At 44.1% G+C, this 57,671-nt stretch carries 48 protein-coding genes, 1 pseudogene and 1 CRISPR repeat array (2 of these 50 cut by a window edge); of the genes and pseudogenes, 26 read left to right on the top strand and 23 right to left on the bottom strand.

The features are described from left to right. The 13 genes from KO531_RS13660 to KO531_RS13600 all read right to left on the bottom strand — a co-directional run. Positions 1 to 260, bottom strand: partial view of an efflux RND transporter periplasmic adaptor subunit gene (locus KO531_RS13660; RefSeq protein WP_219251438.1) — the start only. It extends 790 nt beyond the left edge of the window; 260 of the gene's 1,050 nt are visible here — the first part of the coding sequence; its start codon is at positions 258 to 260; its stop codon lies beyond the left edge, outside the window. Positions 261 to 286: 26 nt separating this feature from the next. Continuing rightward, positions 287 to 928 (bottom strand): DUF4198 domain-containing protein, encoded by a 642-nt coding sequence (locus tag KO531_RS13655; RefSeq protein ID WP_219251437.1) that lies wholly within the window; start codon positions 926 to 928, stop codon positions 287 to 289. A 39-nt stretch (positions 929 to 967) separates the two neighbouring features. Beyond that, positions 968 to 3,154: a TonB-dependent siderophore receptor gene (locus KO531_RS13650; protein ID WP_219251436.1), complete on the bottom strand. Its 2,187-nt coding sequence runs from the start codon at positions 3,152 to 3,154 to the stop codon at positions 968 to 970. A gap of 402 nt (positions 3,155 to 3,556) precedes the next feature. Further along, complete coding sequence (locus KO531_RS13645; RefSeq protein ID WP_219251435.1) at positions 3,557 to 4,804, bottom strand: glutamate-5-semialdehyde dehydrogenase; 1,248 nt, start codon at positions 4,802 to 4,804, stop codon at positions 3,557 to 3,559. A gap of 48 nt (positions 4,805 to 4,852) precedes the next feature. Then, positions 4,853 to 5,953, bottom strand: a complete 1,101-nt coding sequence (gene proB / locus KO531_RS13640) for a glutamate 5-kinase (RefSeq protein WP_105250714.1) — start codon at positions 5,951 to 5,953, stop codon at positions 4,853 to 4,855. 11 nt (positions 5,954 to 5,964) lie between these two features. Next, the gene (putP, locus tag KO531_RS13635; protein WP_219251434.1) at positions 5,965 to 7,461 is read right to left on the bottom strand and encodes a sodium/proline symporter PutP; all 1,497 of its coding nucleotides are present in this window, start codon (positions 7,459 to 7,461) and stop codon (positions 5,965 to 5,967) included. Positions 7,462 to 7,464: 3 nt separating this feature from the next. Continuing rightward, positions 7,465 to 7,641, bottom strand: a complete 177-nt coding sequence (locus KO531_RS13630; RefSeq protein ID WP_168826181.1) for a hypothetical protein — start codon at positions 7,639 to 7,641, stop codon at positions 7,465 to 7,467. Between the two features lie 163 nt (positions 7,642 to 7,804). Further along, positions 7,805 to 9,877 (bottom strand): FUSC family protein, encoded by a 2,073-nt coding sequence (locus tag KO531_RS13625; RefSeq protein ID WP_219251433.1) that lies wholly within the window; start codon positions 9,875 to 9,877, stop codon positions 7,805 to 7,807. Positions 9,878 to 9,882: 5 nt separating this feature from the next. Next, positions 9,883 to 10,746 carry an HlyD family secretion protein gene (locus tag KO531_RS13620; RefSeq protein WP_219251432.1) on the bottom strand — a complete coding sequence of 288 codons (864 nt, stop codon included), beginning with the start codon at positions 10,744 to 10,746 and terminating at the stop codon, positions 9,883 to 9,885. 6 nt (positions 10,747 to 10,752) lie between these two features. Further along, the gene (locus KO531_RS13615; RefSeq protein WP_105250710.1) at positions 10,753 to 10,953 is read right to left on the bottom strand and encodes a DUF1656 domain-containing protein; all 201 of its coding nucleotides are present in this window, start codon (positions 10,951 to 10,953) and stop codon (positions 10,753 to 10,755) included. A gap of 181 nt (positions 10,954 to 11,134) precedes the next feature. Next, the gene (gene gorA / locus KO531_RS13610) at positions 11,135 to 12,490 is read right to left on the bottom strand and encodes a glutathione-disulfide reductase (RefSeq protein WP_219251431.1); all 1,356 of its coding nucleotides are present in this window, start codon (positions 12,488 to 12,490) and stop codon (positions 11,135 to 11,137) included. Between the two features lie 146 nt (positions 12,491 to 12,636). Beyond that, positions 12,637 to 13,203 carry a hypothetical protein gene (locus KO531_RS13605; protein WP_219251430.1) on the bottom strand — a complete coding sequence of 189 codons (567 nt, stop codon included), beginning with the start codon at positions 13,201 to 13,203 and terminating at the stop codon, positions 12,637 to 12,639. Positions 13,204 to 13,355: 152 nt separating this feature from the next. Continuing rightward, positions 13,356 to 14,147: a hypothetical protein gene (locus tag KO531_RS13600; RefSeq protein ID WP_219251429.1), complete on the bottom strand. Its 792-nt coding sequence runs from the start codon at positions 14,145 to 14,147 to the stop codon at positions 13,356 to 13,358. A gap of 269 nt (positions 14,148 to 14,416) precedes the next feature. On the opposite strand from KO531_RS13600, the gene prlC reads away from it, so the two are divergent. Then, positions 14,417 to 16,456: an oligopeptidase A gene (gene prlC, locus KO531_RS13595; RefSeq protein ID WP_219251428.1), complete on the top strand. Its 2,040-nt coding sequence runs from the start codon at positions 14,417 to 14,419 to the stop codon at positions 16,454 to 16,456. A gap of 175 nt (positions 16,457 to 16,631) precedes the next feature. Continuing rightward, positions 16,632 to 17,162 (top strand): thioesterase family protein, encoded by a 531-nt coding sequence (locus KO531_RS13590; RefSeq protein WP_011791203.1) that lies wholly within the window; start codon positions 16,632 to 16,634, stop codon positions 17,160 to 17,162. A gap of 24 nt (positions 17,163 to 17,186) precedes the next feature. On the opposite strand, the gene KO531_RS13585 is transcribed toward KO531_RS13590, so the two are convergent. After that, a complete protein-coding gene (locus KO531_RS13585) occupies positions 17,187 to 17,834 on the bottom strand; it encodes a glutathione S-transferase family protein (RefSeq protein ID WP_131524442.1) in 648 nt (215 codons plus the stop codon). A 206-nt stretch (positions 17,835 to 18,040) separates the two neighbouring features. Between KO531_RS13585 and KO531_RS13580 the strand changes: the two genes are divergently transcribed. The 5 genes from KO531_RS13580 to KO531_RS13560 all read left to right on the top strand — a co-directional run bounded on the left by KO531_RS13580 (position 18,041) and on the right by KO531_RS13560 (position 24,600). Then, complete coding sequence (locus KO531_RS13580) at positions 18,041 to 18,730, top strand: DNA-3-methyladenine glycosylase I (protein ID WP_219251427.1); 690 nt, start codon at positions 18,041 to 18,043, stop codon at positions 18,728 to 18,730. Between the two features lie 814 nt (positions 18,731 to 19,544). Then, complete coding sequence (locus tag KO531_RS13575; RefSeq protein WP_105250703.1) at positions 19,545 to 20,690, top strand: efflux RND transporter periplasmic adaptor subunit; 1,146 nt, start codon at positions 19,545 to 19,547, stop codon at positions 20,688 to 20,690. A gap of 9 nt (positions 20,691 to 20,699) precedes the next feature. Then, positions 20,700 to 23,834, top strand: coding sequence for an efflux RND transporter permease subunit (locus tag KO531_RS13570; protein ID WP_113940203.1), 3,135 nt, complete (start codon positions 20,700 to 20,702; stop codon positions 23,832 to 23,834). A 141-nt stretch (positions 23,835 to 23,975) separates the two neighbouring features. After that, entirely contained in the window at positions 23,976 to 24,239 is a 264-nt protein-coding gene (locus KO531_RS13565) for a hypothetical protein (RefSeq protein ID WP_168826198.1), read from the top strand. A gap of 37 nt (positions 24,240 to 24,276) precedes the next feature. Then, positions 24,277 to 24,600, top strand: coding sequence for a hypothetical protein (locus tag KO531_RS13560; RefSeq protein WP_131524445.1), 324 nt, complete (start codon positions 24,277 to 24,279; stop codon positions 24,598 to 24,600). Between the two features lie 56 nt (positions 24,601 to 24,656). Here the strand turns inward: KO531_RS13560 and KO531_RS13555 are convergent, their stop codons facing one another. Further along, positions 24,657 to 26,279, bottom strand: a complete 1,623-nt coding sequence (locus tag KO531_RS13555) for an AbgT family transporter (protein WP_251068955.1) — start codon at positions 26,277 to 26,279, stop codon at positions 24,657 to 24,659. Between the two features lie 559 nt (positions 26,280 to 26,838). Between KO531_RS13555 and KO531_RS13550 the strand changes: the two genes are divergently transcribed. Genes KO531_RS13550 through KO531_RS13540 form a run of 3 tightly spaced genes read left to right on the top strand, consistent with a single transcriptional unit; the run spans position 26,839 to position 29,247 of the window. Then, complete coding sequence (locus tag KO531_RS13550; protein WP_219251426.1) at positions 26,839 to 27,405, top strand: LemA family protein; 567 nt, start codon at positions 26,839 to 26,841, stop codon at positions 27,403 to 27,405. A 49-nt stretch (positions 27,406 to 27,454) separates the two neighbouring features. After that, complete coding sequence (locus tag KO531_RS13545; RefSeq protein ID WP_219251425.1) at positions 27,455 to 28,492, top strand: DUF3137 domain-containing protein; 1,038 nt, start codon at positions 27,455 to 27,457, stop codon at positions 28,490 to 28,492. Continuing rightward, complete coding sequence (locus KO531_RS13540) at positions 28,492 to 29,247, top strand: lytic transglycosylase domain-containing protein (RefSeq protein ID WP_219251424.1); 756 nt, start codon at positions 28,492 to 28,494, stop codon at positions 29,245 to 29,247. Before KO531_RS13545 ends, KO531_RS13540 begins: the two co-directional genes overlap by 1 nt. Positions 29,248 to 29,316: 69 nt before the next feature. Here KO531_RS13540 and rlmJ read toward each other — a convergent pair whose 3' ends face one another. After that, the gene (gene rlmJ, locus KO531_RS13535) at positions 29,317 to 30,162 is read right to left on the bottom strand and encodes a 23S rRNA (adenine(2030)-N(6))-methyltransferase RlmJ (RefSeq protein WP_219251423.1); all 846 of its coding nucleotides are present in this window, start codon (positions 30,160 to 30,162) and stop codon (positions 29,317 to 29,319) included. A gap of 93 nt (positions 30,163 to 30,255) precedes the next feature. Continuing rightward, positions 30,256 to 32,520: a bifunctional diguanylate cyclase/phosphodiesterase gene (locus tag KO531_RS13530; RefSeq protein WP_219251422.1), complete on the bottom strand. Its 2,265-nt coding sequence runs from the start codon at positions 32,518 to 32,520 to the stop codon at positions 30,256 to 30,258. A gap of 266 nt (positions 32,521 to 32,786) precedes the next feature. On the opposite strand from KO531_RS13530, the gene KO531_RS13525 reads away from it, so the two are divergent. From KO531_RS13525 to KO531_RS13510, 4 genes are all read left to right on the top strand, one after another. Beyond that, complete coding sequence (locus KO531_RS13525; RefSeq protein ID WP_131524452.1) at positions 32,787 to 33,533, top strand: class I SAM-dependent methyltransferase; 747 nt, start codon at positions 32,787 to 32,789, stop codon at positions 33,531 to 33,533. 319 nt (positions 33,534 to 33,852) lie between these two features. Continuing rightward, positions 33,853 to 34,398, top strand: coding sequence for a TnsA endonuclease N-terminal domain-containing protein (locus KO531_RS13520; protein WP_251068953.1), 546 nt, complete (start codon positions 33,853 to 33,855; stop codon positions 34,396 to 34,398). Continuing rightward, positions 34,398 to 36,251, top strand: a complete 1,854-nt coding sequence (locus KO531_RS13515; protein ID WP_219251421.1) for a Mu transposase C-terminal domain-containing protein — start codon at positions 34,398 to 34,400, stop codon at positions 36,249 to 36,251. Before KO531_RS13520 ends, KO531_RS13515 begins: the two co-directional genes overlap by 1 nt. Then, the gene (locus KO531_RS13510; RefSeq protein ID WP_088212920.1) at positions 36,248 to 37,270 is read left to right on the top strand and encodes a TniB family NTP-binding protein; all 1,023 of its coding nucleotides are present in this window, start codon (positions 36,248 to 36,250) and stop codon (positions 37,268 to 37,270) included. Before KO531_RS13515 ends, KO531_RS13510 begins: the two co-directional genes overlap by 4 nt. Here KO531_RS13510 and KO531_RS13505 read toward each other — a convergent pair. After that, on the bottom strand, positions 37,252 to 38,664 hold the full coding sequence (locus KO531_RS13505; RefSeq protein ID WP_219251420.1) for a DEAD/DEAH box helicase family protein: 1,413 nt from the start codon (positions 38,662 to 38,664) through the stop codon (positions 37,252 to 37,254). The two genes, KO531_RS13510 and KO531_RS13505, sit on opposite strands and share 19 nt — an antisense overlap. Before the next feature lie 2 nt (positions 38,665 to 38,666). Next, positions 38,667 to 39,188: a hypothetical protein gene (locus KO531_RS13500; protein WP_219251419.1), complete on the bottom strand. Its 522-nt coding sequence runs from the start codon at positions 39,186 to 39,188 to the stop codon at positions 38,667 to 38,669. A gap of 220 nt (positions 39,189 to 39,408) precedes the next feature. Here KO531_RS13500 and KO531_RS13495 point away from each other — a divergent pair, with 220 nt between their 5' ends. The 7 genes and pseudogenes from KO531_RS13495 to KO531_RS13470 all read left to right on the top strand — a co-directional run bounded on the left by KO531_RS13495 (position 39,409) and on the right by KO531_RS13470 (position 46,062). Then, a complete protein-coding gene (locus KO531_RS13495) occupies positions 39,409 to 39,720 on the top strand; it encodes a helix-turn-helix transcriptional regulator (protein ID WP_088213000.1) in 312 nt (103 codons plus the stop codon). A gap of 264 nt (positions 39,721 to 39,984) precedes the next feature. Next, positions 39,985 to 40,287: a hypothetical protein gene (locus KO531_RS13490; RefSeq protein ID WP_219251418.1), complete on the top strand. Its 303-nt coding sequence runs from the start codon at positions 39,985 to 39,987 to the stop codon at positions 40,285 to 40,287. Positions 40,288 to 40,632: 345 nt separating this feature from the next. Then, positions 40,633 to 41,310 carry a hypothetical protein gene (locus tag KO531_RS13485; protein ID WP_088213001.1) on the top strand — a complete coding sequence of 226 codons (678 nt, stop codon included), beginning with the start codon at positions 40,633 to 40,635 and terminating at the stop codon, positions 41,308 to 41,310. Positions 41,311 to 41,378: 68 nt separating this feature from the next. Further along, a complete protein-coding gene (locus KO531_RS13480; RefSeq protein ID WP_219251417.1) occupies positions 41,379 to 41,747 on the top strand; it encodes a hypothetical protein in 369 nt (122 codons plus the stop codon). 179 nt (positions 41,748 to 41,926) lie between these two features. Continuing rightward, on the top strand, positions 41,927 to 44,896 hold the full coding sequence (locus KO531_RS13475) for a DEAD/DEAH box helicase family protein (protein ID WP_088213003.1): 2,970 nt from the start codon (positions 41,927 to 41,929) through the stop codon (positions 44,894 to 44,896). Positions 44,897 to 44,982: 86 nt separating this feature from the next. Continuing rightward, a pseudogene (locus tag KO531_RS22430) lies at positions 44,983 to 45,265 on the top strand (DUF4113 domain-containing protein); the annotation flags it as partial. 245 nt (positions 45,266 to 45,510) lie between these two features. Beyond that, positions 45,511 to 46,062, top strand: coding sequence for a sce7726 family protein (locus KO531_RS13470; RefSeq protein WP_140418348.1), 552 nt, complete (start codon positions 45,511 to 45,513; stop codon positions 46,060 to 46,062). Positions 46,063 to 46,121: 59 nt separating this feature from the next. Here the strand turns inward: KO531_RS13470 and KO531_RS13465 are convergent, their stop codons facing one another. The 3 genes from KO531_RS13465 to KO531_RS13455 are packed head-to-tail and all read right to left on the bottom strand — an operon-like array spanning position 46,122 to position 48,701. Beyond that, positions 46,122 to 47,177, bottom strand: a complete 1,056-nt coding sequence (locus tag KO531_RS13465) for a beta family protein (RefSeq protein ID WP_088213004.1) — start codon at positions 47,175 to 47,177, stop codon at positions 46,122 to 46,124. Further along, positions 47,170 to 48,021 (bottom strand): ImmA/IrrE family metallo-endopeptidase, encoded by an 852-nt coding sequence (locus KO531_RS13460; protein WP_088213005.1) that lies wholly within the window; start codon positions 48,019 to 48,021, stop codon positions 47,170 to 47,172. The genes KO531_RS13465 and KO531_RS13460 overlap by 8 nt, the downstream gene beginning before the upstream one ends. Further along, positions 48,018 to 48,701, bottom strand: coding sequence for a GNAT family N-acetyltransferase (locus KO531_RS13455; protein ID WP_088213006.1), 684 nt, complete (start codon positions 48,699 to 48,701; stop codon positions 48,018 to 48,020). The genes KO531_RS13460 and KO531_RS13455 overlap by 4 nt, the downstream gene beginning before the upstream one ends. Before the next feature lie 481 nt (positions 48,702 to 49,182). Between KO531_RS13455 and KO531_RS13450 the strand changes: the two genes are divergently transcribed. Genes KO531_RS13450 through cas6f form a run of 4 tightly spaced genes read left to right on the top strand, consistent with a single transcriptional unit; the run spans position 49,183 to position 54,186 of the window. Then, on the top strand, positions 49,183 to 50,415 hold the full coding sequence (locus KO531_RS13450; RefSeq protein WP_088213007.1) for a TniQ family protein: 1,233 nt from the start codon (positions 49,183 to 49,185) through the stop codon (positions 50,413 to 50,415). Then, positions 50,409 to 52,514 carry a type I-F CRISPR-associated protein Csy2 gene (locus KO531_RS13445; protein ID WP_219251416.1) on the top strand — a complete coding sequence of 702 codons (2,106 nt, stop codon included), beginning with the start codon at positions 50,409 to 50,411 and terminating at the stop codon, positions 52,512 to 52,514. The genes KO531_RS13450 and KO531_RS13445 overlap by 7 nt, the downstream gene beginning before the upstream one ends. Before the next feature lie 9 nt (positions 52,515 to 52,523). Next, positions 52,524 to 53,573, top strand: coding sequence for a type I-F CRISPR-associated protein Csy3 (gene csy3 / locus KO531_RS13440; RefSeq protein ID WP_219251415.1), 1,050 nt, complete (start codon positions 52,524 to 52,526; stop codon positions 53,571 to 53,573). Position 53,574: 1 nt separating this feature from the next. Beyond that, positions 53,575 to 54,186 (top strand): type I-F CRISPR-associated endoribonuclease Cas6/Csy4, encoded by a 612-nt coding sequence (gene cas6f, locus KO531_RS13435; protein WP_219251414.1) that lies wholly within the window; start codon positions 53,575 to 53,577, stop codon positions 54,184 to 54,186. Positions 54,187 to 54,316: 130 nt separating this feature from the next. Continuing rightward, positions 54,317 to 54,521: a CRISPR direct-repeat array (repeat unit 24 nt; unit sequence GTGACCTGCCGAATAGGCAGCTGA). Positions 54,522 to 54,906: 385 nt separating this feature from the next. On the opposite strand, the gene KO531_RS13430 is transcribed toward cas6f, so the two are convergent. Continuing rightward, entirely contained in the window at positions 54,907 to 56,862 is a 1,956-nt protein-coding gene (locus KO531_RS13430; RefSeq protein WP_219251413.1) for a hypothetical protein, read from the bottom strand. A 648-nt stretch (positions 56,863 to 57,510) separates the two neighbouring features. Here KO531_RS13430 and ltrA point away from each other — a divergent pair. Continuing rightward, a protein-coding gene (gene ltrA / locus KO531_RS13425; RefSeq protein ID WP_219251412.1) for a group II intron reverse transcriptase/maturase crosses the window boundary here: on the top strand, positions 57,511 to 57,671 show its beginning. It continues 1,189 nt past the right edge of the window; 161 of the gene's 1,350 nt are visible here — the first part of the coding sequence; the start codon lies at positions 57,511 to 57,513; the stop codon falls past the right edge of the window.

Here is a 57,671-nt window from a genome sequence, read left to right as displayed (position 1 = left end):
AATTGGTGTATGGCTAAGGTGTCATCGAGTGCGAGTAGAGGCTGGCCAGCGCGGACTTGCGAGCCCGCATCGACCAGTACTTTGGCAACTAAGCCATCGGTACGTGCAGATAAGCGGGCTACCCGTGCGGATTTAATGGAGCCACTGAGTGGCAAAAGTTCATTGGTACTGCCTGTTTGGGGTAAGGCGACTGTTACAGGTGCTGTGCTTGCGTGGACTGCAGAACACAGCATGTATAAACCTATCATTAAATAACGCACGTTAACTCCATCTCACTATAAGATTATTACTGAGTGATAAAACTCGTGGTGGTGATGTGTAAAACGCTATCAACCTCGTTGCCTGCGAGTGTTTGTTTACCTTCTGTGGTGTGATTACTGACGAGTAAGTAGCGGCCCGCATCTGGGGTATCGAGGGCGAATTTACCTTGGGCATCGGTGGTAAAAGACTTGCTCCAAAAACCGGGGCGATACACTTGCACTGGATGATTAACCAGTGGTGCGCCTTTATAGCTAAGCACAAACTCGGGAACGCCTGACTTTACTGGCGTAAATTCAAAATCTTGCAGCGCTTTTGTGTGATCTTGTCCCGTGCGGGCATAGAGTATTGCGGCCTGCAATCCGGTCTCGGTTTTCCATGGTTGCCACGCGGTATCGGCATAGAAACTGATGTCACTCTTGCTATCTTGGGTTTTGACCAGTAGATGATCGGCTTGTGCTGTGGCGGTTAACGGCGTCTTGGCATTGGCGGCGAAAATACGCGCCGCGCTTAACGATGCTAACTCTTCTGCCGAAGCTTGCTCTGAACCCGGTTCGCCAAATTGCACTTTAACCGAACCATCGGTATTACGCTCAAGCCATACTTCATGTGCTTGAGCCGAAAAAGCGATACCGCCGAGTAAAGTGAGTATTACAAGTGCTTGTTTCATTTGATCATCCTTAATGTTATTTCGGGTTAGGGCTATGTTTTAGAGCGTCCAACGTAGTGACAGTGTGGCATTACGTGGCTCGCCAAAGTCGGCGTAACCCCAGAGTGAACGGTTGTAGTTCTTGTCGAAAATATTGTTAATGTTCAATTGCATAGAAATAGAAGGTGTGATTTGGTAGCCAAACATTAAGTCAACGAGTGAGTAGGCGGATTGTGTTTGGCGGTAAGCCACATTCGGCGCGCCATCGACACCCCAAATAGTGCCTTGATAGAAGGTGCTGCTCTGCCAGCGCCAGCTCGCACCTGCAGTAATGCCCGGAAGAATGTCTTCAAAGTTATATTTAGTGGTGAGTTTGAAGATATCTTCGGGCAGATAAGTTTGACGACGTAGGCCATCTTTATCTTCTGCATTGTTGTGGGTATAACCGCCGCTGATATCCCATAAGTCGGTAAGACGTCCGGCAATTTCTAACTCATAGCCTTTGGTGGTAATCCCATCCACACTTTCGTAGATAGAGTCACCGGAAGGTAGCTGACCTTTACCTGCATACTCGGGTTCGTTGTCTTTATTGGTTTCGTAGATGGCGGCTGACATGTTTAGCGTGTCATCGAACAGCGCGACCTTGACGCCGCCTTCGACGTTTGTGCCTTCTGCAGGTTCGAGCAGTTGGCCATCTTCACCAAAATAGGTGCCAGGTTTGAAGATTTCAGTACGGCTAGCGTAGACAGCGATCTGCTCGGTCACATCGTAGACTAGGCCGTAGTAGGGGATGAAAATACCGGTTTTTTCCATGGTCGCATCTGTGCTGTTACCCACGAGATCATGCTTTTCATAGGACCAGTTACTTACGCGTCCACCGACCATTAATTTCAGTGAATCCAACAGATTGACACGGACTGTGCCGTAAACACCCGATTGGCTTTGCTCATTGGTTTGGCCATTGGTGGGTGAATTAGGAATATTAGGCTTGGGGTAATTGCCCTGATCCGCGACGTTATAGCGACGTTGGCGTCCAGATTCAGTGTTGATGTTATCGAACTCGTTGTCACCGTAGTTAAAACCGATCACAGCGCTATGTTCACGGCCGAGTAAGTCGAAGTTACCCGTTGCATACAGGTTGAAACTGTTGGTATCGGATTCGCGATCATGTTGGGCGGCATAAGTATCGCCCCAAGGGCCAACAAATTCGCCGGTTGATTTGACGATATAATCGCCTGGGTAAAAGGCCAATGCGTCTATGGTGGCGTTAGCGATACGATAGGCACTGACGAGTGACCAGTCGTTATCGAATCTATGTTTAAATTCGGCCATGAGACTCTTTTGGGTCACGTCCCAATGGGTCCAGTCCTGTGAGCTAGAGTAGTTGCGGCCAAAATCGACAGCTGTGCCATCGGTATAAAATGCGGGATTAGAGTTCCAGTTATACACGCCGTCGGTTTGTGATTTTTGATAGTCCGCAAACAGTGACAAGCTAGTATCTGTGCCGAGACTCGTTTCAACTACGCCATAGAGCACTGTGGTATCGCGCTGATAGCGATCGATAAAAGAATCGCCTTTCTTCACCGCACTCACGAATCGACCTTTCACATTGCCCGAATCCGTTAGCCAGCCAGAAACATCGGCCTCAAGTCTATAGGTATTCCATGAGCCATAACTTGCACTTGCCGTGGCACGGGTGTCATCCGTTGGGCGTTTACGAATAAAATTAACCGTGGCAGAAGGTTCACCTAAACCACTTAAGATCCCAGCCGCACCTTTTAATACTTCAACCCGTTCGGCAATCACAGGGTCTAAACCTTGATCAATTGAGCCGCTGTAAACATGGGATGAAGAGGTTGTGATTAAGCCGTCAATTTGCACCCCGCTGTCGAGTGCATAGCCGCGCACGAATATCTGACTATTTTCAGAGGCATCTCCCACCATAGTGACGCCAGGAGTGTGATTTAACACTGACTCCATAGTGACTAAACCTTTGTCGCTGATCATCTCTTCGGTAATCAAAGTGACGCTTTGTGGGGTTTCTTTGAGTGACATAGACAAACCCGTGGCGCTATTCATTGCCGCGCGGGTGTAGGTTCCTACCACGTTCAATCTTTCTATCTGTTCTGTATCTTTTTTCTCATCTTGCTTAGGGTCAGTATTGGCTTGAACCGTCAGAGTAAGTGTGCTGAGAAGTACAGGGATCAATGGCGAGCGCCAAGACGTTAAAACAGATAGGGGAGGCATGGTATTTCAATCCTTTCAGGCGATTTCAGATTAAATAATGATTGGTGATCCTGAGTGCAAATAAAGTGCTTAGGTGCAAATGAGAATCGATCGCATGATAGGTTTGTTGAAAATAAATGCAATATGCTCAATGTGTAAATTGTTTAAGCGGGGTTGTAACTTATTGGCGAATAGCTTGTCAGCGAGCTGTGATAAGCCGTCGCAGTGGGATCTGCACTTTTAGCGCATGCCTTACTATAACTCGGTTTCAGGGCATTGACTGGGAACTCAGGCTGTTGTGGTTCGAGTCAATTTAGCCAACAAAAAGGCCACAGTCGTTACTGACTGTGGCCTTTAATCTTTACAATTGAATCGAAATCCAACGGACTTGTTAAGCCTAAAAGTATGATTTACACCTTAGGTTTACGCCCGCACTTGGCCTGTGCCTGAGACTAAATACTTCTCAGCGGTCAAGGATTCGAGTCCCATTGGGCCATAGGCATGTAGCTTAGATGTCGCGATGCCGATTTCTGCTCCAAGGCCAAGTTCGCTGCCGTCGGAGAAGCGCGAAGATGCATTGACCATTACCACAGAAGCATCGACTGCACGTTGGAAGCGTGCGGCTGTAACTTCGTTTCCGGTGCAAATTACTTCGGTGTGCTGGCTACCAAAACGGGCAATATGTTGGATAGCATGGTCAAAGTGATCGACTTGGCGAATGGCAATTTCGAGATCTAAATACTCTTGGCCGAAATCGTCTTCTTCCATGTAAGTACAGTTTTCAAAATAACCACCGGCTTGAGTACAAGCATTGATTTTAACCTTATGCTCGGCCAGCGCTTTGGCTACTTTAGGCAGGAATTGCGAGGCAATTTCTTGGTGTACTAATAGGGCTTCGAGGGCATTACATACGCCAGTGCGCTGGGTTTTACCGTTGAGCAGTAAGTCCATAGCAATATCCAGATCGGCATCTTTATCGACGTATAAATGACACACACCTTTAAAATGCTGGATCACTGGGATTTTACTGTTGTCAGTCACAAAGTTAATCAAGCCTTCACCGCCGCGGGGAATGATCACATCGATATAATCTCGTTGCTGCAGCAGTTCTAGCATGAGGGCGCGATCTGGGTCGGGCACCACAGTGATTAACGCCTCGGGCAAGCCGTATTGTTTCAATACGCTTTGCAAAATAGTGGCGATAATTTTACTGCTGTGCAGCGCCTCTTTACCACCGCGCAGGATCACGGCATTGCCGGATTTAAAGCACAGGGCACCCGCATCGGCGGTGACATTGGGGCGCGCTTCATAAATCATACAAACCACGCCTAAGGGAACGCGCATCTTACTGATGGATAAACCATTAGGTCGTTGACCAATATAGCGTTCGTTGCCAATGGGATCGGGTAAGGCGGCGATGGTTTCAATGCCTACCGCCATAGCTTCTATACGCTCTGGCGTTAGCGTTAATCGGTCGAGCATGGCAGGGCCGACGTTATCGGCGGTCGCTCTGTGTAAGTCGATTAAATTTGCGCTTTGGATTTCATAGGACTTTTCACGTAATGAGCGTGCCATATCGAGGAGTACAGTATTTTTAAGCTGTTCGTCAACTTGGGCGAGGATCAGAGCCGCTTTGGCAGCTTCTTGAGATAAATTTTTGATTAAATTCATATTTACTCCGCTTAGATGTTTACTCGCTTAGTTTTATTCGGCTGATGCTTATTCGAGAATGGCGATGTTTTTCTCGGAAATGATCGGTCCAGTCTTTTGCTGAAATTCACTGGCAAACTCGCGATCGTCTTGGTCCGTAATAAAGCTAAGTAAACAACTGCTGTAATTGGATTTGGCCTTGGCCAATTTAGTGCCATCGTCTTTGCGTACTAAAATGGTGTCACCGACAGAAAAGTCCCCATTGATGGCAACGACATCGTCACTGGTCAATTGCTCGCTATGGATATCAAGGGCGATATTAAAGTCATTTTCAACAATGACTTCGCCTTGAGCCTGCGAGGTATGTGTCATCCAGTGCAAGTGATCCTGCATTGGCTTCTCATCGGGGGTAAATAAGGTTCCTGGGTTTTGGCCCTTCAACAATTGGTTGAATGAGTCGGCATCAAAACCATTAATAATAAAGGTTTCGATCCCGTGGGAAATCGCCTTCTTGGCGGCTTGTATCTTAGTTCGCATTCCCCCCGTACCGACGGCACTGCTGGCGCCGCCCGCCATGGCGTAGATCTCGGCATTAATCTCGGTCACCTGCTTAATAAGCTGTGCATCGGGATATTCATGGGGGTTTTGCGTGTAAAGCCCATTCACATCCGAACAGATAATCAGCGTATCGGCATCGGCCGCCGCGGCGACCATGGCCGAGAGATTATCGTTATCGCCAACTTTGAGCTTGTCGGCGGTAACGGCATCGTTCTCGTTGATGATAGGCAATAGCCCATGTTCGAGTAGGCTGAAAATCGTGTCTTTAATACTGATGTAACGATCTCGATTGCGTAAATCACCGTGGGTTAACAGTAGCTGTGCGGTTGGGAAATCAAATAACTTGTTCCATGTGGCCATCATATCGGCCTGACCTGCTGCTGCCATGGCTTTCTTCACTGTGACGCTCGGTTTATCAACCTCGCCAAAGTGATGCCATCCTGCGGCGACTGAGCCCGAAGAGACCAAGACAACTTGGATCCCTTGGGCACGACAATAAGTAATAAATTGGGCAATGCCGAGTAAGTAGTGGCTGCTGCAACCTTGTTTGTGGGGTGCAATCAGGGCACTACCTACCTTAACGACAATGCGTTTCCAGGGTAAGTCAGTCATACCTGCGCGCCTCATCTGTCTTCGGCTAAAACACGGCCAGCCTTATGGAATAATTTAGTGGTTTTGGCACAGGGATCAGTATCGAGTAACGAGACTATCCAAATCACCACACTGCTCATGGCAAAGCCGGGGATCATCTCATACACCACTGTGGTTAAAGCTTTACCGTCAGCAAGTACTGGTGCATAAATCCAAAACAGCACTGTAGCTGCGCCTGACACTATGCCGGCAATCGCGGCTTTGTGGGTTAGGTTAGCTTTATACAAGCTAAACAAGACTAACGGACCGAAGGCGGCACCGAATCCTGCCCATGCATTACTCACCAGTGACAGCACACTGCTAGAGCGGTCAAGCGCCAGTAGACTTGCGACAATTGCCACGCCTGCTACGCCAAAACGTCCCATTTTCACCATGTCTTTTTCGCTAGATTCTTTCTTCGACATCACGCGATAGATATCTTCCGTTAGCGAGCTTGATGACACTAATAGTTGCGATGAAATGGTGCTCATGATCGCGGCCAGAATTGCGGCTAATAAGAAGCCACTAATGATCGGATGGAACAACAACTCAGAAAACACGATAAAGATGGTTTCAGGATCGGTCAGCTTCATGCCAAATTTATTGGCGTAAGCGATACCGACAAGACCTGTTGCCAGTGCACCCACAATGGTCACTGTCATCCAGCCCATACCTATGTGTCTGGCGGTTTTAATGTCAGCGACTGAACGAATTGCCATAAAGCGCACAATAATATGCGGTTGGCCAAAGTAACCGAGTCCCCAAGATAAGCTTGAGATAAGCCCTAACATAGTGACGTTTTGCATGGCATCGGTGAAGTGTGGAATCGATTGATACGCAAAGTTCAGCATAGTGTCAGCGCTGGTAAACTCTTGATATGCCACCACAGGCACTAAGATTAAAGCGACAAACATGATACAGCCTTGGACAAAGTCAGTGAGGCTCACTGCTAAGAATCCGCCCAACAAGGTATAAGAAACCACTACGCCGAGGGTGACGACTAAACCTATGTCGTAGTTCAGGCCGAATGCTGACTCAAATAACTTACCGCCAGCCACTAAACCCGCTGAGGTATACAAGGTAAAGAAGATCACAATGATCACGGCCGAGATAATTCGGATACTGCTGTTGGCATTGCCGAAGCGTTTAGCAAAAAACTCCGGGATAGTGAGGGCGTTATCCGCGACTTCGGTATAGACCCTTAATTTGGGTGCAACGACCAAGTAATTAATTAGAGCACCAATTAATAGTCCAAGTGCGATGTAAATGGTTTCGAAACCAACCAAAAACATTGCGCCGGGAAGACCCATTAGCATCCAGCCACTCATGTCAGATGCACCCGCTGAGAGTGCGGTGACCTGTGGGCTCACCTTGCGGCCGCCCAAAATATAGCCGGATACATCGCTGGTGGATTTTTTATAGGCGAATAAGCCAATAGCAAGCATGGCGATAAAGTAAATCGCTAAGGAAACGTAAGCCAGGTAATTCATGGGTTATTTGTCTCCTAACGCTTTGTTATTTTGAATAATACTCGGTTTCAAAATGACAAAGAGATAGGTGCTTAATATTGCGCATAAACACATAAACTGCATGGTTTCCTTGGCGTGTAATCGGGTAAAGCTTGCTACTTGCGAGATAAGATTTTCCTCTGGTGGGTTCTCCGTAGACATAATTGCTCCTTGGTTGATAATTGAATTTAGATCACCAATATAGTTAGTGATCTAATTATATTAAGGCATTTTATCGGCCAAATATCAAGCTTCTATTGGATTTAAATGGTTTTGGCGGCGGTGCGAGAGTGGCTTTTTCGGCGGAAAATAGTTTGAGAACTGACTATTTTTCAGAGGTGTTTTTCTGCTCGGCGATACTGTGGGCAGTGCGTTCGAAGGTTAAGGTGATGCGTTCAAACATCCCAGTAATCAGAGTGAATTGTTCGTGGGGTAACGGGCATTGCGCCAGCGCTTGTAATAAGGCTTCGCTGCTGGTGTTAAACTCTTCTGCGACTTGGCCGTGGGCGCAGGCGATAAATGCCTGACCTAAATTGTGTTGCCAGAGGTTGAGTGCATTTTCTAAGTCTGAGTTTGAGTGCGTATCTGAAATCCCCTGCAACATGCGTCGCATTCGAATCGACACATGGCCTAGATTAAGTGCAGTGAACACCAGATCGGTAAATACCCTCGAACTCTTGCCCGAGCCTTTTTCGTAACTGGCTATCCGCAGCAGTCGATCGCCCATGCGGGCGTTAAACCAAGGCTCAGGATCGTTATGCTGCGCGATATGCACTAGATCTTTTTGGATAGATTGCAGCAGACGATATTGCATCAACCGCTGGCTAGGTTCGGTAATCAATTTAAACAACCAATACAGCACAGTGACGCCAACAAAAATCGCTAAGGCATTGCTGACGGTGTTTTCTATCGCAAATGAAATGGTATTACTGGGCTGTACTAATACCGCAAACGGCACGCAAATCCCGAGACCATAGGGTAAAGTCGGTCGATTCGCTAAAGCGAGTAGCCCAATAAAAAAGGGGCCTGCGAGCACTAAAATGAGGATTTCGAAATCGCCGCTACTCTCTGCCAGCAAAGGTAAAGCGTAAAACACTGTGAGGGGGACAGCGATAGTGATACCGACAAGAATACGGCGCAAAATCGTGGTTAGCATCGGCAGTGGCTGGCGCGCCATCATGATGGAAAAAACCACTGGCATCAGGATCATCATGAGTACCGCGCTCGATCCTGTGCCGATCCACAGCGAAGCCCCAATGACAAATACCGCCATGCTGCGTAGACCGGTCGTAAACCCTATCAGTGGATCTCGGTGAAATTCCATTGGCGGCGCGTTGAGTTGTACCGCAGAATTGCTTGTCAGTACGTTATAACTCTTGAGCACCATGATGAGATCGGCGCTTAACTCCATCGCAACTTTGAGTAAGCGAGTCTCTAATGGGGTTCGGTCGCGGTATTGCATCAGGTTTTGTTGGAGTTGATACCTTAAAGTACGCGCCATTTTGTAGCATTCTTGGTCATCAGTAGATTGCGCCATCAGGGTAAAACTGCTGCGCATATTGGCTAAGGTTTTCGCGAGCGGTTCGCTGACCAGATGGGAGTGATTACGTTGTAGTCGGCCAAATATTTGGATTGCCGCCAACAGCGAAAGGGTTTTATTGCAGAGAAAGTTCGCCGCATGGCTCTGCCCGCGTCCTTCTGGACCTTCATAAATCACCGCGCTGGAGTCGTCACTCAGCGCCGATACTGATTCCATAATAGTGTCGATATGTTCATGGCGGCTCGCATGTACGCCCTGTAAATCGAGTTCTAATGCAAGATATTTAAGTGTTTGATTAATTGTGTTTTTAGCATGCAGTTGCAGACCATGTTTTACCTTAGTCGGCCAAAGTAGCGAACTGACCAAGACGGCACAAATTGCGCCGACGATAATTTCGCTGATCCTCGCCTGCGCCACATCGAATATTTTTGCACTATCGGCTGTGCTCGGGCTCGCCATCACAATGAGCACTATCAAGCAGGCTGTCATGCCCGCCATAGCAAAGGCATAGACAAAGTTTTGCTGGCGCACCATGGCCGACAACCCAGAATTTAACCCTATCCAGCAGGCGAGTAATCCTAAGGCGAGTTCGGGATAGGGCGTAAACCCGTTGAGTATGGCAATCCCCGCGAGCGCGCCGACTAAGGTGCCGCCAATTTGGCATAAGCCCTTTTCGATCACGAGTCCACTTTCGGGGCGAATTTGCAAAAATACCGCTGACACCAGCGCCCAATATGGCCGTTCTAAATTTAAAAACATGGCCACATATAAGGCGAGCGCCATCGAGATCACGCCTTTAATCGCGAAGATGAGGGTTCGTCGGTCAGGAAAAAATAAACTCTTAAGTAACAGCGTCATAATGACTATTTTTCAGTCTGTAGCTGGATGGAAACTGTCATGCCGACGCTCAGCTCTATGTCCTTAGGAATGCTATCTAGCTGGATATCGACCGGAATCCGCTGCGACAACCTCACCCAATTAAAGGTTTGGCCAATTTGCGGTAATAACTGCCCATTAGCGGTGACATTGGTATTGGCAATCGCCTTACCTATGCTGACCACTTTGCCGTGCAAGACATGGCCGCCACTCATTAGGCTGACATCGGCGTTTTGACCTATGTGAACCAAGGGGATTTTGGTTTCTTCAAAATAGCCTGTGATATAGAGAGAGTCTTGTTTGACCAGCGAAAATACCGAGTTGCCTTTGCTGACATAGTTGCCATTACGCAGGCTTAAATTGATCAGGGTGCCATTTTCAGGAGCGTGAATTTGCGTCCGCGCTAAGTCAATTTTGGCGGTATTCAATTGTGCCTGTGCGAGTTCATAACTGGTTCTTGCCAGTTCGGTATTGATAAAGGCTTCGTCGAAGGTTTCTTTGCTGACTAAGTTGGCGTTGGTCAAACCAATACGGCGTTTGTATTTATGTTTTGCCAGTTCCCATGCCAATTTTTGGCTTTCCGCTTTGGCATTCAATTCGGCAATGGTGGCTTTGTAGCGGGTATCGTCCACTGTGAACAATACATCACCTTTATTAACGACTTGATTGTCTTTTACATTCAGTTGGTTTACCCAACCGGATACATCTGGCGCTATGGTAATGATTTCGGCGCGAACTCGGCCGTCGCGGGTCCAAGGAGAATAAAGGTAGTGCGACCATATCCAATGTCCGGCGATACCTGCAATCGCGACCACAATAAGGGTGAGGCTGATACGAAAGATTTTTCCCATGAACAATCAACTCCCAAGCAAGTAAATGACCAAAGCCAGATAGCAGATAAACAGCCCAACTTCGAACCAAGCTGCGCGCCACAGCTTGTGATAGAGCCCAGTTTGATAGAGTACCCAGCGAGTGATGCAGGAAAGCAGAAAAGCTAAGGGGATAAAGATAATTAATGGACTAAATAACAAACCATCGAACGCGAGTTCTTTAAGCATTACGCTATTCATCCCGATGACATTGGCGCAGCGATAACCGCACTAAGTGTTTAAAATGCAAAGTACTCAGTCGAGATTATAGGAAAGTCGCGTGAGAGTTAATGGTTTTATACTATCTGTGATCAATTAGGGCCAGCATAAGCTGGCCCTAAATATGATGAAATCAAAGCGAAAATCGCTTCTACCTCATGGTAACAAACTCTTCCGCGCCCGTGGGGTGGATAGCAACGACCGCATCGAAATCGGCCTTAGTCGCGCCCATTTTCATGGCGACGCCGAAACCCTGAAGGATTTCGTCCATACCAAAACCAATACCATGAATACCAACGACTTTTTCGTCCTTGCCAGCGCAGACTAACTTCATCTTACAGGCTTGGCGATGGGCCGTAACGGCGGTGTACATGGAGGTAAACGTCGACGTATACACTTTGACGTTATCGTCGCCGTATTGAGTACGGGCCTCAGGTTCGGTCAAGCCCATAGTGCCGATAGGTGGATGGCTGAACACAACGGTTGGGATCAGGTTGTAATCCATTTTGGCATCTGTCATGCCGTTAAATAAACGCTCAGATAACAAACGGCCCGCTTTAACCGCAACAGGGGTGAGCTCTACGCCGCCCGCCATAATGTCGCCGACACAGTAAATCCCTTTGTGAGTCGTATTTTGCTGCTCATCAGTGATGACATAGCCTTTGCTATCTAATTGCACTTCGGTATTTTCTAGGCCGATATTGCCTGTTGCAGGTGAGCGGCCAATTGCCCAAATCAAGCAATCGACTGTAATGCTTTCACCGTTTTCTAAGTTTAATGTCAGGCTGTCATCGGCATTTTTAACCACGGCTTTTGGCACGCTATGGGTGTGTAATGTCGGGCCTTCGGTTGCCATCGCATCGACGAGAGCATCGACTAATACAGGGTCAAAGTTACGTAGCGGCGCATGTTTACGCACTAATAAGTGAGTTTCACTGCCCAGAGCGTGTAACACGCCAGCGACTTCAACGGCGATATAACCCGCGCCAACAACGGCAACGCGCTTAGGTTGCTCGCGCAGGGCGAAGAAACCATCGGAATCGATACCGTATTGCGCGCCAGGAATGTTCGGAATCGTCGGCGCGCCGCCAGTGGCGATAAGAATATGATCGGCGGTGTAATGTTCGCCGTCCACTTCGATGGTGTTGCCATCCACAAAACGGCCGTAGCCATTTAACAGCGTCACTTTATTGTTGGCAAAACCACGGCCATAGGCATCGTGAATGCGACCAATGTAGGCTTCGCGGTTTTCGACCAAAGTGTTCCAATCGAATTTATTAACAGTGACGTCGAAACCATAATCTTTGGCGTAAAGGTTCATCGCTTCGGCTACATGGGCGCCATACCACATGACTTTTTTGGGTACACAACCTACGTTTACACAGGTGCCACCCACGTGTTTGGCTTCGATGAGTAGAACCTTAGCACCACGTATTGCCGCTCGGTTTGCTGAGGCGATACCGCCGCTGCCTGCGCCTAGGCAGATATAGTCAAAATGTTGAGCCATGAGTTTCTCCGTCTTACTTCAAGGATGAGATGCTTTACAGCAGAAGGTCATTGTAGGGGGCTTTGCGGTAACAGACCAGCCTATTGCATCACTAACGTATAAGGCATTGCTTTTAATAAAAATACTCCTAAAGTTGCATTCAGTTGTTATCGCGTGGCTGTTTCGCGGCGATATTGGCACTTAGAGTGATCGTTTTGAGCTGGGCCTTCTGCACCACATTTCAAACATTGCCACTCCTTTTGGCGGGCGCTGAGTTCATCGGCTTGATGTTTAGCAGCGTTATCTTGCTTGTCGCCGAGTAGGGACTCTAGCTGATCCATACGTTTATCGAGCCAACGGCAATTAGGATCATTGGCGACATGTTCACGACTGGCTAGCTGTTGTTTGCGACTGAGTTTTTTACTCTTAGCGGCTTTGTTCGATTGAGTGGCTTTAGTTGATTTAGTGGTTTTGGATGGCTCTGCGGGTGTGACAGTGGGGGGCGAATACTCGAATGCACTTTGCACTTGGTTAGGCACATTAATCGGCTTACCTTCATTGTCGAGCAAAGTGCCTAGGGGCAAAGGCGCCGTTTGTGCCGGTTGCGCTAAGGATTCTAGACTCGGTTCAGGCTCAGGTACCTGCTGCGCATTTGTCGAGTTTGTCACTGGGATAAAAAGCAGGGGCAAGGTAATGACAGCGGTTCGGATAAGATAGAAATGATGCGTTAACATTCCCTGTTCCTCGGCAAAATCGATGTGAATAGTGAGTCGCTCCGTCGACATTTTGAGTTTAGTTAGTGAGCTTTGTTTTTGCCAAATGTCACGGGATAAATTGACAGAGGAAGGTTGCAATACAGCGCTAGAAACATAGAGCTAAAACGACGTTAAAACGTTATCGCAAAGTGAATGCCGGCATAGGTTTGATCCTGTGAACTCATATCGCCATTGGCTGAGGCTTCTTGCTCAATATCACTCTGGGCAATGCTGTGGCTAATGTGTCCGCTAATACTCATGCTTGGGGTCAGTTGATAATTCGCTTCGAGGCCAAACTGCAGGTTATTACTGCCATCGTGTTCTTCTGTGCGGTATTTAAAATCAAACCCTTGAGTGATATAGGGCGTGAGGCTGAACTGGTCTGTGATATTCCAATAACTGTGCAAACTCACTTCAACAAAGTAGCCTGCCGCCTCTGTGGAATAGACATAACTCACCGATGGTACCAACCAAGCTGTGGCGCTGTAGGCGAGTTCTGCAAATAGCTCGTTATCTTGGCAGCGGCTATTGCTATAGCCTTCAATGCGCTGATATCCCAGATTGGCCTCAAGGTTTTCGGCTAAGTTGAACCCATATTCAAGGCCGATATTCCACTCTGTATAGGCTTGGCTATCACCGCGTCCGACTAAGGCATAAGTGGTTAAGTTGCCGTGTTGAACGGCAGCATTGAGCCAATAAATACCCCCATTTTGCAAGTTATTGCGACCCTGTGAGACATATTTGCTGTCCCAACCTAAATCCAGCGTCACCGCCAAAGGTTCTGTTATCTGGCGGGGTAATATGGTGTTTGAAATACTATCGACTTGTTCTAGGCCCTCATTAGCAACTGCGTTGTGACTAAGGCAGTTGATCCCTAATGTGCAGAGGACGCTGGCGATAATTTTCACTGAGTGTGTTGCCATATTTTTACTGATTTTGGTCGAGGTACGTTAGTTATGCAGATAATACCTTGCCCACATACAAACATTAATGCGAATTGATTCGATTTGCGATCGAGATTGCAACAATGTGTAGGTAAATAAAACGTAAATCCTAAATGCGAACTAGTTCACTTTTTTTCAGGGGAAATAGGGTTAAGTAAGGCGTTCGAAGGGGACAATCGGTTTTCTCGCCTTGATAAATAGGCCATTAGCCCTTATTTATAACAGATACAGATTGTTGAGGAGTCAATATGAGCAACCCTTTGCTTAGCGGCGCAAAATTACCGCTTTTTTCACAGATTAAACCGGAACATATTCAAGTCGCCGTTGAGCATGCTATTGCTCAGTGCCGCACTAAGATTGATGAAGTGCTGCAGAACCAAGGTCCTTTTACGTGGGACAACTTGGTCGCGCCATTAGAACAGGTTGACGATGAGCTAAGCCAAATTTGGTCGCCAGTTTCTCATATGAATTCAGTGACTAGCACAGATGAGTGGCGTGCCGCCCATGATGCTTGTTTACCTCTTTTATCGGAATACGGTACTTACGTTGGCCAACACCAAGGTTTGTATCAAGCCTATAAAGCGCTGCGAGCATCCAATGAATTTGCACAATTGAGCCAAGCGCAGCAGATGGTGATAGAGCACAGCCTGCGCGACTTTGAACTATCGGGTATTGGCTTAGATGACGCGCAAAAAGTGCGTTATGGCGAGATTGTAAAACGTCTTTCTGAACTCACCAGTGGTTTTTCGAATCAATTACTGGATGCGACGCAAGCTTGGACTAAGTTGATCACAGATGAAGCTGAGCTTGCTGGTTTGCCTGAGTCTGCCAAAGCCGCCGCTAAAGCGATGGCGCAGTCGCGTGAGCTAGAAGGTTGGTTATTTACCTTAGATTTTCCATCTTACCTACCCGTCATGACCTACAGCGAAAACCGCAGTCTTAGGGAAGAATGCTACCGTGCGTTTGTCACTCGCGCTTCAGATCAAGGTCCCAATGCCGGAGAGTTTGATAACAGCCCGCTGATGGACGAAATTCTTGCTTTGCGCCACGAACTCGCATTGTTACTCGGTTTTGACAGTTTTGCTGACAAATCCCTAGCGACGAAAATGGCTGAAACGCCGGCGCAGGTGATGGCATTTTTAAATGAATTAGCGCTGCGCTCAAAGGATCAAGCTAAGGCAGAACTGGCTGAGCTGAGAGCGTTTGCTGAGGCCGAATATGGCGTGACTGAAATGGCCTCTTGGGACTTAAGTTTCTATGCTGAGAAGTTGCAGCAGCATAAGTATGAGATTTCACAGGAAATCCTGCGTCCGTATTTCCCCGAAGATAAAGTGCTCTCGGGGTTGTTCTACACAGTATCGCGTTTGTTCGGCCTTAAAATCCTTGAGCAAAAGGATTTTGACCGATGGCATAAAGACGTGCGTTTCTTCGATATTTTCGACGAAACTGACGAACACAGAGGTAGTTTCTACCTCGATTTATATGCCCGCACAGGTAAACGTGGTGGTGCTTGGATGGATGACTGCCGTGTGCGCCGTCAAACCGCCAATGGATTACAAAAGCCAGTGGCTTATTTGACCTGTAACTTTAATGGTCCGGTCGATGGCAAACCTGCGCTGTTTACCCATGATGAAGTGACAACCTTGTTCCACGAATTTGGCCATGGTATCCACCACATGCTGACCAAAATCGATGTTGCAGGCGTGTCGGGTATCAATGGTGTGCCTTGGGATGCGGTCGAGTTACCGAGCCAATTTATGGAAAATTGGTGTTGGCAGGAAGAAGCCTTAGCCGAAATTTCTGGCCACTTTGAAACGGGCGAGCCATTACCTAAAGCCTTGTTAGATAAAATGCTGGCGGCGAAAAACTTCCAGTCTGGCATGATGATGCTGCGCCAACTCGAGTTCTCATTGTTCGATTTTAGAATGCACCACGAATACGACCCAGCCAAAGGCGCGCGCATTCAAGAAACCTTAGACGAAGTGCGTCGTCAGGTGGCCGTATTAACACCGCCGGATTTTAACCGTTTCCAACATGGATTTGCCCATATTTTTGCGGGCGGTTATGCCGCAGGTTATTACAGCTATAAATGGGCTGAAGTGCTGTCGGCGGATGCGTTTTCCCGCTTCGAAGAGGAAGGTATTTTCAACCCTGAAACGGGTCGTCGTTTCCTGCACAATATCCTCGAAATGGGGGGGGCAGCCGAGCCGATGGACTTGTTCAAACAGTTTATGGGACGCGAGCCGAATATCGATGCCCTGTTAAGACATTCAGGCATTGCTGCATAAGCAATTGTGCGTTTTGATAAATCAGCCCATTTTAATGGGATGATTATCTGAGGGTATTTAGCTTAATCGAACGATAAAAAGACGCCTTAGGGCGTCTTTTTTGTGAGCTATATCTCGCTTGCCCTGTGGTATGACCTCTGTTAGCCTGTGGCTCTTATTTCAAGGGCGGCGCGTTATGAATCTGTATTTTCGTTTGTTTTGGTTGTTATTCTGGCGCACGCGCCATTGTCGTAAGATCGATTTTCTAGGGACAAGTCGTATCACTTATCGTGCTTTACCGAGCGATTGCGACATCAATTTCCATCTCACTAATTCTCGCTATCCCGCGTTTATGGATCTGGCGCGGACTTATATGTTGGCTGAGATGGGTCTGCTGAAACGTTTCTTGAAGTTGAAGTGGATGCCGATAGTCAACGCCGCCGAATTTACTTATATTCGCGATATTAAGCCGCTGAAAACCTTTGAGATTGAAACCAAAGTCGTCGGTTGGGATGAAAAATATTTCTATATTGAACAACGCTTTGTGAGCGAACGTGGCCTACATTGTATCGTGCATGTGCGCGGTGTGTTTGTGTGCAAAGGTAAGCAAGTGCCGCTAGATGTACTCGTGAAAGAAGCGGGTTATACCGATCCTGCACCTGAGTTGCCGCCAGAAGTCGTGAAGTGGAAAGCGTTTTTGCAGTTGAAGAAAGAACGCAATATGTGATTGTGTTGAGGCATGACTTACTCGCTAAGGTATGCCTCTTATTCCTGCCGTTTCCTCCATCTCAGCCAGTAACACCTCTTCTTGTACTAACATCCAAGCGCCACGCAGTTGTGCCTGTTGCCAATAGCGCACGATTTCATCTAAATCCAACAGGTTTAGATGTTGGAAGCTATAGCTTAAACAAGGGATTAGTGCACAGTCGGCTAAGGTAAAACTGTCGCCACAGACCCAATGATGTTGTGTGAGTTGCGCGTCTAAGCGTTGAAACTGTGTCAGTAGTTGCTTCTCTAATTGTTTGATTTCGAATTCATTGCTGTCTTCTATATGCTTTAACTTTTCTAATTGAAATAATGGGTTGTTAATATCATTGTCTATGATGCGATCGAACAAACGTACCTGTAAGTTGCGTTGTGGTTCTTGTGGCAGCAGCTGGGTACTGTTTTCAAAATGCCTATCTAAGTACTCGATAATAATGCTGGATTCGGGTATCAGCTGTTCATTTTGGGCTTTAAGCAGAGGGATTCGCGCTTGCGGATAACGTTGGTGAAATTCCTTGCGAGACAAAGGGTCGCGTAGATCTATGATTCTGGGGTAGAAGTTGGCCTGCTTTTCATAAAGTGCGATGAGCACTTTCTGTGAATAGCGTGATAACGGGTGATAAAAAAGCTCCATAGGCACTCACTCCAAACCCAGTCTTTTACGGACTTTACGTTTTAACTTTAGTCGTAATTGAAGCGCTTGCTGTAAGAGTTTTCTTAAAAAATGCTGGAATAAACACAATTTTTCTTGGCAAAGCCAAGTGATCCATCAGGGATAAAAATCGGTATTATGAGCCCATATAGAAAGTGTCGGGATTTAATCATTTTAAAGGTAATAATATGAGCCAGTTAGAGCGTTTTTCATCTATTTATGCCAGAGCCAGTGAGCGCAAAGGCGGACCTGCTGGACTCGAAGCCTTATTGTCTGGTTGCCTGTCTGATGATGAAATTCGCCAATATCGGGATGCTGAATTATTGTCGGCGATGAGCCGTCAGGTGTTTCAAAGTGGTTTTGTATGGCGAGTGGTTGTTAACAAATGGCCCGAGTATGAGAAGTCTTTCTTTGGGTTCGAACCGCATAAAGTATTAATGTTATCGCCTGAGCAAATTCAAGCGCGGGCAAGTGATGCGACCTTGATTCGCCATCTTAAAAAGACTCAAGCTATTTATGATAACGCTCTGATGATCCACGATGTTGCTCGCGAACATGGCAGTTTGGCGCAACTGATCGCCGCTTGGCCGACACAGGATATTATTGGTTTGTGGGCGTTGTTGAAGAAACGCGGTACTCGATTGGGCGGCAATACGGGTCCTTATTTTCTGCGCGGCATTGGCAAAGATACCTTTTTGTTAACCGATGATGTACAAGGCTATTTTAAAGCACAGAAGTTAGTCGATACGGGTTTTTCATCACAAACGGCGCTTAAGCAAGTGCAAGCCGTATTTAATCAGTGGCAACAGGAGTCGGGTCGTTGTTTGGCTGATATCAGCCGTATTTTGGCTTGCAGCGTGGGCGATAATCGAATTTAGTCCTGTTAAGTTGTGATTGAAGATGAACAAATTAGTTTTAATAGACAAATATTGCTTTGCTAGCAATATTTTTCATTACAGAAGCATTATTTGTGGGAGTCTGAGTTTCATTTAATGGGGTATTAATCTGAATTTCGGGTTTGCTCCGTTTTGGGGTAACCACTAAAATAGCCCGCTAGCTATTATTTGTGACTGTTTAATTGTATGGCGTTGACTCATAACGCTGGCGCTGCATTTTAGCCGTGCACAAATAGTAGATGTAATAAACTGCACAGCAATCCGCTATCGGATGTATTCATGTTTTTACGCACAAGCAGTCTGAAGCCAGCTCTTTGCTTACTCTCTTTCGGTATTGTCAGTCTTGATAGGGTCGTTTTTAACGACTTGATGCTGAGAGTGGCCTGAGTAAAAACAAGCGCGCTGCGTTTTCGTCTCTATGTACAAATTATTGCAACAAGTGACGGTTAAGCTAACGTCATTGAGCTGTGGGCCTTGGCCTGCCGCAAGTCTAGAATATGAACAGATTTGCAACATATTCAATATGGAGTAGGCTTATTGGGTGTTTTACGGCATATCCCCCTAACAATGCCACTCAAAGTTAACCGATTTTTTAAATCGAATAACAATTCGATGAATATAGTAATGCTGAATGAGTGAAAATTTTCATTAGTTTACAATTTAGTTTCGTTATCTTCCTTGTTGATTCATATAGGCTATGAGATAAATAACGGATTTGATTTTAGTTACAATTACGGCTCGTGTCAGCGCAATAAGTGTACTGGTATGTGGGCAGTTAATATTTGAAGGAGTTCTCATGCGGCAGACAATTAAACTTGCCTCAGTTATAAGCGTGGCGTTATGGATGGCAGCTTGCAGCCCTCAAGAAGAGAGCGCTCAGGCGGGTGCTGGTCCACGTAGTATGGAAGTGGGAATCCTTAATGTTGTTGCCCAGCCACAAGTGATTCAGGTGGAATTACCAGGACGCAGTAAAGCTTTCCTCGAGGCTGAAGTTCGTCCACAGGTTAACGGTATTATCACTAAGCGTAGTTTTGTTGAAGGTGGCAATGTGAAACAGGGTGAATCCTTGTATCAGATTGACTCTTCAACTTATAAAGCTGCTTTAGTGAGTGCCAATGCTGATTTAGCCAGAGCGAATGCGGGCTTAGCCTCAGCAAAAGCTAAGGCGGCACGTTATCAGCAATTGGTAAAAACCAACGCCATCAGTAAGCAAGAGTTCGATGAAGCTGAAGCGGCTTATAAAGAAGCATTGGCAAATGTTACCGTGGCTGAAGCTGCGATTAACACCGCTAAAATCAACCTGCAATATACTGAAGTATTAGCGCCTATCTCTGGTCGTATCGGTAAATCGAGTGTGACTGCGGGTGCGTTAGTCACTGCCAACCAGAGCCAAACGCTGGCGACGATTCAACAACTTGATCCTATCAATGTGGATATCGCGCAATCGAGTGCTCAGTTGTTACGTCTTAAAGCTAAGTTGCAGCAAGGTAAGCTACAAGCTTCAGAAAATGCAGACGTGAAATTATTGCTTGAAGATGGTACTCAATATAGTCATCCGGGTAAGTTGCAGTTCGCTGAAGTGAGCGTGGATCCAAACACTGGCTCAGTTATTCTGCGCGCCGAATTCCCTAACCCTGAAGGTATCTTGTTACCTGGCATGTATGTTCGCGCTATGTTAAATGCGGGCACTGATCCACAGGCTATCTTGGTTCCACAAAAAGCGATTACGCGTAACTCTAAGGGTGAAGCTGTGGCTATGGTGGTGAATGACCAAGGTTTAGTCGAAGCGAAAACTGTGACGACCGCAGAAGTGATTAACAACCAATGGCGAGTCACTTCTGGTTTAACTGTGGGCGACAAGTTGATTGTGGAAGGATTACAGAAAGTTCGTCCCGGCGCTCCAGTAACCACCAAAGTTATTTCTGAAACGCAAGCACAATAGGGCATAGCTATGGCACGTTTTTTTATTGATCGCCCCATCTTTGCGTGGGTGATCTCCTTGATTATTATGCTGGCGGGGATCCTTTCGATCCGCTCGCTGCCAGTGTCCCAATATCCTAACATTGCACCACCGACCGTGGTGATCAGTGCTAACTATCCTGGCGCTTCCGCTAAGATTGTTGAAGATTCTGTGACTCAGGTGATTGAGCAACGTATGACGGGTATCGATCACCTCCGTTATATCGCCTCAGCCAGTGACAGTTTTGGTAATGCTGAGATCACTTTAACCTTTAACGCTGAAGCCGATCCGGATATTGCACAGGTTCAAGTACAGAACAAGTTACAGGGCGCTATGACCCTGTTACCGCAAGAGGTGCAGGCGCAAGGGGTTAACGTTAACAAGTCGAGTTCAGGCTTCTTAATGGTATTAGGCTTCGTATCGACCGATGGTTCGTTAGATAAAGGCGATATCGCCGACTATGTTGGTGCGAACATTCAAGATCCTATGAGTCGCGTACCGGGCGTAGGTGAAATTCAGCTGTTTGGTGCCCAATATGCGATGCGTATATGGCTAGATCCGTTGAAATTGACTCAATACAACTTGACCAGTTTAGACGTTATCGCTGCGATTCGTTCTCAAAACGCTCAAGTTTCAGCTGGACAGTTAGGTGGCGCGCCCTCTGTGGCTGGCCAAGAGTTGAACGCAACGGTATCGGCTCAAAGCCGCTTACAAACGGCAGAAGAGTTCCGCAAAATTATCCTTAAATCGGATATTTCAGGCGCAAACGTCTTCCTAAGCGATGTGGCACGGGTTGAATTAGGTTCTGAAAGTTATGCTGTGGTGTCACTGTATAACGGTCAACCTGCGACAGGGTTAGCGATTAAGCTGGCAACGGGTGCTAACGCGCTTGATACTGCTGAAGCTGTTCGTGAAAAAATTGCTGAGATGAAACCTTTCTTCCCGCAAGGGCTAGAAGTTGTTTATCCATACGATACAACGCCTTTCGTTGAAAAATCGATAGAAGGTGTAGTGCATACCCTGCTTGAAGCTATTGTACTAGTGTTCATCATCATGTACCTCTTCTTGCAAAATTTCCGCGCAACTTTGATCCCGACTATTGCAGTACCTGTGGTATTGCTGGGAACCTTTGCGATTCTGTCGTTAGCGGGTTTCTCGATTAACACTTTAACTATGTTTGCTATGGTGCTCGCCATTGGTTTGCTGGTGGACGATGCGATTGTGGTGGTGGAAAACGTCGAGCGGGTAATGGCCGAGGAGGGCTTAAGTCCACTGGAAGCGACGCGTAAGTCGATGGATCAAATTACCGGTGCTTTAGTCGGTATCGGTCTGACCCTCTCTGCAGTGTTTGTCCCTATGGCATTTATGTCAGGTTCAACGGGGGTTATTTATCGTCAGTTCTCTATCACTATCGTATCTGCGATGGCGTTGTCTGTTCTAGTTGCTTTGATTTTAACACCTGCACTTTGTGCGACTATGCTCAAACCGATTAAGAAGGGCCATGCTCATATCGAAACTGGCTTCTTTGGTTGGTTTAACCGTAGTTTCGATAAACTGACTAATCGTTATGAGTCGAGCGTTGCTGGGATCATCAAGCGCGGCTTTAGAGTGATGGCGATTTACGTTGTGCTGGTTATTGCAGTGGGTTGGATCTTTATCCGTATGCCTACGGCGTTCTTACCAGATGAAGACCAAGGTATTTTGTTCACGCAAGCCATTTTGCCGACTAACTCAACTCAAGAAAGCACCTTAAAAGTATTGGAGAAAGTGTCTGATCACTTTATGGCTGAGGAGGGCGTGAGATCGGTGTTTAGCGTGGCGGGCTTCAGTTTTGCGGGTCAAGGGCAAAACATGGGTATCGCCTTCGTTGGTTTGAAGGATTGGTCTGAGCGTGAAGCGCCTGGTATGGATGTGAAGTCTATTGCTGGTCGCGCTATGGGTGTGTTCGGTCAGATGAAAGATGCCTTAGTATTCGCCTTCGTACCGCCTGCGGTAATCGAGTTGGGGACGGCGAACGGTTTCGACATGTACCTGCAGGATAAGAACGGCCAAGGCCACGAGAAGTTAGTGGCGGCACGTAATCAACTGCTTGGTATGGCGGCACAGAATCCAAATCTGGTGGGTGTGCGTCCAAACGGTCAAGAAGATGCGCCAATTTATCAATTACATGTAGATCACGCTAAGTTGAGCGCGTTAGGCATTGAAATCACTAATGTGAACAATGTGCTTGCAACGGCTTGGGGTGGTTCTTATGTGAATGACTTTATTGACCGCGGCCGCGTGAAGAAAGTATATGTGCAAGGTGATGCCCAGTATCGTATGCAACCGGGAGATTTAGATTCTTGGTACGTGCGCAATAACAAGGGTGACATGGTGCCATTCTCTGCGTTTGCCACTGGTGCATGGGAATACGGTTCTCCACGTTTAGAACGCTTTAACGGCTTACCATCGATGAACATTCAAGGTGCCACGGCTCCTGGTTTCAGTACCGGTGCAGCTATGACAATTATGGAAGACTTAGCCAAGCAGCTTCCTCCTGGTTTTGGTGTCGCGTGGAACGGTCTATCGTATGAAGAACGTCTATCGGGTAACCAAGCGCCAGCGCTGTATGCTCTGTCGATCTTAGTGGTCTTCTTAGTATTGGCAGCACTCTATGAAAGCTGGTCGGTACCCTTTGCTGTTGTGCTCGTGGTTCCGCTCGGGATCATCGGTGCCTTGATTGCAATGAATGGTCGCGGCTTGCCAAACGACGTGTTCTTCCAAGTGGGGCTGTTAACCACAGTAGGGTTAGCGACTAAGAACGCCATCTTGATTGTGGAATTCGCCAAAGAGTTCTATGAGAAAGGTTCAGGCTTAGTTGAGGCGACCTTGCATGCGGTGCGTGTGCGTCTTCGCCCCATCTTAATGACGTCTCTAGCCTTTGGCCTGGGTGTTGTGCCGTTAGCTATCAGTACCGGTGTAGGCTCTGGTAGTCAAAACGCCATTGGTACAGGTGTACTCGGCGGTATGATGAGCTCGACTTTCCTAGGGATCTTCTTCGTACCATTATTCTTCGTGATAGTGGAGCGTCTCTTCAGTAAGCGCGAGAAGAAAGCTAAAGAACAGAAGCCAAACTCAGCTGAATAAGCTCGATCGTTTCTAAACTTCTAAACTAAAGCCCTGCAATTGCAGGGCTTTTTGTTATTTTAATGCTGTTAGTTATAAAGATGGATAGGCACTGTCCGCGAGTTCTGGCATATTGCGCTGAGGCAGTTAAGAGGACGAAACATGGATGATGCTGCGTTGGAATTGCAAAAACTAGATGCACTCATTGCTAAGGGTAAGATGTACGTCATTTTGGTCTTTGGCGTATTTTTCTGGGGTATGCTGACCTCCCTCGTGGTCGCCTTAATACATTACTTTATCTCGGGCGATCCATTCTGGGCGGAACTGCAAAGAGCGCTCTATATTTATCCCATTGGCGGTATTTTATTTGGTTGGTTTGTGTGGGTGCAGATTAATCGTAAGCGAGATAAACTTCGCGCCCAATAGTATCAATAGTTCTGGTTAAGCTGAGTGTAGGAGTGACATGGTGTTTTCGTGGGGTAATCTTGCCACTAAGCAACTTATCGTGGGAATGGTATGCCATGGCATAGCGCTGGCATTTTTGGCCTATGGCGTTTATGCATTTTACTTGCAGGAGCTTGTACTACCAGAGTTAACTCGCTGTGTCGGTGCTGCTGTGTTATTTGTGGGAATGGGGTTAGCCCCTCAATTATTTTTTATGTCAGTGAGCCAGATAGTGTCGCAAGCTGAGGACTCGACATTAAAATCTACCCTACAGACCTATGTGTTTAATCTAGGTATTTTTTTGATGATCTGCAGTCTGTTAATGGAATGGCTATACGACTAAAGCTATTGAATAAAGAAAGGGCGTCGACTTTATCATCGACGCCCTTTTTATTGTGGTTAAGGCGTGTAGTAAGTCGCGGCTCCCGGCCCAACGGGCAGACCAAAGCCAAATACCCACAGGAAGAAGAACGCTGTCCAACCCACGAAAAACACGAGCGAGTACGGCAGCATAGTGGCGATCAGCGTACCTATCCCTAGGTTTTTCTGGTAACGACAGGCAACCGCTAAGATCAAACCAAAGTAGCTCATCATAGGTGTGATTAAGTTAGTCACCGAATCCCCAATACGGTACGCCGCTTGAATCGTTTCGGGCGCATAACCAACCAGCATGAGCATAGGCACAAAAATAGGAGCGGTAATGGCCCACTGGGCCGAGGCACTGCCAAGCATCAAGTTGATAATGCCGCAGAGCATAATAAAGAACAAAAATACGATCGGGCCCGTCAAGCCAATGGATTGCAGAGCATCGGCACCTAACACCGCCAATACAGCGCCTAAATTACTCCAGTTGAAGAAGGCGACAAACTGTGCGGCGAAAAAGACGAGGACGATATACATGCCCATAGTGCTCATGCTGTGGGACATGGCATTGATGACATCTTTATCATTTTTGATGCTGCCCACGACTTTGCCGTAAATAAAGCCAGGTATGGCAAAACAGATAAAGATAAAGGCGACTATGCCCTTGAGGAATGGCGAACCTGAGATGAGACCGGTTACAGGATGGCGCAGCGGTGCGCCTTCTGGTACGACTGAAATCGCTAAAATAACCGCGAGCACTAACATAGATAACCCAGCCCATTTTAAGCCGCGTTTCTCAATAGCACTGATGCTCTCTATCGATTGCAGTACGGTTTCGTCTGCATCATCATCTTGGTATTGACCTAACTTAGGTTCGACGATTTTCTCTGTGACAAAGGCGCCAAGGAAAGTGATCACAAAGGTGGAGACAAACATGAAGTACCAGTTTACTTCTGGGCCGACGTTGTATTGAGGATCTATCATGCGCGCCGCAGCTTCGGTAATGCCCGATAGCAAGGGATCGACAGTACCAAGCAATAAGTTAGCGCTATAACCTCCTGAAACCCCGGCAAAAGCGGCAGCTAAACCTGCAAGTGGATGGCGGCCAAGGGAGTGGAAAATCATCGCCGCCATAGGGATAAGTACCACATAGCCAAGCTCGGCAGCGGTGTTGGACATTATGCCGGCAAATACTATGGTCACAGTGACTAATCGTTTAGAGGCGCCCATGACTAAAGCACGCATAGCCGCAGATAATAAGCCAGAGCGTTCGGCAATCCCGACACCGAGTAGCGCCACGAGCACGGTGCCGAGCGGTGTAAAGCCAGTAAAGTTGGTCACCAGATGCGAGACTATCATCCGCAAACCTTCGGCGTTCATCAGGCTCACCACATGGATTAAACCGTCGGCACTGCGGCCGTGTGAGCCAATAGGTCTAGGATCGACCACGGTTAACCCAAAGTAGCCCGCAATACCTGAAATAATGACCACGGCAACACAGAACAGTGCGAATAAGGTGATTGGATGGGGCAGCAGATTGCCTAAGCGTTCAACAATATTGAGAAAACGTACAAACCAACCACTAGAGCTGATATCGCCCTGTTGTGGATTGGGTTCAGAAGCTTTTTGTGGGGGAATATCGCCGGAATTAAAACTCATCGTCCTTCCTTTATGTCGACCTTTACGCAGCGCAATATTTTGACCCTATAACAGACTCGAGACATTGCCGACGGCCGATTGTGGATGACGTGGCTGAGGGGATAACTCTAGGTGCAAGACTCGGAGTGAAAGCTAAGGTAAAAGTTAAAAAATTAGCGGCAAAGTATGATTGTTAAGTTTTAATTGAAACTTAAATGTTGCTATTGACTGTGTTGAAGTGAGGAGGGCGAAAATTAGGATAAAAAAATGGACTCTCGAGGAGTCCAGTATTCACGAGCAAAATTGGATGCTCTAATGTTGTGCCATATCACTATAGACGTTGTTTGCTGTATCGGAGCTGAATATCGATAAATTTATAGGTTAAATGCTGTTTTTTATGCAGATGATCACTTTTCATCGCTGAATATGGCCAGTTTCGTTGATGATTGCTCGTTAGATAACATCGCCAGCTCTGACCAGCGAGTAATTTCATTGTCTTAATCAGCCCGCAGGTGAAATTTTCACTCATTTATGGTTAGCTGTATCCTATTAACAAGAATAAGAAACCTAAGGATGGAAGATGGAAAAATTGTTATTGGGATTAACGCTGATTTTTATCGTGACCTATCTTTGGTACGTCAGCCTAGTCAAAAAGCGCAATACCGCGCTCGAAGCCTTGTCGGGTATCGATGTACAGCTGACCAAGCGTGCCGACCTTGTGCCTAATATTCTAAAAATTGCTAAACGATTTATGGAGCATGAAAAGTCACTGCTCACTGAAATCACCGAATTACGCACTCAGCTCAGCCATAATTACAACAAGGCCGATCCGAGTGCCGTTAAAGAGCATTTAGTTCAAGCTGAGCGGTTGAACGACAAAATGAGCACCTTGATGGTGAATGTGGAGAACTATCCTGAGCTCAAGTCCGACAACACTATGTTGCAGGCGATGCAGACCTATAACGAGGTCGAAGCACATATCTCAGCTGCGAGGCGTTTTTACAACTCGGCAGTTTCCGAGCTTAATACTGCGGTAGAAATCTTCCCCGGCTCGATTATTGCTTCTATGGCGAATATTAAAGTGATGCCATTCTATGAGGTGAGCGAAGCGGCAAAAGCGCCCGTAGATGCGGCCGAATACTTGTAAGCTTAGCTGTGCAGGGTGAGTTATCACCCTGCAATACTATGACATCAATATGAATATCATCACTTTTATTTTAGGTAGCCCGATTCGGACTTATCGGGGGCCTGTTGGTTTGTCTGCGGATTTTGACGAACTACCTCAACTCGAAGCGTATTACGAAGAACATATCGCGCCCATCAGTCGCAAATATGAAACTAAGCGTGTGGCTTGCCTTAAGGCGGCGCGTAAACGTTTGTATTTGAGTTTGATGATAGTGCTTGGGCTGAGCTTGCTCACCGTTATTGGCTACTACAGCGGTGGCGCTTATTTCCCGCCTTTGCCATTGCTTGCTTTAGTCGGATTAAGCTGGTGGAGCTTTGCTCCGACTCGTGAGTTTAAGCATTTGGTTCAAAATGATATTTATCCGCTGATGTTTAAATATTTCGGCGATGATTTTATTTATAGCCGCGAAATGCGCCTCGACATGAATCGACTCGTTGCGGCTAAAGTATTACCGCTATACGACAAAGTCAGCTTAGGTGACTATATACAAGGCTGCTATAAGGGCATTGAGTTGACGGTCAATGAGCTTACCCTGACCAAGAATGTGCAAGTCGAAGAGCTGGATGTCAGTACCAGCAGGCGCAGAACTGTGACCCGCACGGAAACCCAGTTTCGTGGCTTAGTGGTTGAGCTGAGTAGCCATAAAGCGTTTATGGGTCATACTGTTGTGCTGAGGGATCGCGGTGGTTTAGCAAATTTCCTGTCCGACAGCCATGCGGGACTGGTACGAGTCAAACTTGAAGATCCGCAATTTGAAAAAGAGTTCGACGTGTTTTCAACGGATCAAATCGAGTCACGCTATTTGCTCAATACGGCATTTATGGAGCGCTTACAGGAGCTTGCTAAACATTTCGATGGCAATATTCAATGTGCATTTTTCCGCAATAAACTAACTTTGTTCCTACCGAATCGCAGAACGCATTTTCAAATGCAGTCCATTTTTCATGGCGCAACCTTTTCAGTAGAATTTAGTCAGATAAACCGAGAAATGAAGCAACTCTTTGCTATTATTGAAGTACTTAAACTTAATCAGTACACGGGACTTTGATGTTGCTTACTCGCTCAGCGCTTGCTCGTACACTGACTTTTGCAGCCTTTTCATTGCCCTGCAGATTTGAGGCGCTAGGCCTGTGCTTATTATTGATATCGAGTTTGATGATAAATGCAAATGCTGAGGAGGCGCGCGAAAAAGCTAAGCCGCGTATTGTGGCGCGGTACTCACAGAGCGGCATAGTGAGTAGTGAAGGTCTAGAAAAACTCAAAATTTATCAATACCAACAAGCTAATGGTGTCACCGTATTTACTGACAAAGCCCCCGCAAATAACCAATATCAAATTTTGTTATATGACTGTTTTGCCTGTCGTCCCGATTCGACCATAGACTGGAATGGTATTCGGCTATTTACCGCTAATTATGATGCCCTGATCTCCCATGCGGCCCATAAGCATCAACTTGATCCCGCCTTAATCCGCGCAGTGATCCACGCGGAATCAGCCTTTAATGCGCGTGCACTTTCGCGAACTGGCGCCATGGGATTAATGCAATTGATGCCAGAAACAGCAAAAGAAATGGGTGTGGCAAATGCGTTTTTACCCGAAGAGAATATCTTAGGTGGCAGTAAGTATTTGGCACAAATGCTAAAACAGTTCAATGGTGATATCGCATTGGCCTGTGCGGCTTACAATGCGGGGCCGACGACCGTGGTTCAGTACAATGGCATTCCGCCCTATCCTGAAACCCAAGCCTATGTTGAGCGTGTGAAAATTTTATTGAAGCGTTACCGCGAGCAGAAGGACGTTTAGTTACCGCATTGATAAGCTGAAATGAAGTGGCGAAAATCCGGAGATCATCGCCGCCATTTGAGTCGAAGGTTACTCGCCGACTTCCCATTTTACAGTAATGTTACCGTCCACTTGTCCAAGTGTTTTACCCAAGTAATCCATTAATTCAGTTGCGATTTCGTCTAACTGCCAAGGTGGATTGATGATCCATAATCCTGCCGCTGTCATGCCAAATTCATCTGAATCGGGCTTAATGGCTTGTTCAATTCTCAACTGACGTTTAATGCCACTGCTGGCGAGGCGCGATAACATACCTTCGGTCTGAGTGCGATTTACGACTGGATACCACAGGATAAACACACCTGTTGCAAAACGTTTGTGCGCTTTTATCAGGGTTTCGGCCACATCTTGGTAGTCGGTTTTCATCTCGTAGCTAGGATCGACTAGCACCAGAGCACGACGCTCTAATGGTGGTACTGCGGCGATAAGGCCTTTTAAACCATCACCTTTGATCACTTTAACTTGTCTGTCTTCACAGAAATAATCATCCAATAACACATAATCAGTGCTGTGCAGCTCGTGCAGCACCATGCGATCTTTAGGCCCTAGCTCCATGTCGATAATGGCGGGTGAACCTGGGTAGAAGTTGAGTTCGTCTGGATTTTCTTCATTAAAATGGCGCACGGCGGCGACATAGTCCTGCAGCGATTGTGGTAAGTCAGTTTTATCCCAAAGCTTAGCTACACCTTCGAGGTATTCACCGGTTTTCTGTGCAAATTCATCGCTTAAAGCATAACCACCCGCACCTGCGTGGGTATCGATATACACGAGTGGTTTGTCTTTCTTGTGCATCAGCTGCAAGGTTTGTAGCAAGATGGCGTGTTTCAACACATCGGCATAATTGCCAGCGTGATAACCATGGCGGTAACTTAACATGGGGTAATCCTAGTAATTTGCAAACATAGCAAAGAGAGGCAAATGCCAGTCGGCAATTATACCTGCGATGGTTCTAGGCGTAAATTTAATGCCTCAGTTGGCGCTCTTTTTATTGGCAAACCAATGTGTGGGGGTTTGCATTTGAAAGGTTTTCAGCCAGAGATTCGCTGGTGCGGGTTTACCGAATAAATAACCTTGAAATTGTTCGCATCCTAGCGCAGTGAGTTGCAATAACTGGGCTTCGGTTTCGATACCTTCGGCAATGACGTTGAGTTTTAAGCTCTTGGCTAACAGGATGGCGGCGTTAACAATTTGGGTATGGCGTTCACTAATGCCCATTTGACTGACAAAGTAACGGTCGATTTTAATTGTGTCGGCACTGATATCAATGAGCTGGCTTAATGAGGCATGGCCAGTACCAAAATCGTCAATGGCGATAGACACTCCCATACGAGCCAAGGTGTTTAAGCGTCGGCCTGTTTCTTTATGGGTTGAAAATACAGAGGTTTCAGTAATTTCAATTTCCAACAATGGGATGAGTTCAGGATGATTCATATAGGTTTGGATTAACACTTTAAAGAAGCGATCCGACAGAATATCTTGCCCAGATAAATTAAAGGCAATCCTGACCAGAGGTACATTTTTAGGCCAAGAACGGATCAGTTGTAGTAATTGCCTGAAGACTTTTATCGCAAAAATCGCCTGCAATTGAGATGACTCTATGATGGGGATAAAAGTGTTCGGCATGATCATAGTGCCGTCTTCGTCAAACATTCTGGCTAGCGCTTCAAAGCTAGTAATGTGGCCATTGGCCATCACTTTAGGTTGCAGCCACATTTCAAGGCGGTTGTGTTTCAGTGCGTCACGGATTCTGGCTTTTTGCGATGAAGCTTCGAGAAGATTGTTAATCAAACCAATGTAATACACCATCACTGGGCTAGCTTGGGTGGTTTGTTTTATGGCAATTAAACATTGCTCCGCGGCTTGCTGCGGTGAGGCTTTATTACCTGAGCTGCAACCGACTCTGCACTCGAGATGATATTCATTCTGTTGTTCTTGCTTAAGTTGTAGGTTTGTTGGAATACGCTCGCGTAATTGTAGCGCTAGGTTTTCAGGGGAGATAAGCGGCAGGCTAGTATACTCGAGTGCAAACGATGCTCCTCTAAATCGGTATATTTTTGCGATATGACCAAAGCGATTTTTGAGTTCAATAGCAAAGGCTTTTAGGATGGCATCTCCGACGCTGATACCGAAAGCAGCATTAATTTGGCTAAGATTATCAATTTTGATTAAGGCTACGGTCATTTCCTGATGGATCAAGCTTGGCGCTGGGTTATACCAGTGATTTTCGTTGGGTAATCCTGTCACTAAATCATAGAAATGCGTGCTGATGTGGTGTTTTTTAAGGCGACTCAGCTCAATCGCATGGTTTGCCTGTTCTGTGACATCGTGGCAGTGAAACAACAAAGTATCATGGTGCTGTAATGAGGCTTTTTGCAGCAGATATTTAGTGCTGTTATTGTTCTTTAAATGGGTCGGAAACGAGGCCGCCAGTAAATTCGTGCTGGTATCTTCGGTAAGTTCAAAAATGTCACATAGGCGAGTGCGGTTTAGTGTGACTTCTCCAGCGATTTCCCTCGCGGCATTATTCAGGTTGAGAATGACTCCATCCTCATTGCAGAAGAAAGAGGCTGTACCATTATTTTCAAAGATTTCAGCATATTGGTCTAATGTATGTTGCAGTGCATTTTGATGCTGGATCATTTGCTGCGCATGGATTTTCTGGGTTTTTAGCAGGCGCATTGCCGATAACGGGATACAGATATTAAAAAACATAAACAGCAAACCGTTTAGATAAGCGTGGGTCGCAGGTAGGCTGATATCAATATCGATAATGGGAGGCAGGTTTTGGTTACGCAGTAGCAGTAAAAAAGGCAATACGTTGAAACACATCATAATAAAAGCGACTTTTCTGCCAAACAGGAAAAGCGCCATCAAGGGCAAGGTATATAAGAAAGTAATACCTACCTGCGATAAGTTGAAGTCAGGGATAAACAACAGCATAGATAAACAGGCTGCAATAACCATCGCCAGCAGGCTGATAGAGCTGACGAGTAAATATTTGCGCGTAAACCATAAAGATAGGAATAGTACGGTTAAAAAACTGACCGTAATGCTGATAATGAAAGTGAGGTTTAACTCATACGCAATTAAAGAGCTATGCAGCACTATGCTAGTGGTCAAGATGGCGCCACTGAGCAGAATAATCCGCAATAAGCTGGTTTTTAATATCGTTTTGTCAGGATTTAAAAAATCTTGCTCCCTGATAAACAAAAAACCTTTTAGCCATTGAAGCAAAAAAAGTCCTTATCCCGTACGGAAGTCATGCAGGTTGGCTGGGGACGTAACATATAACATAAATCACTAAACTGTTATACAAATAGATTGCTGCCTTTATAAATCAGTACATTACAGTGTGATGCTTGTTTGAATTATTAAGGGCGTACTGAGACAAATTGGCTAAGACAGTGATGAGCTTGGTGATGTGTTTTGCTTACTAGCATATTCATAAACGAGATTTTTAGGCATAATGACCATCATTTTCGTTGGTTAGAAGACAGCCTGTGACCCCGATTTTTTTCAATCAGCAATACCCAACACTTGTGGATATTTGTGCACGTTGGCAACTCGTCTACGATGCAAATGCGACCTTCGAATTGCGTTTTGAATCAGATACGTTATCACTGCATAAACGCGATGAGCCTAAGCTCGATGGCATAGTGGTGGATTTTGTGACTGGCGCCGTCGCCCATAGACGTAAGTTTGGTGGTGGTCGTGGCCAATCTATCGCTAAAGCGGTGGGATTAAAGCAAGGGGTAACACCGAGTGTTGTCGATGGCACAGCGGGTTTAGGGCGCGATGCGTTTGTGCTCGCAAGCCTTGGTTGTAATGTAACTATGGTTGAACGTCATCCTGTGGTTGCGGCATTGCTTGAAGACGGTCTGCGCCGTGCTTATCAAGATGCTGAAATCGGTGATTGGATGCGTGAGCGGATGCGCCTATTTCATGGTTCTAGCTTAGAAGCACTATCGAAATTGGCACAAGAGGTGGATGTGGTTTACCTCGATCCTATGTACCCCCACCGTGATAAATCGGCCCTTGTTAAAAAAGAAATGCGTGTATTCCAATCCTTAGTCGGTGCCGATTTAGATGCCGATGGCTTGTTAGCCCCAGCTTTAGCCTTAGCAACTAAACGTGTCGTCGTTAAGCGCCCAGATTATGCCGAAGATTTGGACGGGGTTAAGCCTAATACGGTTATTGAAACCAAGAAAAACCGTTTCGATGTCTATGTAAAAGCTGCGATGAAATAGCGAAGATTTTTCTCATCGCGAACATTGTATGCTTTCTGTCGCTGAACCCATACACTGACATAGTGTACCCATAGTCTGACAAATTTAACTCATTCAATGACATAAAAGTGGCTTTTGTAATCATGTTACAAAAGCCATTTTCTTTAATATTAGTATGTTGAACAATTAATAACCCATAGATTGACAAAAAACTGCATGCCAGTACACTAAATGTACACTATTAGTTCGAATTATACTTATGTATATAAGAAGCTTACGTAAACCATCACCGAACAAAAACGTATTTAAATTCGCTAGCGCAAAAGTTAGCGAAACGATAATGTGTGAAAGTACACTGGAGTTTGATGCGTGCTTTCACCATGAATACAATGATTGTATAGAGGAGTTTGGTAGTCAGCCTGAAGGGTTTTATTACGATTTTGAGGGCAAAAGATTGCCCTATACACCTGATACAATAGTTCACTTTATTGATGGGACGGCAAAGTTCCACGAATACAAACCTTATAGTAAAACATTCGATCCAATCTTTAGGGCTAAATTTCTAGCAAAGAAGGCGGCTGCTCAGTCTTTGGGAGCAGATCTTATATTGATAACAGAACGACAAATCCGCGTAAATCCTATTCTAAATAACCTTAAAATTTTGCATCGATATTCGGGAGTTTACGGCTTGAGCGACATTCAAGTTGAACTGCTCAATCTTATAAAAAAAGCGGGGAAAATTAATGTTAACGATGTAGCTGTAAAGCAATCATTAGCATTAGGGGAAACCCGTTCACACTTGTATTCCCTTATGCATAAAGGATTGCTTAAGGCGAACTTAAGCCAAGATGATCTTAGTTGCAATCCTGCAGTATGGTGCATTTAATGATGGACTTCGAGGATGAATTTAGTGAGTCTGAATTAGTCAATAAACCCGACACCCCCATTCAATATGTGAAATTAGAGGATACAGTATTAGTCAAAAGAGACTTAGATACCTTTCCTGATTTTTTAAAAAACAAAGCACTGGATAAATACCAACTCATTGCCTTCATCGAAAAAACAATCACTGGTGGATGGACTCAAAAAAATCTAGACCCAATTCTTGATGCTCTTTTTACTACCTCCACGGACAAGCGGCCGAATTGGCGAACGTTAGTACGTTGGCGTAAAAGCTACATTGACAGTAACGGCGATGTTACGTCATTAGTCGCTAAGCGGCATAAAATGGGCAACAGAACGAGTCGAGTTAAGGGGGATGAAGCATTTTTTGAGCAAGCCCTAACTCGTTTTTTAGATGCTAAAAGGCCTAAAGTATCTACAGCATATCAGTACTATAAAGATGCCATCACAATTGAAAATGAGAGCATTGTTGATGGAAAAATTCCTATCATTTCTTATAAAAGCTTTAACCAAAGAATAAAGTCATTACCTCCTTATCCTGTTGCAGTGGCGCGGCACGGTAAATTTAGAGCAGATCAATGGTTTGCATATTGCTCATCCCATATTCCCCCAACGCGAATATTAGAACGGGTAGAAATTGATCACACTCCACTAGATCTAATCCTGATTGACGATGAATTATCTATCCCAATTGGCAGACCTTATTTAACTTTAGTTGTTGATGTTTTCAGCGGTTGCGTTTTGGGATTTCACTTAAGTTATCGAGCTCCTTCATATGTTTCAGCCGCAAAAGCAATAGTACATGCAATAAAATCCAAATCATTTGAAGGCCTTGGAATCGAGCTTAAAAATGAGTGGCCTTGCTTTGGCAAATTTGAAACCCTAGTTGTGGATAATGGAGCGGAGTTTTGGTCTAAAAGCTTAGAGCATGCATGTAAAGAGGCGGGAATTAACATTCAATATAACCCAGTTCGCAAACCTTGGTTAAAGCCATTTGTAGAACGTTTTTTTGGGATGATTAACGAGTGTTTTTTAACTGAGATACCAGGCAAAACCTTCCCCAACATCCTAGCAAAAGAAGATTTTAAACCTGAAAAAGATGCCATTATACGTTTTTCCACATTTGTCGAAGAATTCCATCGTTGGATTGTTGATATTTATCATCAAGATTCAGACTCACGTGAAACGCGAATTCCCATAAAACAGTGGCAACGCGGCTTTGATATTTTCCCGCCATTAAAGATGAGCGCAGAGGACGAACAACGATTTACTATGTTGATGGGGATTACTGATGAGCGAACTTTGACCAGAAATGGATTTAAATATGAAGAGTTGATGTATGACTCTACTGCTTTGGCCGATTACAGAAAGCGTTACCCACAAACTAAAGAAACCATCAAAAAAATCATTAAAGTCGACCCTGATGATCTATCGAATATTCATGTTTATCTTGAGGAATTAGGCGGTTACCTTAAAGTTCCCTGTACTGATAATAGTGATTATACCCACGGATTGAGCCTTCATGAGCATAAAGTGATTAAGAAAATTAATCGTGAGATTATTCGGGAAGGGAAGGATGATTTGGGATTAGCTAAAGCTCGTATGGCAATTCATGCTCGAGTAAAGCAAGAACAAGAAGCATTTATAGCATCTAAAACCAAAGCAAAAATTACAGCGGTTAAGAAACAGGCTCAGTTGGCTGATGTGAGTAGCACAGGCCAAAATACGATAAAAATGAAAAGTGATGATCAGAGCTTACTTTTACCTAATCAATCAGCAGCTAAACAAATCCATATTTTCGAAAACTGGGACGACGATTTAGAGGCTTTTGAATGAAGACATTAAGTCCTACTCAAATTGAAAAACTGGGTAAATTTAGCGGCTGTATTGTCATGCATCCTCAGTTGATAACCATTTTCAATGATTTTGATGAACTAAGGTTTAATCGAACTTTTCAATCAGATCAGCAATGTATGCTCTTAACGGGAGATACCGGAGTCGGCAAAAGCCATCTCATTAACCACTATAAAAAACAAGTATTAGCCAGCCAAAATTACGGACGTGAATCTATACCAGTTCTAGTTAGCCGTATATCTAGTGGCAAAGGATTAGATGCAACACTAACTCAGATGTTGATGGATCTTGAGCTGTTTGGAAGCCATCAAAGAAAGAAGCATGGCTATGCTACTGACTTAAGGAAAAAACTGGTTGATAACTTGGTTAAAGCCAAAGTTGAGCTGCTTATCATTAATGAGTTTCAAGAATTAATCGAGTTCAAAACAGTTCAAGAGAGACAGCTGATTGCAAATGCGTTCAAGTATATAAGTGAAGAGGCCAGAGTTCCTATTGTGTTAGTCGGTATGCCTTGGGCCGAACAAATTGCAGAAGAACCACAGTGGTCATCTCGCTTAGTGAGAAGAAGAAAGCTTGAATATTTTAGTCTTCAAAAAGACAGCAAGTATTACCGCCAATATCTGATGGGTTTAGCTAAGTACATGCCGTTTGCGGAGCCTCCCAAGCTGGAAGATAAGCATGTGGCAATTCCCTTGTTTGCAGCCTGTAGAGGTGAAAATAGGATTCTAAAACACCTTCTTTTAGAAGCATTGAAGAATGCGCTGCTCGCAGATGCTAACACGCTAGAAAATCAACATTTTGCTGATGCTTATACAACACTTTTCAATAGAACATCAGGGACAGTTTCAAATAATCCATTTACTCAACCAATAGAGGATATTCTGATTTCTGAAGTTTTTGAGCATTCTAGGTATAACTCAAATGCAATGTCAGCAGAAGACATGCTGATTGCTAGAGTATTTTCTAAACCACAAACCTTGGCTCAGCTACTGAGTAAATAATTGTCAAACATCCTAACGATTTGCTCTTTATATGAACCTAGCAATGCCAGATTGTAAGAGTTCTCTTCGTCAATGGCTGACTTATGTGAAGTGCTAGCATGCCCATTAGTATTGGATAATGAAAAACCTGACAGATCCACATGTAACTCATTACCTATATTCCCTTGGGTAGCCTCACTCGATGTTAATTGCGGTAACTCTAGGTCTAAATCCTGTGAGCCAGTCTGCTCGATAACCACTGATTGCTCTGGTAAATCTTGGTCAATTCGATAAGCAAACTCTGTCAGGTTTGTTTCAGCTAACGTGAATAACCAAGCTTGTTGAGTCTCATCTGAATTAACTCTTAATATTCGACCTAGCACTTGTCGGTAATGCATTTCAGTTTTTATTCGGCTCAAATGACAACATACTTGCAGCCGAGGGATATCAGTCCCTTCAGAAATCATCCCCACACTAACAATCCACTGGGTATTATTTTGTCGGAAGCCATCAATAATGCGGGAAGGATGCTTTAAGTTAGATGTCACGATACACGCGTTTTGCTTAAGATCAGAGACAAGGATTTGGAGTAATTGTTTAGCATGCTTAATTGACGCCGCAACAACTAAACCACCTGCATTCGGGTTACTCAGGCGTATTTCAGCTAATTTTTTAACGCTTTGATTCAACATATAATGCATTATTTGATGATGATTAATTAATGCCTGATAACTGTATCTTGGATCTAACAAGAGCTCAGCTATAGATGCAAATGTCTCAATCTCTTGATCAATTTCTAGTTTGATTTTGTTGTTATCAATTAAAACGATATTAGGCTGACGACAGACGTTATCCGCAATTGCCTGCTTTAATCCATAGCTAAAATCACAGTGGATTGTATTATCTGGTTCAGTGAATCGTGAAAGCACAATAGGGGCCTTATCTGAGCGCCAAGGTGTACCAGAAAGCGCTAACGTATATGCCGCATGATATTGAATATTTAGTAGTACCTCTTCTCCCCATGCATTGGCATTACTAAGAATATTGCCCTTTAGATGATGGACTTCATCCATGATCACAAACACTTTATGCGTTCGTAAGATCTGCCAAAACGCCTCAGTTAAGGAGGGCATGAACTGGTAGGTATAGACACTACCAATGGTACCCATTAGCCCGTCAAATCGCTTGTTCAGACGCTTTGAAAAGGTTGAGCGAATGCTGTCATTCACCTCTGATGATGGAGAGAAGCACAGCACAAAATCAATTTTCCCCATAGCAATCAGTCTTGCAGCTAGTTCTGCAGCCATAATAGTTTTACCAGCACCTGGCGTGGCTAAACACATAAAGTGACTTTGAGTTTGATATCGTGCCAACGCCGCATCAACGCATTGGCTTTGCCATTGTCTTAACTTCACAGTCATAGGCCTTTGAGGTCGTTAAGGCATGACTCTACAGCTTTAATCTTCCCCATCAATGTTGAACTTTGATTACGAGCATTCATGTATCTCGGATAAAGCCTGGGTTTCGAATTTGGGATCTCTTCAATGAGACGTTTAAACTCTTCCGCTTCCCCAATGTATCCAAGTAAATCAACTTGATATTGGTTGAGTGTAGCCTTAAGTTGCGTTAGTTCTTGTGAGTTTGCAGATGTGATAACTATTGCTTTTACCCGTGCGTTGCTGGGCACTAGCTGTGATTTATCGAACAGTGCTGATTTATAATAAACGTGCTTATTCCCCTGGTTTCTTTTCTCCAAAAATCCCACATTGACCAGCTTTGCACAAGCACGACGCACCAGCTGATCTATATCTTTTGGCGATACTGAAGAATTTGCCTCTATTATCAAGTTTTTTATCTGAGTAATAGTGAATTTTTCAAGCTCTACGGCAATGATAATACTAAACAAAATTTCATTTATACGGATTAATTTTATAGCCACGGTTTTTACCAATAGTTTTTAATTTCAATGCTTAACGAGCCACTCCATGACATTTTGTTACGCTTAAATCAACAGAGTCTTCATTGATAGGTAACTTGATATTACTTAGCTCAGATTAAATCTTGACAACAAGCCCTAAAAAGCTAAGGATTCCTTAGTATACCTTAAGTCAAAAAACTAAGACAATCTGAGTTATCAAAGGACAAATTATGTTGAAGCTGTGGCCGATAAAATTATCAATCCATTACCTCTCAGGCTCAAACAAGCTCGCATTGCTAAGGGGATTAGTCAAAAACAGCTGGGTATCCAGCTAGGTATGGAAGTGGGCACTGCGAGTGCGCGTATGAATCAGTACGAAAAAGGCAAGCATACACCTGACTACCAGACTTTAAAGGCTATCGCTGATGAATTAGGTGTGCCAGTCGCTTACTTTTTTTGTGAGTCGGAAAGCACGGCTAAATTGCTATGTTTACTTGAAAAAATGACAGAAGAAGAAAAGTCCAATTTGATAGAGCAAATCACAAAATCATAAAATAGTTGTGGTGATTTTTAGCTAGATTTGAATCTGTCCGTTTCTGGAGATAGCTCATCGTACTTCCGTTATTAGTGGGAGGTTATCGAAGTTGCGTAGGGCTGCCGTAACCGTGCTTCTATGCTGTTAAGCTAATTCTGTTAAGTAGCAAGTCAAGTAGGAAAAGGAAAATACCATATCTCAGTCGAAAGTTCTTAGCTGAGCTGATGTAGCTTTAAGTTTTCCCAAATAGAAAGATAGTAAGTACTGCCAAGGTGGTTAATTGTGAAAAATAAAGTTAAAGGCATTTCATTTGCAGCAGTTAAAGCTGCGGCATTCAAGGACCCAGTTGTTCTCGAAGCTTACTTGCTTGAAAAAGCCTCAGAATCAAATCGGATTGATATTGAATTGTTCATGACTAAGCTCAAGGTGGTTTTAAGTGATCTTCCTCAGAAGGATATTGAGGTGTGTGATTTGGCCAATGAGTTAGGAATTGTTTTGGCCTCAGTATTGGGTAATGAAAAACATACCGAAAAAGAGTGTCTTAAGGGGATTAGACATGGCTTTTCACTGACTAGAACGACATAATTTTTAGTCTACATATATGCTCATCAATATTAGCTCATCACTGTTGCATGTTTGGATCTTTCTGGTTTGTGCTTCAGACACGGATATTTACATTGTTCTTGAGTTTTTATTAGTAGTTTCCGTTTCGCTAATCTACGGTTATAACTCATTCTATGTGGTGGTTATACGCCTATTTTCCTTCTTCTTAATGCAAAGTTCCTCTTGTGGAGGCCGCTGGTAAATTTGCAACACAAAATGATTACCGCGCTACTCTCTTCAAAATAGAATGTAGGCTAGATTCACTTGCTTGCAACATTTTATAGTGTTATCAATAAACTAACTCTAAAATTTCAGTGAAATCGCATTATGAATGAGTCTCGTCTACAAACACTGTTTACCGTATTGCCAGTCATTTCTGCGGCATTGTATTTTATGGGAATTACGTATCATCAGAGTTATCTCGCGGTGTTTGGCCTTGATGATTCACAGTTCCCACTCGCATCAGATAAATCTCTAGTGTCTGGATTCCTTGCTTTGATGATATTTAGTTTCAAGCCAATGCTGTACGCGATAATAGCTGTTTGCACATTGGTTTTTACGGTGATTGTTACAGCAGTACTCTCTTCTTATCCAAAGGTTAAACATTGGCAATCTATTATTCTTGCCCGATTAGCTTCGTTAAAACTAAAAAATAGCCCTTCAGAAGCTATGCACAATCTCGTAGATAAGAGCACAATCATTTATGGATACAGTGTTGGTATCTTTTTATTGGTGCTTTCTTTTGTGTTAGTTACTGTTCTATCTGGAAAAATTGGCAAAGAACAGGCCGTTAAAGAAATAGGCCTGTTCAACGATAAGGTTGGGGCGTATGCCATGCTTCATTCAAAGTTGCTCCCAACCCCCATACGTGTGAAGCAGATCATCTGTAGTCCAATTCATTGTGCCTTTTGGCTTGGTAATGAGACCTTGGTTATTCGGCATGATAGTGTTGAGCGTGCTCTAATGTATAACCCCGCAATACAGGGGATGCAAAAAGAGAATTAATGGTGCGCGTTTTAATCGCCTCATGAGCTAAATGCGTATTAAATGTTAAGCCATATAGGAGAATGCGTATGTCGAAGAAGCCTTCTGGTATTTTTAACGAAACAAACTTCGTTTTCGGCTCAAAAAGTGATTTCAAGGACGCATATCCTGAAATTCAGGAGATGTTTATTCATGTTACAGAGTTAGAGAGCCTAATCTGGATGAAGGAACAGGTGACACATCATCTCACACTAGAGCGCCCCGGCGGTGAATACATTGATTGCACCAATCCATCATGTGAAGGTGGAGGTTTTTCAATGGGTAATATTTTACGTGAAGCGATAAGCGGCAAGAAAGAAAAAATAGAGAAAAATATAACCTGTCATGGTGCTGAAACATCAGGAAGACGGTGTATGCATGCTTTTAAAGTCAGTGGTTCTGTCAAGTACAAAGCTTAATAAAGCGCAACTATTCGTAATTCTTTTGTCGTCGTAATTCTTCGGTGTTATAGCGAGTTAAGGATGAAGAAAGATTTAAAACACGTATTCGTGCATCAGTTTCGGTGAAAATCTATGGCGGCCCTTTACCTTCACGATTAGGACTGAAGCAAAAGAATTCAATCTAGGGAGAGGATACCGTGCCGTATTTTCGTGACAACGCAAGTCTGTTGAGCCTCGTTCAGCAGCGGCAAGAGCCCAACGCGGGTTTCAGAACAGGCCAGTTAGGTGCTCTGCATGCCGTCTTGGCGCATTTTTCCGTGCAGGACGATCCGGCGTTGATCTGCCTGCCCACTGGATATGGCAAGACTTCATTGATGATGGCGTTGCCTTATTTGCTACGGGCAGACCGTGTCCTAATCGTTGAGCCTTCCGATGCGCTGAGGAAGCAAGTATTCTCACACCTTTCTGAAATGTCGACGCTTCGGCGTATCGGCGCACTTCCTGCTGACAGCCCCTTGCCGACTGTTTACTTGCATGTTGGTCGAATAGGCTCAGTTGATGAATGGCGGTTGTTGGAGCGCTATGATGTCATCGTCTCGACGCCAGCAAGCTCATCTCCCACTCTCGAACCAGCTTTTCCTGCAGATATGTTCGACCTTGTGATCTTCGATGAAGCGCACCATGCGCCTGCTCACTCATGGATCGGGTACCTCCAACACCTAACGGCAGCCAAGTTCGTATTCTTAACCGCAACGCCTTTTAGACGGGATAACTTGATTATCCCTGGCAAGATTGTCTATCGCTACCCGGTTACGAGGGCCATTGATGAGGGAGCGTTCGATCCTGTGACTTTTCGAGTGGCGCCTGTTGGAGACGAGCTGAACGAGGAAGAGATCGATCGTGCGATCGCACGAGTCGCTGTTGAACAGTTCAATGAAGACAAAGCAACCGGGTTCGACCATCGGTTATTTGTTAGGGCTTCCAGCATCCTTGCGGCTAAAAGTCTTGTGCCACTGTACCAAGAACTGGGCCTAGCCGTAGAGGCGATCAACAGCCGGCTTACGAAAAGACGACAGGACCAGATCGAGGCTAAGCTCAGGTCGGGCGAGCTGGAAGGAATCATTTGCGTTGACATGTTCGGCGAAGGATACGATTTCCCGAAGCTCAAGATCGCGGCCCTTCACGCCCCTCATAAGTCTTTAGTACCTACCATCCAGTTCATCGGTCGCTTCGCGCGCATAGATGAGACGACAGGACGCCCCACCCTCATCGCGCCGCTCTCTAGGATTGAGGAGGCCACCTCGTCCTTGCTTAGAGAAGGGGTGAATCTTGGCCAGATGATTGATGACGTAGCACATGCTCAGATCCAGGCCAATCTCGACGATCAGGCCTTCATGGACAGGCTACCTGTTCGCCAGCAGGCTGAGTCAGACTATGATGCGGTGACGCCTTTGTCGCTCAAACTTTATGCCCACGTTCGAGGGTTTCATTGTGACGAGGCCCCAGAGTTCTTGCGACTTGACTCTAACATAGGCCGTAATCTCCGAATCGTGAAGAGATGGGCAACGGAAGCTGGTGATATTTCTTTGGTGCTTACTGCTGACGAAACTCCGCCGAAGTGGATGGACTCGGACGCGCTAATGGACATACGACATGACGCGTTTCTGTTGATGTATTTTCCAGACTCTCGGATGTGCTTCATCGGATCAACGCGTAGGACAGAGAAGCTTTATCTCTCCATTATGGATAAGGTTTGCACTGGTGACACCCGGCCACTGAGCTACGAGGAGACAAGTCGGGCGAGGGCGGGGCTCGATGATGTTCGGTTCTACAACTTAGGCCTAAAAAGTTATGCCCTCAACTCCCGTGGTGAGACTTATCGCACGCTGACAGGTCCTCAAGCTGAACGAGTGGTTGATGTCGGTGACAGCAGGGCATACTCCCAAGGACACTTCTTTGGCAGCGGCATGAGCGGCAACAACAGGGAAACCATAGGCGCTAGCAGCAGCTCACGTATTTGGAGCAACCAGACGCTGTCCATTCCGGACTTCGTCGAATGGGTTGAAACGCTAAACGGCCGCATATCCGGCAATGCGGCTATCACTCAGACCAACCTGGACCTTGTCAGGGTCGCGACTCGGCTCGAACGCTTGCCGGATCAAGTCATCGCCGCTAACTGGCCGCAGGAAGGATTCAAAACAAACCCCCGGCTGCGCTATCGGGGTGAGCCTCAATGCCAGCAGTGCTTTTCACGGCTGGTAGAGTGGGAACTGCAGGGATTCCATACTGACCCTGATGCTGGGTGTATGACATTTTCGGTAGCGCATCTCGATGGTATTGTCGATATGTGCTATCGCCTTGGAGCTAGGCGGATGATCACTGTCGAGCTTCCCCAGGTCATGCTGGACGTCGAGTCAGCACATGATCAGTGGATGCCCCTCGCTGACTGGCTTTCAGAGTACAGTCCAACGTTTTACGCAGCGGACAAATCCTCGTTTGAAGGCGTGAATAAAATGGCACCGCCATTAGTTCAGGCGCTATCGCTGGCTCCAGGTGATACGCGCTCGATCGATTGGACAGGGTGTGAAATTGAACTCGAGTTTCTGCCTAACGATAACAGCCAGCGAACCCGAGAGCGGCGCGCCGCTCTCAACGGTTTAGCTACTGTTCAGGAGCACTTAGAGCAGCACCTCCTGACATTGCCTGATGTTAAAGCAATTTTTTACGACCACAGGACTGGCGAGGCTGCTGATTACATCTGTATCACCCGTAACGACCGTGATGAAGTCAGCGTCGACTTCTATCACTGCAAGGGTGCGGGGGGGGCAGCTAATGAAGGCCGGGTAGGGGATGTGTACGAAGTCGCTGGCCAACTGGTCAAGTGCGCTTACTACTGCGAGGTCTCTACATTGATTGGCCACATGAGGGCCCGGATGAATCCCGTGAGGCATGCCTCGCCTTCGTATTTTGTCACCGGGACGCTAGCGGAGGTTGAGGCGCTTCTCACCGCTACCTTGCCGACGAAGCTGAGCTTCTGTGTTATTGGGGTTCAGCCCGGTATTCGTCGGACTATGGTGAATGAGCGCCTGAGTGATCTCATGGCGTTTTGTATTGGTTATGCGAGGGGGGGAGGTACAGCTAAAGCCTACTGGCTCGTCAGTGAGTAGTCGCCAGGGCTGGTGCGAATTGCGACGCAATCCTGCTGTAATAGATGTATGGCGACAGGCTGATTTCAAGCAATATACGTCTGCTCAATTGTACGATAGAGCTGACCAAAGTTATCTGTGAGGCCGCACCATACTATTTCGTGAAGGTGTACGCTATTACAAGATAGGCGTAGATTTGATTGGTGTAGCGAGCAAGAAACATCGCCAATTAGACTTATTCAATCCACCAACTGTAAAGCCAGCGTTAATGCTTACACTCGATCACATTAACTGACGCTATGGTAGTGATACCTTGTTTATCGTGGCTCAAGGCATAGAGCAAAATGGGCAATGTGGAGAGATTTGTTGACGCCTCAATATACGGCTTAGTGGCGAAGTGTGCCGTGCATAAAGTGCTAATGAGGTTATGCCCCAAAGTTAGAGAACAATCGACCAGTCATCTCTAGACACTTAGTTGATATACAATTGAGTGATCCGAGGAGAGCCAAACTAGAAGGGAAGTATTTTTCTTAACTATCTGATTTGTATTCATATCTTAATTATGCTACAGGAAGTTTTGAATTGAAGATACTAAGCTATATAATATTGTGTCTTTGGTTTTGGTGGGTTTTGCTATGTACTTGAATGACGCCGATATTAGGCCAAGTTTGATTGATTTCTTAAGTTCTAAATCAAAAAAGCCAAGATGTATTTTGCAAGAGCTACATGTGCATCGTGGCAATGCTATTGCGGATGTTGTCACTATTCATTCGGAAGCTCATTGTTACGAAATTAAAGGTGATAAAGATAAGATTGATCGCTTGACTAGGCAGGGGGATTACTACAACAAAGTATTTAGTAAAATTACCCTCGTCACGACAGAACGTAAACTAAAAGAAGCATTAGAAAAGATCCCTACATTCTGGGGGATTGTCGTTTCACATGAGGTTAGAGGTACAATTAAGTTTAAACATGTACGAAAAACTAGTACTAATCCTTTTTTTGACAAAGAACTCGCATTAGCAACTCTGTGGAAGAGTGAGCTAACAAACGTAAATGAAGAACTAAATCTGGACATACCTGAAAAAATAAACAAGCGAGATTTTGCTTTAGAGCTTTCGGAACGGATGAATAAGATTCAAACAAATCGATGGATTGCAGAATCACTTGTTTCTCGGTTGGCTTAAAGGGGCTAGGCGTGTTTTCATTTTATAGCAAAGGGGAAGAAATGCCCCTTTGCTATACGTTACGCAGGGTAATCATTAATCATATATGTCATATGAGCATTTATCAGATACTTTCCTATCGAATGAGGTAATGCGTCAGTTCCAACACTTCGAGATTTCTCTTCTAAATACTTATCACCAACAGAGTAATTTTTCTTGCGGAAGAAGGCGTAAGTGACAAGTTTTTTACACATGTCGTCATATTGCTTTGCCCCTCTAGGATGAGTTTCTATAGCGCCACCACGAAGAAAATGATATTTGTCATTGTAGGAATATATGATTTTAGGAGTCATCACTTTCCTCAAAGCACTTTTAGGTATGTTCACATCGGAATAATTTGGTGAAATAACAGTGTAGTCACCAAATCCCAATTCCAAAGAAATTTTTTGACCTACTAGATCAAACACTTTGCATTCGACTCTAGACAGGGTTTCTTCTGTGGAAACAGAAAGTATCTCTGCAATTGATGCGTGAATTGAAGAACCAGTTATTACAATCTTATCAAAGCTGTGATGCTGTGTTATCGACGTAATAAACATAATCAGCCTGTTAGATAGTTCAACAGGATCTGATTTTATACAGAGTCTACAATCTAGAATTAAATGAAGCTTATCGAAATTTCCTATCATATCAGATATCAAGTCTGAAATTTCATCTTCAATAAGAGTGTAACTCACGAAGTCATCTTGATTTAAGCGGATCGCTACAGTGTCACTGATAACTAATGAGCTGAGCACTGAGTTATTTCGAGTAACCGTACGATCAAGCCCGACAACCGGGATGAAATCGATCTTCTGGAAGGTATCGATTAGAAAATCATAAACGATAGACCCTTGTATCCGGATTGAATCGTCAATGTCGTAGTCATCTATATAAAAGCCATTAGCGTTTTTAAAATTAAGCTCGTACTTTCGTGCACCTTTTGTTATGGTATTTTCGAGGTCATCTGCAGTGATATCATTCTTTGTAGCTAAATCAAAGAATGGTGTTATAGAGCGGAGTTCTGAGTCTTTAAGTGCTTTCAATGCACCAATTTCAGCGACTTTAAACTTCAAGAACGGTGTATAATTATTCACTGAATAATATCTCCCTCGTATCGATACCATTAGTTAACGAGCTTAGTTTTCTATAGTCATTGATTTCATGCTGAATGCGTCCAGCAACAATCGCTGGATGTACGTTGTTTTTTTCAGCAAATCTGATAACAGATTCTGCCTTGAGATCTCGTCGAGCTGCACATGTTCTCCAAATGTTTCGTGGAATGAGAGAATCAAGAGCAAGTTTGTCTGCTTCTAACTCTGTTAATTCCTCACTTTTTGAATCTAAATCATCAATGATGTAACTATCTAGTTGATCGTAATGTAAAGCTATATGAGAGAGTTCATGCATTAGAGTGAACCAAAAGTTATCTAAGCGATTATGACGTAAGCTTATTGCGATAACCGGATTACCGCTATCTAACTTAAATACTGCACCATCTAACTTTAAACCTGCAACCGACGGTTCAACAATCAAAATAATTCCTTTTTCAGATAAATCTTTTTCTAAATTTCTAATATAGCTTGGATCAGCATTACCTCTGGCAATGCTTTTTAGATCAGCCTTAGATAACCCAGTGAAGTTAGGAAGTTTATTAAAATCACAATATAGATAAGCCAGATTTTTAACCTTACTTAACCAAAAGTTTACTAATGCATCTTTTGAAGAGTCTGATTTCCTAAAAAGTAAGTTATTACTTTTTTGAAAGTGAACTTCTTTAAACAGATTTAACTGTACTAAGTTTTTATCCTGCTTAAGCTTCTTTGGTAACTGCTCTAGTTGTGCTTGGCTTTCTAGGTATGATTCAAATATAGCCTTACTATCAGTTTTTGAATCAGCTTTTCCATTTATGATTAAGGAGTCAAAATTGCAGTCACTCATGCTGTCGCTCCTAGAAAATTAGCTTTTTTCAATTCAGGCATCTCAAAGTAACCTAAACCCGATTTATCGTACATTTCAAAACGCTTCATACCAATTTTTTGATAGTAACCTTCTGCCTTTGGTAAAGAATGTAACGAAAAGCCTTTTGTTATACCTAGCTCAGATTCTGCGTACGAAATTACGGTCTTCAAAAGTAGTGAACCAATACCTTTAAAGATTTGATTGCTTATGTGGTTCGGGCGATTCCAAGGGGCAACAGCTAGAAACTCAATGTAGAAAATTGTATCTGCTGTATCGACCGATATTTTAGGATGGTATACGAGACAAGCACCTTGAGGCTTACCATCTGCTATGAAAAAGAACCAGTTGTATTGTTCGCTATGATAATACTTATGCTTTGTAAGCCAATTCCAGTGAGCATCCTCAAGTTGAGAGCTATCAAGAAGTTTCTGTTGCAAGGAAGAGTCAGATTGTCGTATGAACTCGAGAAGCTCCATATTGAAGTTGCCCCACTCTTGATCACATTGCATAGCTAGTCCGATGTCCCAACCTTGAACGATCTCGTAAGTATGTGTACATCCATCATCAGAAGTAATGTTGCCTGAGCTGATATTGTTGAGTGGTTTGTAGCCAGTTTGGCCTGCTTCCAATAACTTTCTAAGATCTTCAACAGTCTTCATTTAAAACGCTCTGAATTACCAAGAGAATTACATACTAGCGTAATAAATTGCATCTACCTAGTCATACAAAGAGTAAGGAGTTTAAAGGTTAATTTAGCTCTCACTTTTCAACCCCCTTACTTAGTTAAATATTATTAGTTCAACTACACCTATAGTAGTCGTAGGGCAAAACAGGTCGAGTGTCATTTAAGACAAACACAACTGGGCCAAGTATAGCTAAAATTCGGTATGTATATTGTTTAAAAGTACAGGTATGTCTTTTATCTGAAATCCGAAACCAATGAGTTAGAGTAAAAGATCTATCAAGGTGTTGCCCCAAATCAAATGAACTAGGCCAGCTCGCATTCGCCCCAAAGTGATCTTAACTTAGAAGTATGCTGTAGGCACTATGGTAACAACAAAGAATCATTACTCACCATTTGCTATTTTTATGTAACTGTTTTATTTATACTGCTAAGGATTTCTTAGTTTTTGGTGAGTGATGGCATTTTTATTTTCCCCTAGAGCAAGAGCATTCATTGATGAGTCGCTTGAAAGTTATTTGCTTCGAATCGTTTCAGAGAACTTTTTTGATTCTTACCAGCAGCTCAGCTTGGCGATCAGAGAAGAGCTACATGAGCTCGATTTTGAGGCACATGGGGCTTTCCCTATCGAGCTAAAACGCCTCAATATTTATCATGCTAAGCACAATAGCCACTTTAGAATGAGGGCATTGGGTTTACTTGAATCCCTTCTTGGTTTACCCCCCCATGAACTCGAGAAAATAGCCCTATTTAGATCGAACAGAGTTTTTATTGGGTCTAGCGTTGCAGTGCATCGTAATGGTATCGATATGCCTTTAAGTTTTATCCGTTATGCAAATGAGGATGATGTTGAGAGTGTGCCCGTTTGCCCTGAGTGCTTAAAGGATGAGCCTTATATTCGGCAAGTTTGGCATTTAAAACCATATGCTGCCTGTACCAAGCATGAGTGTGCGTTGATCCATCATTGCCCCGAATGCAAAGCGCCGCTCAACTATATTGAGAATGAATCAATTGGCTATTGTTCCTGTGGATTTGAGCTTTCAAAAGCAGAAATTGTTCGCGCTAAACAGACAGATCTCATGTTAGCGAGGAGCCTTATTGGTGGTGATGTTACCTCTACAAATCAGCTTCTTCATGAAGTATCTGCGACTCATCGGCTTGCGGCTCTACTTTGGTATCAAAAGCGTTATTGCAAAAGTAAAGAAGCTTCTTTTAGCGATGCGGTGGAGTATTTTGATAACTGGCCAGAAAACCTTTATCAAGAACTGCATAAACTGACGCAAGGCGCTGAATTAAGGCTGATAAAGCTATTTAACCACACTGCATTTCGATTTATTTATGGTGAGTTAATTCTGCATTCTCGCTGTCTGTATCCAGAGGATAAAGACCCACATTTTATCTATGTTGCATTAATGCGTTATTTGCAAAGATTGGTTGAGCTACATCCAAAATCGAAAAAGCCTAATGTGGCCGATACGCTAGTGTCAGTTGCAGAAACATCGGTTTTACTGTCAACAACCCAAGAGCAAGTTTATCGGCTTCATCAAGATGGGATATTAACGTCGGCGTTTAGGCAAAAAATGAAGCAGAGGATTGACCCACATATTGGTATTTTTTATTTAAGGCAAGTGATCGAGTATAAAAGCAGCTTCGGCAGTGATAGACAGGGGATGTACTTATCGGCATGGTAAAGAATTTACATTTGCGAGAACTGCTAGATATTGAAGATGTTCAAGCACGTTCGGCAGCGTTGAGGCGTGCATTTGCTGCTTATACAGAACCGTTAGATGTGACTGGCGAGGAAAGCTCTGCCCTAATTATTTTGCTTAATCTTACCTATCCGAAAAAGTTGGTGGATGACTTACTCGATAAAAGGTTAGCTATAACAACTGTTAACAACCAAACCCATATTGATGTTTGCATTGACGAAGTACAATGGCTGCATACCCATAATCTCAAGTACCCAGATATTCGGGTCAGTAAACAAAGGCTCGTTGCCTCCAGTCCTCAAGTACATCCCAATATGTTGAGTAGCGCTAATTGCCAGCGTACTTTAGGGTGGTCTCATGACAGTGCTAAAGTCAATTTTGCCAAGCTGTTTGGCTGCCAGTTTATTTGGCAAGGTAAAGTAACTTGCCTTGCAACATTAATGTGTGAAGCACCAAAACACTGGAAAGAGGCTTTTCAAGAACTTGGCATGCCTGTTAAACAGTTTATGAATATTTGCGGCAGGGTGAAGCATTTTTTACCCGCGCAGTTAAGCCCAGATAAAGTCGATAAATACTCCGTACAGGTCCGAATGCCATTCCGTGATGGATATATAGCGATTACCCCCGTTGTAAGCCATGCACTTCAGTCTGAACTCCAGCAAGCAGCAATCAAAAAACAGGGCCGATATACCAATCTTGAGTTTATTCGTCCTGCGGCAGTCAGTGAGCTAGTCGCATCTCTTGGCGGTAATGCTAAAGCCCTGAATTATCCGCCTCGTATTAATAAAAAAACTCACGGATTAGGCAACAATTTACTGGCTAGGGTCTTATCTGGTCAGGATGTATTGAATCAAAATGTATTGTCACAGGCTCGATTTGTGAGGGTATTGGATGAACTGTTATCGAGTGAATCTGCATTGGCGTTAAAGCAACGCAGGCAACAAAAAGTCGCCAATCTTAGACAGATAAGAACGATGTTATCTGAGTGGCTTGCGCCAATGTTGGAATGGCGATTAGAGGTTAAAGAGGGGCTGATTCTTCTTAGCGAGCTTGAGCCTATTAATGGCTCATTAGAGTATCAGTTTTTAACCTTTGAGAATGAGCTATTACCTGAATTGCTGCTGCCGCTGTTCGGCAGATTGAATTCGGTGATGTCGCATTCTGCAACGATAAGTCAGTATGCCTTTCATCAGAGACTGATGCCCCTTCTTCGAAATAGCTTGAAATGGTTGTTAACTCATTTGGCTTATAAAGAACTTTTGCTACAAAAAGATGCTGAGGATGAGCATTTCCAGCGATATTTACATTTGAAAGGTATTCGAGTGTTTGATGCCCAAGCTTTATCTAATCCGTATTGTGTTGGCATTCCATCCCTCACTGCTGTTTGGGGAATGATGCATAACTACCAGCGGCGATTAAACGAAGGCTTGGGTACTCAGCTTAGATTAACCTCATTTTCGTGGTTTATTCGCCAGTACTCATCTGTCTCGGGCAAAAAACTGCCTGAGTACGGCATGCAAGGAGCGAAAGAGAATCAATTTAGGCGAGCTGGGATAATTGATAATCGACATTGTGATTTAGTGTTTGATCTTGTCATTCACATTGATAGTTATGAAGACGACTTAGCTATCTTAGATAATCAAACTGAAATGTTGAAAGCAAGTTTTCCGGCGAACTTTGCCGGTGGAGTAATGCATCCTCCCGAGTTAGATGCTGTTGATGCGTGGTGTCAGCTTTATCAATCCGAAGCTGAACTTTTTTCAATATTGAAAAGACTGCCTATGTCAGGAAAATGGATTATGCCGACTAGATATTCAATGGGTAATATTAGTGATCTTCTGTTTTTGTTGGATAAAAATTCATCGCTGTGTCCCACTATGGTTGGCTATTTACCATTAACTGAACCCGTTAGCCGAGTCGGTAGCCTAGAGCCTTTACATTGCTATGCTGAACCAGCGCTTGGCGTAGTTGAGTGTGCATCGGCAATTGAGATAAGGTTACAGGGGCAAATAAACTATTTTAAGAGAGCGTTTTGGATGTTAGAGGCAAAAGAGCATTCAATGCTGATGAAACGGATTTAAGGAAGGTTTATGGAGCTATGCAATGTTTTAAAGTATGACCGATCCCTCTACCCAAGTAAGGCGGTATTTTTCTATAAAACAGCCGATTCTGATTTTGTTCCTCTTGAAGCTGAAATCACTCGTATACGTGGTCAAAAAGCTGGATTCACTGAAGCATTTACTCCTCAATTTAAATCGAAAAACTTAGCACCCCAGGACCTTACACACTGTAATCCTCTAACGATTGAAGAGTGTTATGTTCCGCCAAATGTAGCTCACATCTATTGCCGCTTCTCGCTAAGAGTACAAGCTAACTCGCTCAAACCATCTGGCTGCAGCGATCCTGAAGTTTCTAGTTTGCTTGAGAAATTGTCCGCAGCATTTAAGAAGTGCGACGGTTACCAAGAGCTGGCGACCCGTTTTTGTAAAAATCTGCTGTTAGGAACTTGGCTCTGGCGTAATCAAAACTCTGGTAACACTCAAATAGATGTTAAAACCAGTACGGGAAAGTGTTATCAAATCAGTAATACGAGGCAGTTAGCTTGGAATATTTGGTCTTATGAAGCCCAGACTGTTCTTGATGAATTAAGTAAAGAGATGCACTTAGCTTTGACTGATCCGAATGTATTTTGGAGCGCCGATATTACAGCAAAAATTGAGACTGTCTTTTGCCAAGAGATCTACCCAAGCCAAACCTTTGGTGAAAAGTCCGCAGAAGGTGAAACTTCAAAACAGTTTACTAAGGTTAAATGTACTGATGGTCGTTATGCGGTGAGTTTTAATTCGGTCAAGATAGGTGCGGCTATTCAATCAATTGATAATTGGTGGGATCAGGACGATGTTAAACGATTACGAGTACATGAGTTCGGTGCAGACAAAGAGCTGGGTATTGCACGGCGTTCACCTGAATCTGCACTGAGTTTTTATACCTTATTTGTAAATACAGAGCTGTATTTAGCAGAACTCAAACAACAGGCCGCAGAGTCAGGGCATTCAATTCATCCTAATATTTACTATCTTTTTGCTGTCCTGATAAAGGGTGGCATGTTCCAGAAGAAAGCCGAAACGAAGAAGGCATAATATGCAGCGCTACTATTTTATGGTGCGTTTCTTACCACAAGAAGCAAACTTTGCCTTACTAATGGGGCGTTGTATCTCAGTAATGCATGGGTACATCTGTAAACATGAAATTAAAGGTCTTGGGGTGACATTTCCTGCTTGGTCAGACGCGTCTATCGGTAATGTGATTGCTTTTGTTCATTCTGATGAAATTGTATTGAGTGAGCTTAAGCAGCAATCCTATTTTCAAGATATGAAAGAATGTGGCTTTTTTAGTCTTGGTAACGTTGACGTTGTACCTGATGATTGTGCTGAAGTGATGTTCAAACGTAATCAGGCAATTGCAAAGATTTTTGTTGGCGAGGCCCGCAGACGCTTAAAACGTTTGGAAAAACGAGCGTTAGCTCGAGGTGAGACGTTTAATCCTATAAAAAATACTCAGCCAAGAGAGTTTAACATTTTCCATCGTATAGCAATGAGCAGCAGTAGTAATAAGCAAGATTATCTTCTTCATATACAGAAAATGGTAGCAAAGGAGCAAACTGAACCATTGTTTAGTAGCTATGGGTTTGCTAGCAATTTACAACTAAATGGAACAGTACCGGAGCTATCTCGTCTTGTAGATAAAATCTGACCTTTTGGTTTGGTGGTTGCTGTAACGTTTTAATTTTAAAGCCAATTATCTGTTTAAGACATTATATGGTTATTTTCTGAATTTTGGCTCTAGTAATTGATTTTATATAGGTTTATTTTATAAGTGTATAGTGACCTGCCGAATAGGCAGCTGAAAATTAATGCTGTATGCATGGGCGATGTCAGCAAGTGTGACCTGCCGAATAGGCAGCTGAAAATTTAGTGAACAGTGTAAAATCCTTTATACCAAGGTGACCTGCCGAATAGGCAGCTGATAATAAAAACAATCGTTTCGACGTTTATGTTAATACAGCAAACTGCCGGATAGGCAGTAAAAGCCTCTTCTTACCCAATGTGGGAAGAGGCTTTTTATTGGCAATGCCCCAATTTTCGCTGGATAATTGTTTGAGTGGAAATGCGCCTTTTTAAGCTATTGATAGCCATTAAAAATCTAAAGTTTGATCAATTTTGAGGAAAATCACTACCAACACGACGGTAGACGTGAAAATAAATATTGATCAATTTCTAGCAAGCTTTTGGACAAAAGCGTGTCAGAACCTCGGCTGCATCAGGCTAATTTTGGATAAAAATTTATATGGCGATAACGCCTTGCTCACCGGAGAAAATTGGGAGCGTAGCGAGTAATTTTTCCGAGTGCAGCAACTTGTTAGGCAATATCCAGACCTAGATTTTATATTTGAACAGAATACGTAATATATATTCATGAACAAGGTGCCTTAAGAGATAGCCTTGACTTCTCTGAAGTTAAGTATTGTATAGCGCCATGAACAGAGATAACCCTAGGAAATTTCTTACAATCCGTCCAAAGATAATGATCAATAGCCCAAATCCACTCCGTGAACGGTGATACGACACAACTGTTAACATTCTTAGCCCATGAGAAATCATAATTATTGCCGACTTTGTTTTCCAATACAAAATCTTTAAGAGAGTCTGCTTGCACCAGCTTTTCTTTTAAATCCTTTGTTCGTTTCTCGATTGTTTTGGGATTCCCGATATCGAAATTCAACGGTCTTTCTGAGGCCTTACACTCAAACAAATATAGGTTATCTTGAACTCTAACAGCTACATCTATTTCACGCTTTCTTTCTCCGGATGCAATAACACATGAATTTTTTATTACATCAAAATCATTTTCTTTTAAAACATCAGATAAAGTGGCCTCAAACTCATGTCCCTTAACTGAATTAGGGTCGTAATGCCGGAGACCATAAAACATATTTTGAAATAGAAAGTGCCAAGATGATGAGTCACATAAATACCCCTCATCTAGAGCAATCAATACGTACTGCGGGCCTCTCGACCAAACACCTATATTCCTCTGTTTTCCCTCACTTAAAATAACATAGTCAAAAATGGTATCTATTTGATATTCCAGTTCAGATTCTTTAACGCAACAATTATTTTTCAGACTTTCATAATATTTTAAAATTTCATCTTTTATCTCTTCTAAAGAATGATTTACTGTGCAATACCCTCTATGAAATTTAGAATGATAATTAAGCCCAATAGATTTATTAATAAGTTTTTTTCTAGGATCATTTGACATGATATAATTTGAAAGAAAGCCAGCAAACTGCAGAAACTCAAGAAGCCCGAAACCAAATTTTTTCGTGAACTTTTTTGATAAGTATGAATGTGAATCATAGAAATCATTAGAATTAATAAACCAGGGTATATAGTTTGGGGGAAAATCTTCTGGCAGGTCGGTAAGGCCCAAATCTTTAGCTGTGTAATGCGACGCATTAATATATGGAATGAAAATAATATCATGCGCGGCACTTTCATCCTTTAACTTTGTAACGGTATAAGTCCCAACATTACTAGCAATACCTAACTTAATATTATCTTCTTCATTTCTTCTGTCGAAATCTAAAATTAAAAAATCCTGCTCTGCCGTCCTTTCCTCAGTTACATCACCAAGATTGGAGATCGACAGTGCAATACCTTTTCCTAGAGATCGCATCTTAGCTGAAACATACCAATACTGGTAAGAAATTCCCTCTATATAATAAATATCAACAACATCATCAATTTTAAAGTCAGTTAAAACCCACTGGCGACTTCTCTTCAATTCTTTTTCATAAAAAGATACAAAATTTCTTTCAAAATGTCTTGTGTATGATTGTTTTAGGAGCCCTCCTAAAATCAAGTCAAAATCAACTTTAGAAGACAAGGAAAAATCACTGTTATACGATAGTTTTCCATATTTTTTAATCGCTTGCTCCGCTTGTTGCCTAACATTTACAGTTACAGATTCACTTGTATTTGCACCCAAATCTTCAGATAAGCATGGAGCTATTCGTCTGTACAGATGAAGCCAGAAGAATACGGAATGTCTCTTTATTACTCGCCCCATTTCCTCTTCTAGTTCACACAAAATATTTTGCAGCACTTCATACTGTTGATAATGATCTTTGCCAATTATTAGGTCTTTGGATTTACATATCGCATCACGCCTAAAAGACTGAGAATCTAAAACGTATTTTTGGTATATTTTATCCCTGTGGTTATCATGAATTTCTGAAAATACCAATTGGTAATACTCGGGAAGAGCTAACATCTTATGGGTTTTGCCTGCATTAGAGCTCCTTGATCCACTTTTTATTTTATTAACACGTTTTTTTCGATTTAAAGATTTTCTACTTTTTTTCACTTATAGACCTCTAATAAGCTCATTCAGGAAAGCCTAACGCCCGCAATAAACGGCGCGAGGAACGAGCGTCCGGCGACCGCAGGGAGCGAATTTAATTGCCTTGTGTACGCCCAGCATGGGCATGAACTAATGAGGTGAAAGTCCTCTGTAGGAAGGTCACCGTGCAATAACATCCTGTAATTAAACGTTAACTACTAGCGAATGGCAAGGGCTTATCCGCGAGGATTGGTTTGAAGGAAGCCGCTAGCAAATTTGCGAGCTGATGAACAAGAACATCATATGAGGCGTAGGCTAGAGGTGAGTTGGCACAAGACGACGAAACCACGTGATCTAATGGCCACCGTAAATGATGCAGCAGTGCAAAGAAAGTTCATGTTCTTATCTGGGGAGATCTGCTTAACACGCGATCGGTCATTAACCAGTCAGGCTCTGGTTTATAAGTGCCTTGGCTTTTCAGTGTCATCGACTGAAAAGAGCGAACCAGATGAAAACCGATAGCGCATGACGGGGCAACTCGGCATGTGATTAAGCAGAAGTCAGCAGATGGCATAGTAGCCCAACGCCCATCGTAATGGATGGGATAGCATACCCCGCGTTAGCGTTGTGGGTACATGGTGAAGGCCTGAACATTTAGAAGAAGGAGGAGTCTTGTCAAACTTGTTGATACCCACTACGTCGCCAGACGATTACTATCAGCAGCGTATTGATATGCAACCAGCCTTCAACAGCGATTTATTCCAACAACTGCTTCAGCCTGAGAATCTACACCGAGCTTGGCGTCAGGTTAAAGCCAATAATGGCGCGGCTGG

The sequence above is a fragment of the Shewanella sp. NKUCC06_TVS genome (assembly GCF_019345515.1).
Taxonomy (GTDB): domain Bacteria; phylum Pseudomonadota; class Gammaproteobacteria; order Enterobacterales; family Shewanellaceae; genus Shewanella; species Shewanella oncorhynchi.
The sequence above is the reverse complement of the archived record's forward strand: the minus strand, read 5'-3'. Positions and strand labels throughout refer to the sequence as shown.

Excerpts from the sequence above, each read along its gene's own strand:
- KO531_RS13655 (WP_219251437.1), bottom strand. The coding sequence starts at position 928 with ATGAAACAAGCACTTGTAATACTCACTTTACTCGGCGGTATCGCTTTT.
- KO531_RS13650 (WP_219251436.1), bottom strand. The coding sequence starts at position 3,154 with ATGCCTCCCCTATCTGTTTTAACGTCTTGGCGCTCGCCATTGATCCCT.
- KO531_RS13645 (WP_219251435.1), bottom strand. The coding sequence starts at position 4,804 with ATGAATTTAATCAAAAATTTATCTCAAGAAGCTGCCAAAGCGGCTCTG.
- proB (WP_105250714.1), bottom strand. The coding sequence starts at position 5,953 with ATGACTGACTTACCCTGGAAACGCATTGTCGTTAAGGTAGGTAGTGCC.
- putP (WP_219251434.1), bottom strand. The coding sequence starts at position 7,461 with ATGAATTACCTGGCTTACGTTTCCTTAGCGATTTACTTTATCGCCATG.
- KO531_RS13630 (WP_168826181.1), bottom strand. The coding sequence starts at position 7,641 with ATGTCTACGGAGAACCCACCAGAGGAAAATCTTATCTCGCAAGTAGCA.
- KO531_RS13625 (WP_219251433.1), bottom strand. The coding sequence starts at position 9,877 with ATGACGCTGTTACTTAAGAGTTTATTTTTTCCTGACCGACGAACCCTC.
- KO531_RS13620 (WP_219251432.1), bottom strand. The coding sequence starts at position 10,746 with ATGGGAAAAATCTTTCGTATCAGCCTCACCCTTATTGTGGTCGCGATT.
- KO531_RS13615 (WP_105250710.1), bottom strand. The coding sequence starts at position 10,953 with ATGCTTAAAGAACTCGCGTTCGATGGTTTGTTATTTAGTCCATTAATT.
- gorA (WP_219251431.1), bottom strand. The coding sequence starts at position 12,490 with ATGGCTCAACATTTTGACTATATCTGCCTAGGCGCAGGCAGCGGCGGT.
- KO531_RS13605 (WP_219251430.1), bottom strand. The coding sequence starts at position 13,203 with ATGTTAACGCATCATTTCTATCTTATCCGAACCGCTGTCATTACCTTG.
- KO531_RS13600 (WP_219251429.1), bottom strand. The coding sequence starts at position 14,147 with ATGGCAACACACTCAGTGAAAATTATCGCCAGCGTCCTCTGCACATTA.
- prlC (WP_219251428.1), top strand. The coding sequence starts at position 14,417 with ATGAGCAACCCTTTGCTTAGCGGCGCAAAATTACCGCTTTTTTCACAG.
- KO531_RS13590 (WP_011791203.1), top strand. The coding sequence starts at position 16,632 with ATGAATCTGTATTTTCGTTTGTTTTGGTTGTTATTCTGGCGCACGCGC.
- KO531_RS13585 (WP_131524442.1), bottom strand. The coding sequence starts at position 17,834 with ATGGAGCTTTTTTATCACCCGTTATCACGCTATTCACAGAAAGTGCTC.
- KO531_RS13580 (WP_219251427.1), top strand. The coding sequence starts at position 18,041 with ATGAGCCAGTTAGAGCGTTTTTCATCTATTTATGCCAGAGCCAGTGAG.
- KO531_RS13575 (WP_105250703.1), top strand. The coding sequence starts at position 19,545 with ATGCGGCAGACAATTAAACTTGCCTCAGTTATAAGCGTGGCGTTATGG.
- KO531_RS13570 (WP_113940203.1), top strand. The coding sequence starts at position 20,700 with ATGGCACGTTTTTTTATTGATCGCCCCATCTTTGCGTGGGTGATCTCC.
- KO531_RS13565 (WP_168826198.1), top strand. The coding sequence starts at position 23,976 with ATGGATGATGCTGCGTTGGAATTGCAAAAACTAGATGCACTCATTGCT.
- KO531_RS13560 (WP_131524445.1), top strand. The coding sequence starts at position 24,277 with ATGGTGTTTTCGTGGGGTAATCTTGCCACTAAGCAACTTATCGTGGGA.
- KO531_RS13555 (WP_251068955.1), bottom strand. The coding sequence starts at position 26,279 with ATGAGTTTTAATTCCGGCGATATTCCCCCACAAAAAGCTTCTGAACCC.
- KO531_RS13550 (WP_219251426.1), top strand. The coding sequence starts at position 26,839 with ATGGAAAAATTGTTATTGGGATTAACGCTGATTTTTATCGTGACCTAT.
- KO531_RS13545 (WP_219251425.1), top strand. The coding sequence starts at position 27,455 with ATGAATATCATCACTTTTATTTTAGGTAGCCCGATTCGGACTTATCGG.
- KO531_RS13540 (WP_219251424.1), top strand. The coding sequence starts at position 28,492 with ATGTTGCTTACTCGCTCAGCGCTTGCTCGTACACTGACTTTTGCAGCC.
- rlmJ (WP_219251423.1), bottom strand. The coding sequence starts at position 30,162 with ATGTTAAGTTACCGCCATGGTTATCACGCTGGCAATTATGCCGATGTG.
- KO531_RS13520 (WP_251068953.1), top strand. The coding sequence starts at position 33,853 with ATGTGTGAAAGTACACTGGAGTTTGATGCGTGCTTTCACCATGAATAC.
- KO531_RS13515 (WP_219251421.1), top strand. The coding sequence starts at position 34,398 with ATGATGGACTTCGAGGATGAATTTAGTGAGTCTGAATTAGTCAATAAA.
- KO531_RS13510 (WP_088212920.1), top strand. The coding sequence starts at position 36,248 with ATGAAGACATTAAGTCCTACTCAAATTGAAAAACTGGGTAAATTTAGC.
- KO531_RS13485 (WP_088213001.1), top strand. The coding sequence starts at position 40,633 with ATGAATGAGTCTCGTCTACAAACACTGTTTACCGTATTGCCAGTCATT.
- KO531_RS13480 (WP_219251417.1), top strand. The coding sequence starts at position 41,379 with ATGTCGAAGAAGCCTTCTGGTATTTTTAACGAAACAAACTTCGTTTTC.
- KO531_RS13470 (WP_140418348.1), top strand. The coding sequence starts at position 45,511 with ATGTACTTGAATGACGCCGATATTAGGCCAAGTTTGATTGATTTCTTA.
- KO531_RS13460 (WP_088213005.1), bottom strand. The coding sequence starts at position 48,021 with ATGAGTGACTGCAATTTTGACTCCTTAATCATAAATGGAAAAGCTGAT.
- KO531_RS13455 (WP_088213006.1), bottom strand. The coding sequence starts at position 48,701 with ATGAAGACTGTTGAAGATCTTAGAAAGTTATTGGAAGCAGGCCAAACT.
- KO531_RS13450 (WP_088213007.1), top strand. The coding sequence starts at position 49,183 with ATGGCATTTTTATTTTCCCCTAGAGCAAGAGCATTCATTGATGAGTCG.
- KO531_RS13445 (WP_219251416.1), top strand. The coding sequence starts at position 50,409 with ATGGTAAAGAATTTACATTTGCGAGAACTGCTAGATATTGAAGATGTT.
- csy3 (WP_219251415.1), top strand. The coding sequence starts at position 52,524 with ATGGAGCTATGCAATGTTTTAAAGTATGACCGATCCCTCTACCCAAGT.
- cas6f (WP_219251414.1), top strand. The coding sequence starts at position 53,575 with ATGCAGCGCTACTATTTTATGGTGCGTTTCTTACCACAAGAAGCAAAC.